At 66.0% G+C, this 51,833-nt stretch carries 67 protein-coding genes and 2 tRNA genes (2 of these 69 cut by a window edge); 34 read left to right on the top strand and 35 right to left on the bottom strand.

Going from position 1 to position 51,833, the window contains the following annotated elements:
• The 20 genes from ACWPMZ_RS05545 to rpmE form a co-directional block, all read left to right on the top strand.
• A protein-coding gene (locus ACWPMZ_RS05545; RefSeq protein ID WP_455703010.1) for an MBL fold metallo-hydrolase crosses the window boundary here: on the top strand, window positions 1-31 show its final stretch. Its footprint begins 953 nt before the window's first position; only the last 31 of its 984 coding nucleotides appear in the window; its start codon lies beyond the left edge, outside the window; it ends in the stop codon at window positions 29-31.
• Window positions 21-1,313, top strand: a complete 1,293-nt coding sequence (locus tag ACWPMZ_RS05550; protein ID WP_455703011.1) for a fumarylacetoacetate hydrolase family protein — start codon at window positions 21-23, stop codon at window positions 1,311-1,313. Before ACWPMZ_RS05545 ends, ACWPMZ_RS05550 begins: the two co-directional genes overlap by 11 nt.
• Entirely contained in the window at window positions 1,310-2,365 is a 1,056-nt protein-coding gene (locus tag ACWPMZ_RS05555; protein ID WP_455703012.1) for an amidohydrolase family protein, read from the top strand. Before ACWPMZ_RS05550 ends, ACWPMZ_RS05555 begins: the two co-directional genes overlap by 4 nt.
• The gene (locus ACWPMZ_RS05560; protein WP_455703013.1) at window positions 2,362-3,165 is read left to right on the top strand and encodes an acetoacetate decarboxylase family protein; all 804 of its coding nucleotides are present in this window, start codon (window positions 2,362-2,364) and stop codon (window positions 3,163-3,165) included. Before ACWPMZ_RS05555 ends, ACWPMZ_RS05560 begins: the two co-directional genes overlap by 4 nt.
• Window positions 3,162-3,665, top strand: a complete 504-nt coding sequence (locus tag ACWPMZ_RS05565; protein ID WP_455703014.1) for a cupin domain-containing protein — start codon at window positions 3,162-3,164, stop codon at window positions 3,663-3,665. Before ACWPMZ_RS05560 ends, ACWPMZ_RS05565 begins: the two co-directional genes overlap by 4 nt.
• The gene (locus ACWPMZ_RS05570; protein WP_455703015.1) at window positions 3,662-4,939 is read left to right on the top strand and encodes an MFS transporter; all 1,278 of its coding nucleotides are present in this window, start codon (window positions 3,662-3,664) and stop codon (window positions 4,937-4,939) included. The genes ACWPMZ_RS05565 and ACWPMZ_RS05570 overlap by 4 nt, the downstream gene beginning before the upstream one ends.
• A gap of 85 nt (window positions 4,940-5,024) precedes the next feature.
• Window positions 5,025-5,774, top strand: coding sequence for a phosphatidylserine decarboxylase (locus tag ACWPMZ_RS05575; protein ID WP_455703016.1), 750 nt, complete (start codon window positions 5,025-5,027; stop codon window positions 5,772-5,774).
• Window positions 5,771-6,661 carry a CDP-alcohol phosphatidyltransferase family protein gene (locus ACWPMZ_RS05580; protein ID WP_455703017.1) on the top strand — a complete coding sequence of 297 codons (891 nt, stop codon included), beginning with the start codon at window positions 5,771-5,773 and terminating at the stop codon, window positions 6,659-6,661. The genes ACWPMZ_RS05575 and ACWPMZ_RS05580 overlap by 4 nt, the downstream gene beginning before the upstream one ends.
• A 545-nt stretch (window positions 6,662-7,206) precedes the next feature.
• Window positions 7,207-8,028, top strand: a complete 822-nt coding sequence (rpsB, locus tag ACWPMZ_RS05585; RefSeq protein WP_455703018.1) for a 30S ribosomal protein S2 — start codon at window positions 7,207-7,209, stop codon at window positions 8,026-8,028.
• Between the two features lie 90 nt (window positions 8,029-8,118).
• On the top strand, window positions 8,119-9,042 hold the full coding sequence (gene tsf, locus ACWPMZ_RS05590; protein WP_455703019.1) for a translation elongation factor Ts: 924 nt from the start codon (window positions 8,119-8,121) through the stop codon (window positions 9,040-9,042).
• A gap of 204 nt (window positions 9,043-9,246) precedes the next feature.
• Window positions 9,247-9,969: a UMP kinase gene (gene pyrH / locus ACWPMZ_RS05595; RefSeq protein ID WP_455704170.1), complete on the top strand. Its 723-nt coding sequence runs from the start codon at window positions 9,247-9,249 to the stop codon at window positions 9,967-9,969.
• Window position 9,970: 1 nt separating this feature from the next.
• Window positions 9,971-10,528 carry a ribosome recycling factor gene (frr, locus tag ACWPMZ_RS05600; RefSeq protein WP_455703020.1) on the top strand — a complete coding sequence of 186 codons (558 nt, stop codon included), beginning with the start codon at window positions 9,971-9,973 and terminating at the stop codon, window positions 10,526-10,528.
• 25 nt (window positions 10,529-10,553) lie between these two features.
• The gene (gene uppS, locus ACWPMZ_RS05605; protein WP_455703021.1) at window positions 10,554-11,228 is read left to right on the top strand and encodes a polyprenyl diphosphate synthase; all 675 of its coding nucleotides are present in this window, start codon (window positions 10,554-10,556) and stop codon (window positions 11,226-11,228) included.
• On the top strand, window positions 11,215-11,922 hold the full coding sequence (locus ACWPMZ_RS05610; protein WP_455703022.1) for a phosphatidate cytidylyltransferase: 708 nt from the start codon (window positions 11,215-11,217) through the stop codon (window positions 11,920-11,922). The genes uppS and ACWPMZ_RS05610 overlap by 14 nt, the downstream gene beginning before the upstream one ends.
• Before the next feature lie 9 nt (window positions 11,923-11,931).
• Window positions 11,932-13,086 (top strand): 1-deoxy-D-xylulose-5-phosphate reductoisomerase, encoded by a 1,155-nt coding sequence (locus ACWPMZ_RS05615; RefSeq protein WP_455703023.1) that lies wholly within the window; start codon window positions 11,932-11,934, stop codon window positions 13,084-13,086.
• Between the two features lies 1 nt (window position 13,087).
• A complete protein-coding gene (gene rseP, locus ACWPMZ_RS05620; protein ID WP_455703024.1) occupies window positions 13,088-14,224 on the top strand; it encodes an RIP metalloprotease RseP in 1,137 nt (378 codons plus the stop codon).
• A 151-nt stretch (window positions 14,225-14,375) separates the two neighbouring features.
• A complete protein-coding gene (gene bamA, locus ACWPMZ_RS05625) occupies window positions 14,376-17,081 on the top strand; it encodes an outer membrane protein assembly factor BamA (protein ID WP_455703025.1) in 2,706 nt (901 codons plus the stop codon).
• Entirely contained in the window at window positions 17,081-17,767 is a 687-nt protein-coding gene (locus ACWPMZ_RS05630) for an OmpH family outer membrane protein (protein ID WP_455703026.1), read from the top strand. The genes bamA and ACWPMZ_RS05630 overlap by 1 nt, the downstream gene beginning before the upstream one ends.
• Before the next feature lie 21 nt (window positions 17,768-17,788).
• Complete coding sequence (gene fabZ / locus ACWPMZ_RS05635; RefSeq protein ID WP_455703027.1) at window positions 17,789-18,244, top strand: 3-hydroxyacyl-ACP dehydratase FabZ; 456 nt, start codon at window positions 17,789-17,791, stop codon at window positions 18,242-18,244.
• 137 nt (window positions 18,245-18,381) lie between these two features.
• Window positions 18,382-18,606, top strand: coding sequence for a 50S ribosomal protein L31 (gene rpmE / locus ACWPMZ_RS05640; RefSeq protein WP_455703028.1), 225 nt, complete (start codon window positions 18,382-18,384; stop codon window positions 18,604-18,606).
• Window positions 18,607-18,657: 51 nt separating this feature from the next.
• On the opposite strand, the gene ACWPMZ_RS05645 is transcribed toward rpmE, so the two are convergent.
• Complete coding sequence (locus ACWPMZ_RS05645) at window positions 18,658-19,071, bottom strand: GFA family protein (RefSeq protein WP_455703029.1); 414 nt, start codon at window positions 19,069-19,071, stop codon at window positions 18,658-18,660.
• A complete protein-coding gene (locus ACWPMZ_RS05650) occupies window positions 19,065-19,700 on the bottom strand; it encodes a prolyl hydroxylase family protein (RefSeq protein WP_455703030.1) in 636 nt (211 codons plus the stop codon). Before ACWPMZ_RS05650 ends, ACWPMZ_RS05645 begins: the two co-directional genes overlap by 7 nt.
• A 181-nt stretch (window positions 19,701-19,881) precedes the next feature.
• Between ACWPMZ_RS05650 and ACWPMZ_RS05655 the strand changes: the two genes are divergently transcribed.
• Window positions 19,882-19,958 (top strand) — tRNA-His (locus ACWPMZ_RS05655).
• 169 nt (window positions 19,959-20,127) lie between these two features.
• Here the strand turns inward: ACWPMZ_RS05655 and ACWPMZ_RS05660 are convergent.
• The 22 genes from ACWPMZ_RS05660 to ACWPMZ_RS05765 form a co-directional block, all read right to left on the bottom strand.
• Window positions 20,128-21,132, bottom strand: a complete 1,005-nt coding sequence (locus ACWPMZ_RS05660) for a tyrosine-type recombinase/integrase (RefSeq protein ID WP_455703031.1) — start codon at window positions 21,130-21,132, stop codon at window positions 20,128-20,130.
• A 178-nt stretch (window positions 21,133-21,310) separates the two neighbouring features.
• Window positions 21,311-21,577, bottom strand: coding sequence for a hypothetical protein (locus ACWPMZ_RS05665; RefSeq protein WP_455703032.1), 267 nt, complete (start codon window positions 21,575-21,577; stop codon window positions 21,311-21,313).
• Entirely contained in the window at window positions 21,561-21,908 is a 348-nt protein-coding gene (locus tag ACWPMZ_RS05670) for a hypothetical protein (RefSeq protein WP_455703033.1), read from the bottom strand. The genes ACWPMZ_RS05665 and ACWPMZ_RS05670 overlap by 17 nt, the downstream gene beginning before the upstream one ends.
• The gene (locus tag ACWPMZ_RS05675; RefSeq protein ID WP_455703034.1) at window positions 21,905-22,312 is read right to left on the bottom strand and encodes a hypothetical protein; all 408 of its coding nucleotides are present in this window, start codon (window positions 22,310-22,312) and stop codon (window positions 21,905-21,907) included. Before ACWPMZ_RS05675 ends, ACWPMZ_RS05670 begins: the two co-directional genes overlap by 4 nt.
• A gap of 341 nt (window positions 22,313-22,653) precedes the next feature.
• On the bottom strand, window positions 22,654-23,880 hold the full coding sequence (locus ACWPMZ_RS05680) for an AAA family ATPase (RefSeq protein WP_455703035.1): 1,227 nt from the start codon (window positions 23,878-23,880) through the stop codon (window positions 22,654-22,656).
• A 53-nt stretch (window positions 23,881-23,933) separates the two neighbouring features.
• On the bottom strand, window positions 23,934-24,644 hold the full coding sequence (locus tag ACWPMZ_RS05685; RefSeq protein WP_455703036.1) for a toprim domain-containing protein: 711 nt from the start codon (window positions 24,642-24,644) through the stop codon (window positions 23,934-23,936).
• Between the two features lie 96 nt (window positions 24,645-24,740).
• On the bottom strand, window positions 24,741-24,989 hold the full coding sequence (locus ACWPMZ_RS05690) for a hypothetical protein (protein WP_455703037.1): 249 nt from the start codon (window positions 24,987-24,989) through the stop codon (window positions 24,741-24,743).
• Window positions 24,986-25,210 carry a hypothetical protein gene (locus tag ACWPMZ_RS05695; RefSeq protein ID WP_455703038.1) on the bottom strand — a complete coding sequence of 75 codons (225 nt, stop codon included), beginning with the start codon at window positions 25,208-25,210 and terminating at the stop codon, window positions 24,986-24,988. The genes ACWPMZ_RS05690 and ACWPMZ_RS05695 overlap by 4 nt, the downstream gene beginning before the upstream one ends.
• A complete protein-coding gene (locus ACWPMZ_RS05700; RefSeq protein WP_455703039.1) occupies window positions 25,197-25,751 on the bottom strand; it encodes a hypothetical protein in 555 nt (184 codons plus the stop codon). Before ACWPMZ_RS05700 ends, ACWPMZ_RS05695 begins: the two co-directional genes overlap by 14 nt.
• Window positions 25,748-26,065 (bottom strand): hypothetical protein, encoded by a 318-nt coding sequence (locus tag ACWPMZ_RS05705; protein ID WP_455703040.1) that lies wholly within the window; start codon window positions 26,063-26,065, stop codon window positions 25,748-25,750. Before ACWPMZ_RS05705 ends, ACWPMZ_RS05700 begins: the two co-directional genes overlap by 4 nt.
• Before the next feature lie 88 nt (window positions 26,066-26,153).
• On the bottom strand, window positions 26,154-26,534 hold the full coding sequence (locus ACWPMZ_RS05710; RefSeq protein WP_455703041.1) for a hypothetical protein: 381 nt from the start codon (window positions 26,532-26,534) through the stop codon (window positions 26,154-26,156).
• Window positions 26,535-26,618: 84 nt separating this feature from the next.
• Complete coding sequence (locus tag ACWPMZ_RS05715) at window positions 26,619-27,320, bottom strand: hypothetical protein (RefSeq protein ID WP_455703042.1); 702 nt, start codon at window positions 27,318-27,320, stop codon at window positions 26,619-26,621.
• Between the two features lie 21 nt (window positions 27,321-27,341).
• Window positions 27,342-27,596 (bottom strand): hypothetical protein, encoded by a 255-nt coding sequence (locus tag ACWPMZ_RS05720; protein ID WP_455703043.1) that lies wholly within the window; start codon window positions 27,594-27,596, stop codon window positions 27,342-27,344.
• Window positions 27,596-27,913, bottom strand: a complete 318-nt coding sequence (locus ACWPMZ_RS05725) for a hypothetical protein (RefSeq protein WP_455703044.1) — start codon at window positions 27,911-27,913, stop codon at window positions 27,596-27,598. The genes ACWPMZ_RS05720 and ACWPMZ_RS05725 overlap by 1 nt, the downstream gene beginning before the upstream one ends.
• A gap of 12 nt (window positions 27,914-27,925) precedes the next feature.
• Window positions 27,926-28,168 carry a hypothetical protein gene (locus ACWPMZ_RS05730; protein WP_455703045.1) on the bottom strand — a complete coding sequence of 81 codons (243 nt, stop codon included), beginning with the start codon at window positions 28,166-28,168 and terminating at the stop codon, window positions 27,926-27,928.
• Window positions 28,169-28,340: 172 nt separating this feature from the next.
• On the bottom strand, window positions 28,341-28,619 hold the full coding sequence (locus tag ACWPMZ_RS05735; protein WP_455703046.1) for a hypothetical protein: 279 nt from the start codon (window positions 28,617-28,619) through the stop codon (window positions 28,341-28,343).
• A 1-nt stretch (window position 28,620) separates the two neighbouring features.
• Entirely contained in the window at window positions 28,621-28,815 is a 195-nt protein-coding gene (locus ACWPMZ_RS05740) for a hypothetical protein (protein WP_455703047.1), read from the bottom strand.
• Window positions 28,815-29,030 carry a hypothetical protein gene (locus ACWPMZ_RS05745; protein ID WP_455703048.1) on the bottom strand — a complete coding sequence of 72 codons (216 nt, stop codon included), beginning with the start codon at window positions 29,028-29,030 and terminating at the stop codon, window positions 28,815-28,817. The genes ACWPMZ_RS05740 and ACWPMZ_RS05745 overlap by 1 nt, the downstream gene beginning before the upstream one ends.
• A 100-nt stretch (window positions 29,031-29,130) precedes the next feature.
• Window positions 29,131-29,358, bottom strand: coding sequence for a hypothetical protein (locus tag ACWPMZ_RS05750; RefSeq protein WP_455703049.1), 228 nt, complete (start codon window positions 29,356-29,358; stop codon window positions 29,131-29,133).
• A complete protein-coding gene (locus ACWPMZ_RS05755; protein ID WP_455703050.1) occupies window positions 29,355-29,675 on the bottom strand; it encodes a DUF6197 family protein in 321 nt (106 codons plus the stop codon). The genes ACWPMZ_RS05750 and ACWPMZ_RS05755 overlap by 4 nt, the downstream gene beginning before the upstream one ends.
• Window positions 29,672-29,896, bottom strand: a complete 225-nt coding sequence (locus ACWPMZ_RS05760) for a hypothetical protein (protein ID WP_455703051.1) — start codon at window positions 29,894-29,896, stop codon at window positions 29,672-29,674. The genes ACWPMZ_RS05755 and ACWPMZ_RS05760 overlap by 4 nt, the downstream gene beginning before the upstream one ends.
• The gene (locus ACWPMZ_RS05765; RefSeq protein ID WP_455703052.1) at window positions 29,893-30,084 is read right to left on the bottom strand and encodes a hypothetical protein; all 192 of its coding nucleotides are present in this window, start codon (window positions 30,082-30,084) and stop codon (window positions 29,893-29,895) included. Before ACWPMZ_RS05765 ends, ACWPMZ_RS05760 begins: the two co-directional genes overlap by 4 nt.
• A gap of 229 nt (window positions 30,085-30,313) precedes the next feature.
• On the opposite strand from ACWPMZ_RS05765, the gene ACWPMZ_RS05770 reads away from it, so the two are divergent.
• A complete protein-coding gene (locus ACWPMZ_RS05770; protein ID WP_455703053.1) occupies window positions 30,314-31,375 on the top strand; it encodes a Leu/Phe/Val dehydrogenase in 1,062 nt (353 codons plus the stop codon).
• Window positions 31,376-31,478: 103 nt separating this feature from the next.
• Window positions 31,479-33,380: a potassium transporter Kup gene (locus tag ACWPMZ_RS05775; RefSeq protein ID WP_455703054.1), complete on the top strand. Its 1,902-nt coding sequence runs from the start codon at window positions 31,479-31,481 to the stop codon at window positions 33,378-33,380.
• Between the two features lie 15 nt (window positions 33,381-33,395).
• On the opposite strand, the gene ACWPMZ_RS05780 is transcribed toward ACWPMZ_RS05775, so the two are convergent.
• The 5 genes from ACWPMZ_RS05780 to ACWPMZ_RS05800 are packed head-to-tail and all read right to left on the bottom strand — an operon-like array spanning window position 33,396 to window position 38,769.
• Window positions 33,396-34,037 (bottom strand): inner membrane-spanning protein YciB, encoded by a 642-nt coding sequence (locus tag ACWPMZ_RS05780; protein ID WP_455703055.1) that lies wholly within the window; start codon window positions 34,035-34,037, stop codon window positions 33,396-33,398.
• Window positions 34,037-35,101, bottom strand: coding sequence for a signal recognition particle-docking protein FtsY (gene ftsY, locus ACWPMZ_RS05785; protein WP_455703056.1), 1,065 nt, complete (start codon window positions 35,099-35,101; stop codon window positions 34,037-34,039). The genes ACWPMZ_RS05780 and ftsY overlap by 1 nt, the downstream gene beginning before the upstream one ends.
• Window positions 35,098-36,273: a MiaB/RimO family radical SAM methylthiotransferase gene (locus tag ACWPMZ_RS05790; RefSeq protein ID WP_455703057.1), complete on the bottom strand. Its 1,176-nt coding sequence runs from the start codon at window positions 36,271-36,273 to the stop codon at window positions 35,098-35,100. The genes ftsY and ACWPMZ_RS05790 overlap by 4 nt, the downstream gene beginning before the upstream one ends.
• A complete protein-coding gene (gene dapF, locus ACWPMZ_RS05795) occupies window positions 36,270-37,079 on the bottom strand; it encodes a diaminopimelate epimerase (RefSeq protein ID WP_455703058.1) in 810 nt (269 codons plus the stop codon). The genes ACWPMZ_RS05790 and dapF overlap by 4 nt, the downstream gene beginning before the upstream one ends.
• 40 nt (window positions 37,080-37,119) lie before the next feature.
• The gene (locus ACWPMZ_RS05800) at window positions 37,120-38,769 is read right to left on the bottom strand and encodes a putative bifunctional diguanylate cyclase/phosphodiesterase (RefSeq protein WP_455703059.1); all 1,650 of its coding nucleotides are present in this window, start codon (window positions 38,767-38,769) and stop codon (window positions 37,120-37,122) included.
• Between the two features lie 67 nt (window positions 38,770-38,836).
• Here ACWPMZ_RS05800 and ACWPMZ_RS05805 point away from each other — a divergent pair, with 67 nt between their 5' ends.
• From ACWPMZ_RS05805 to ACWPMZ_RS05815, 3 genes are all read left to right on the top strand, one after another.
• Window positions 38,837-39,250 carry an EVE domain-containing protein gene (locus tag ACWPMZ_RS05805; RefSeq protein WP_455703060.1) on the top strand — a complete coding sequence of 138 codons (414 nt, stop codon included), beginning with the start codon at window positions 38,837-38,839 and terminating at the stop codon, window positions 39,248-39,250.
• 86 nt (window positions 39,251-39,336) lie between these two features.
• On the top strand, window positions 39,337-39,519 hold the full coding sequence (locus tag ACWPMZ_RS05810; protein WP_455703061.1) for a CsbD family protein: 183 nt from the start codon (window positions 39,337-39,339) through the stop codon (window positions 39,517-39,519).
• A 147-nt stretch (window positions 39,520-39,666) separates the two neighbouring features.
• The gene (locus ACWPMZ_RS05815; RefSeq protein ID WP_455703062.1) at window positions 39,667-39,873 is read left to right on the top strand and encodes a hypothetical protein; all 207 of its coding nucleotides are present in this window, start codon (window positions 39,667-39,669) and stop codon (window positions 39,871-39,873) included.
• A 3-nt stretch (window positions 39,874-39,876) separates the two neighbouring features.
• Here ACWPMZ_RS05815 and ACWPMZ_RS05820 read toward each other — a convergent pair whose 3' ends face one another.
• Window positions 39,877-41,193: an MFS transporter gene (locus ACWPMZ_RS05820; protein WP_455703063.1), complete on the bottom strand. Its 1,317-nt coding sequence runs from the start codon at window positions 41,191-41,193 to the stop codon at window positions 39,877-39,879.
• Between the two features lie 117 nt (window positions 41,194-41,310).
• On the opposite strand from ACWPMZ_RS05820, the gene pgsA reads away from it, so the two are divergent.
• On the top strand, window positions 41,311-41,904 hold the full coding sequence (gene pgsA / locus ACWPMZ_RS05825; protein ID WP_455703064.1) for a CDP-diacylglycerol--glycerol-3-phosphate 3-phosphatidyltransferase: 594 nt from the start codon (window positions 41,311-41,313) through the stop codon (window positions 41,902-41,904).
• Between the two features lie 5 nt (window positions 41,905-41,909).
• Here pgsA and ACWPMZ_RS05830 read toward each other — a convergent pair whose 3' ends face one another.
• On the bottom strand, window positions 41,910-42,806 hold the full coding sequence (locus ACWPMZ_RS05830) for a hydrogen peroxide-inducible genes activator (RefSeq protein ID WP_455703065.1): 897 nt from the start codon (window positions 42,804-42,806) through the stop codon (window positions 41,910-41,912).
• The gene (gene rnd / locus ACWPMZ_RS05835; RefSeq protein ID WP_455703066.1) at window positions 42,803-44,017 is read right to left on the bottom strand and encodes a ribonuclease D; all 1,215 of its coding nucleotides are present in this window, start codon (window positions 44,015-44,017) and stop codon (window positions 42,803-42,805) included. The genes ACWPMZ_RS05830 and rnd overlap by 4 nt, the downstream gene beginning before the upstream one ends.
• 238 nt (window positions 44,018-44,255) lie before the next feature.
• On the opposite strand from rnd, the gene aspS reads away from it, so the two are divergent.
• The 6 genes from aspS (at window position 44,256) to ACWPMZ_RS05865 (ending at window position 49,444) form a co-directional block, all read left to right on the top strand.
• A complete protein-coding gene (gene aspS / locus ACWPMZ_RS05840; protein ID WP_455703067.1) occupies window positions 44,256-46,043 on the top strand; it encodes an aspartate--tRNA ligase in 1,788 nt (595 codons plus the stop codon).
• A 134-nt stretch (window positions 46,044-46,177) separates the two neighbouring features.
• On the top strand, window positions 46,178-46,414 hold the full coding sequence (locus ACWPMZ_RS05845) for an acyl carrier protein (protein WP_455703068.1): 237 nt from the start codon (window positions 46,178-46,180) through the stop codon (window positions 46,412-46,414).
• A 99-nt stretch (window positions 46,415-46,513) separates the two neighbouring features.
• Window positions 46,514-47,773, top strand: a complete 1,260-nt coding sequence (gene fabF / locus ACWPMZ_RS05850; protein WP_455703069.1) for a beta-ketoacyl-ACP synthase II — start codon at window positions 46,514-46,516, stop codon at window positions 47,771-47,773.
• Window positions 47,774-47,780: 7 nt separating this feature from the next.
• Window positions 47,781-48,746 carry an endolytic transglycosylase MltG gene (gene mltG / locus ACWPMZ_RS05855; protein ID WP_455703070.1) on the top strand — a complete coding sequence of 322 codons (966 nt, stop codon included), beginning with the start codon at window positions 47,781-47,783 and terminating at the stop codon, window positions 48,744-48,746.
• A complete protein-coding gene (locus ACWPMZ_RS05860) occupies window positions 48,743-49,291 on the top strand; it encodes a 2'-5' RNA ligase family protein (RefSeq protein ID WP_455703071.1) in 549 nt (182 codons plus the stop codon). Before mltG ends, ACWPMZ_RS05860 begins: the two co-directional genes overlap by 4 nt.
• Before the next feature lie 76 nt (window positions 49,292-49,367).
• Window positions 49,368-49,444, top strand: a tRNA-Met gene (locus tag ACWPMZ_RS05865).
• Here ACWPMZ_RS05865 and ACWPMZ_RS05870 read toward each other — a convergent pair.
• The 3 genes from ACWPMZ_RS05870 to ACWPMZ_RS05880 all read right to left on the bottom strand — a co-directional run bounded on the left by ACWPMZ_RS05870 (window position 49,401) and on the right by ACWPMZ_RS05880 (window position 51,312).
• Window positions 49,401-50,435, bottom strand: a complete 1,035-nt coding sequence (locus ACWPMZ_RS05870; RefSeq protein WP_455704171.1) for an acyltransferase family protein — start codon at window positions 50,433-50,435, stop codon at window positions 49,401-49,403. The two genes, ACWPMZ_RS05865 and ACWPMZ_RS05870, sit on opposite strands and share 44 nt — an antisense overlap.
• 5 nt (window positions 50,436-50,440) lie before the next feature.
• Complete coding sequence (locus tag ACWPMZ_RS05875) at window positions 50,441-51,037, bottom strand: methyltransferase family protein (protein ID WP_455703072.1); 597 nt, start codon at window positions 51,035-51,037, stop codon at window positions 50,441-50,443.
• 83 nt (window positions 51,038-51,120) lie between these two features.
• Window positions 51,121-51,312 (bottom strand): Flp family type IVb pilin, encoded by a 192-nt coding sequence (locus tag ACWPMZ_RS05880; protein WP_455703073.1) that lies wholly within the window; start codon window positions 51,310-51,312, stop codon window positions 51,121-51,123.
• Window positions 51,313-51,634: 322 nt separating this feature from the next.
• Here ACWPMZ_RS05880 and ACWPMZ_RS05885 point away from each other — a divergent pair, with 322 nt between their 5' ends.
• On the top strand, window positions 51,635-51,833 hold the 5' portion of the coding sequence (locus tag ACWPMZ_RS05885; protein ID WP_455703074.1) for a glycosyltransferase family 87 protein. Its footprint extends 1,013 nt past the window's final position; only the first 199 of its 1,212 coding nucleotides appear in the window; its start codon is at window positions 51,635-51,637; the stop codon falls past the right edge of the window.

A 51,833-nucleotide genomic window follows, 5' to 3' on the forward strand; every position in this document is an offset into this window, starting at 1 on the left:
TGCCAAGCACGGATGCGGCCATGCCCACTGAACTGAACGCCACCCACGATCCGCAGCGGCGCAGCTGGGTCGAGAGCGCCAACGCGCCCGGCACGGACTTTCCGATCCAGAACCTGCCGTTCGGGGTGTTCGACGACGGGCGCGGTGCGCGCGGCGGCGTGGCGCTGGGCGACCGGATCGTCGACCTGTCGGCCCTGCGCGCGGCAGGGGTGATTTCCGGCCCTGCGGCGGAGGCGGCCAGCGGCGACAGCCTGTTGCCCCTGTTCGCCTGCCAGCGCGAGGCGGTGTCGGCCCTGCGCGCCACGCTGTCGGACCTCTACCGGGTGGACGGTACGGGTGACCGGGCGGCGGCCGAGGCGGCGCTCGTCCCGATGGATGCAGCGCGCATGCTGATGCCGGCCAAGCCAGCCGCCTTCACCGATTTCTGCACCTCGGCCGATCACATCCTGCGCATGGCGGCGAACGGCGGCCGCTCGCCGATGCCGGCCTGGGCGACCCTGCCGGTCGCCTACAACGGCCGGGCGAGTTCGGTCGCGGTATCCGGCACGCCGGTGATCCGGCCGGTCGGCCAGGTGGTCCCCCCCGGCAGCAACGCGATGGTCGTCGCCGCCGAACCGATGATGGATTTCGAGCTGGAGTTCGGCGCCTGGCTGGGCGGCCCGGTCAATGCGCTGGGCGAAACCGTGGATCTGGCGCGGGCGGAGGACATCCTGTTCGGCTGCTGCCTGGTCAACGACTGGTCGGCCCGCGCCATCCAGTTCTACGAAATGCTGCTCGGGCCGCACCTGGGCAAGAGCTTCCTGACGACGATCTCCCCCTGGGTGGTGACGATGGAGGCCCTCGCGCCCTTCCGCGTCGCCGGCCGCGGGCGTGACGAAGGCCAGCCCGACATTCCGGGCTATCTCGACAGCCCGTTCGACCGCGAGGCCGGCGGGCTCGACATCGAGATCGTGGCCGAACTAGACACCGGGAACGGGCCGCAGACCATCGTGCGCACCAACGTGGCCGAGCTGTTCTGGACGCTGGCGCAGATGGTCACCCACCAGGCCTCTGGCGGGGCGCCGCTCGAGGTGGGCGACCTGATCGCCACCGGCACCGTATCGGGCGCGGCGGAGGAGGCGAGGGCCTGCCTCGTCGAGATAACGAAGCTGGGCAAGGAGCCACTGGTCCTGCCCGACGGAACGCAGCGGGTCATGCTGGAGGACGGCGACACCCTGACCTTGCGGGCGACCGCAAAGGCGGAGGGGCACGTGCCGATCGGGTTCGGCCCCTGCGCCGGGACGATCGCGCCGGCCAGGGGAGCAATGGCATGAGCGGCGAGATAACCACCTGCGGCGAGCGCAAGCCGATCCCGGTCGCAGCGCGCGGCAAGCACCTGGTGGTCGACATTCATTGCCATCTCGGCATCCCCGCCGCCGACGCCATCGTGCAGGCGAAGTATCCCGGCCCGCCGCCGGGCATCAACGACTTCACCAGCGCCAAGTCGTCCGAGGTGAACCGCGCGCAGTTCGCCCAGATGGGGCGCACGCTGAACACGCTCGACACCCGGCTGGCGGACATGGACCGCCTCGGGATCGACGTTCAGGCGATCTCGCCCAGCCCGGGGCAGTATTTCTACTTCGCCGATCCCGAGACCGGTCGCGACGCCGCGCGCGCTGTGAACGACGGCATGGCGGCGGCGGTGGCGCAGCATCCCGACCGGCTGGTCGGCATGGGCACGGTGCCGCTGCAGAACGTCGAGATGGCGATCGCCGAGATGCGCCGCTGCGTTTCCGACCTCGACCTGCGCGGGATCGAGATCAGCTCCAACGTCAACGGCACGGACTTCCACGCACCCGAGCTGCGCCCGTTCTGGGCCGTGGCGGAGGAGCTGGGGGTGCTGATCTTCATCCACCCGCTGGGCTTCACCCACGCCAACCGGATGAGCGAGTATTACTTCAACAACCTGATCGGCAACCCGCTCGAATCGACGCTGGCCGTCGGCCACCTGATATTCGGCGGGGTGCTCGACGATCATCCCGAGCTGAAGATCTGCGTGGCGCACGGGGGCGGCTACATGCCCGGGTACTGGGGCCGGATGGACCACGGCTGGCGCGCGCGGGCGGACTGCTCCGAGCACTGCCGCCACGAACCCTCGAGCTACTTGCGCAAGATGTGGCTGGACACGCTGGTGTTCGACCAGGACCAGCTCGACAGCCTCGTGCGCACGCATGGCGCGGACAAGCTGTGCCTGGGCACCGACTACCCGTTCGACATGTCCGAACCGGACCCGGTGGGTTTCCACGAACGTCTTTCAGACAGCGACAAAGCCAGGATCCTCGGCCTCAATGCGGCGGACTTGCTGGGGCTGGAGCGCACGGCTTGAAGGCTGACCTCGCCGGGATGTATCGCATGCCGGTGGGGTTCGGACCCGCACCGGGGCCGCGCAACCTGCCGGCCGACCAGCGGCACCGGCGGTTCGACAAGAAAGCCGTCACGCTGACCTTCTCGGCGGCGACCGACGGGGCAATGCTTTCGGCGCTGCTGCCGGACGGCTTCACCCTGGCGGGCGAGCCGCGGCTGGAAATCGTCGTCACCCTCCTCAGCGACATCGGCTGGCTCGCCGGGCGCGGCTACAACATCGTCATGGTCCGCATTCCCGCCGCGTGGCGCTGGGAGGAAGAGGCGCAGGGTCACTTCGTGCCGGTCGTGTGGGAGAACATGGCCGACCCCATCCTGACCGGCCGCGAGGAGCTCGGCTGGCCGAAGATCTTCGCCGACATTCCCCCGCCCGAGGACGACGGGGTGAACTGGCGTGGCCGGGCCTGCTGGGACGGGTTCGAGTTCCTCTCGATGGAAGCCCGCGAGCTCGCGCCGGCGCCCGCACCCGGCGGTGCTGGCGTGCCGATGATGTTCCACAAGTACATGCCCCGCACCGGCGACTGGGGCGCGGCCGACATCGACCAGATGACCATCGCCGAGCCCGGGCCGCCGGCGCGCGAGGTGGCGTCCTGCCGCGCCGGAATGGGCCGCTTCGCCTTCCGCCGCGCAAGCTGGCAGGACATGCCGACGCAATACCCGATCGTGAACGCCCTCGCGGCGTTGCCGCTGGACGACTTCGGCCCGGCCATCCGGCTCGAAGTGTCCGGCGGGAGCGACGTCAGCGGGCAGAGGATCCTGCGATGAGCCGCACGCGGCGCGTCGTCACCGGGCACGAGGCCGACGGGCGCTCGGTCATCGTTCAAGACGGCGAAGTGCCGCACGTGCGGGTTCTGCCCGGCGCGACGTTCGACGAGATCTGGGCCACCGACGCCGCCCCCGCGCCTGTCGGGCCGTCCCCTGGCAGCGAGCCGACCAGCGCCGCCCCCGCGATCGGACCGGCGGGGGCCGGAGGCACCGTCGTGCGCATGATCGACTTCCAGCCCCTGTCGGCCGGCGGGGTGCGCAGCCCGATGCATCGCACCCGCACGATCGACTACGGCATCGTGGTCGAGGGAGAGGTCGTCCTGATCCTCAGCGACAGCGAAACCGTGCTGCGCAAGGGCGACGTCGTCGTCCAGCGGGGCACGGACCACGCCTGGGAAAACCGGTCGGATGCGGTCGCGACGATGGCCTTCGTGCTGATCGACGCGCGTTTCGATGCGGAGCTGGCCGGCATGGTCGACGTCGAGGGACTGATGCGATGAACGACACCCAGGAGATCACCCGGCGGACGGCCAGCTGGACGCTGTTCCTGCTGTTCCTGTCCAATGTCCTCAACGCCGCGGACCGTACGCTGCTGGGCGTGGTGACCGAACAGGTCCGCACCGACCTTGCGCTGTCGGACACGCAGATGTCGCTGGCGAACGGCCTGTTCTTCACCCTGTTCAACCTGCTGGGCGGGCTGTTCCTTTCGCGCCTGATCGACCGCGGCAACCGCAAGCGCATCCTGGCCTTCGGGATCGCCGCCTGGTCGCTCGCCACCGCCGCCACCGGCCTTGCGCAGGACTTCACCTCGCTGGCGCTCGCGCGCGTGGTGGTGGGCATCGGCGAGGCGACCGCGTTCCCGGCGGCCATGTCGCTGATCCCCGACCTGTTCAGGCCGCAGGCGCGGGGCAGGGCGGTGGCGATCTACCAGTCGAGCGCCTTCGTCGGCATCGTCGGCGGGACGATCGCGGCAGGCATTCTCGCGGCCGCGCTCGGCTGGCGGGCGATGTTCTTCTGGGCCGGCGGCGTGGGCGTGCTGCTCGCCGTGCTCGTCCTGGCCACGGCGCACGAGCCGGCGCGCGGCGATGCCGAGCAGCCGACGGCGGGTCTGGGGACCTTCGCCGACCTGAAGGAAGGCCTGCTGCGCGCCTGGCATACCACGGGCCTCGCCACCCTGGTCACGGGCTATGGCATCGCCGGCATGCTGACCGCGGTGCTGGCCGCATGGGGCCCGGCGTTCCTGCAGCGATCGCACGGCGTGCCGCTGGCGCAGGTCGGCGTGGCGATCGGCCCGGCGGTTGGCCTGGGCGGCATCGCGGGAACGCTGTTCGCCGGCTTCGTCGCCGACGTCGTGCGCCGGCGGACCTCCTCGATCCACTCGGTCCTGTGGATTCCGATGATTTCGCTCCCGCTTTCGGTGCCTTTCGTTCTGGGGTTTGCCTTCCTGCCGACGATGCCGCTGGCGATGGCGAGCGCGGGCTGCATGAACTTCCTGCTCGCCTGCGCGATCATCCCGTGCATCAACTTCGCGGTCGACAACGCCAAGCCGTTCGACCGCGGGCTGACGGCCACCGTCATGCTCGCCGCCTCCGGATTGATCGGCGGCGGGCTGGGCCCGTTCATCGTCGGCGTCATCAGCGACTGGCTCGCGCCCACGCTCGGTCCCGGCGGTCTGCGCTACGGCATTGCCACGATGGCCGCCGCGCCGCTGTTCGCCGCGGTGCTCATCGCGGTCACGTTCAGGGCACAGGGCCGGGCGCGAAGCGCGGCCTGACGTGCGACACGTACGATCAGGCGGGACCTGCCCGGCATGTCGCGGATGCCTTGCCGCCCGCAGGGTTCGGCCCTAGTAACCCTGGATGGCCGGTGATTTACTAGACAACCGGGGCCGGGGCGATGCCGCGTGGGGCTGGCCTCCGATCCATCCCGAAGGACGCAGGTTCGGTATCGCCGTGCTCGGCGTGTCGCTCATCACGGCCTTCCTGGCGTGGGAGACCATCGCTTGGCCGCTGGCCTTCGTTTCGCTCGGCGTCTTCGCCTTCTTCCGCGATCCGGAACGGGTCGTTCCGCAAGGGTCCCAGTTCATCGTGTCGCCGGCCGACGGCCTCGTTACCCTGATCGGCGAGGTTGTACCCCCGCCCGAACTGCAGGGGCCCGACGGGCAGGGCGGGCCGGGCCTGGGCAGCGAGCCGTTGACCCGCATCTCGATCTTCATGTCGGTGTTCGACGTGCACATCAACCGCGCGCCGATCGCGGGGACGGTCAGGCGGGTCATCTACATCCCCGGCAAGTTTCTCAATGCCGACCTCGACAAGGCGAGCGAGGAGAACGAACGCCAGCATATCCTGCTCGAGCGGTCGGACGGCTTCCACATCGCCTTCACCCAGATCGCAGGTCTCGTCGCGCGCCGGATCGTGCCGTTCGTCAAACCGGGCGACACGGTCGCCGCCGGTCAGCGCGTGGGCCTCATCCGTTTCGGCAGCCGGGTCGACGTCTATCTTCCCCGCGGGACGGATCCCAAGGTGCTGATGGGGCAGAAGGTGGTTGCCGGCGAAACGGTTCTCGCGGAAATCGGAAAACAGGGTTTGATCGAAGGGGTCAGTCAATGAGTATGGAGCCGCTGGACGACGACCGCCCGGTCGATCCGGGACCTGCGTGGCTTGGCCCCAAGGCGAGCGAGGACGAGATACCGGTCGCTCGCCGGTTCGGCGGTGGGCTTACGCTGCGCGCAGTCATGCCCAATGCCATTACCGCTGCTGCCCTGTGCTCCGGCCTCACCGGCATCCGGTTCGCCATCGTGGGGGATTGGGAAAAGTCCTTGTTCGCGATCATTCTGGCCGGTGTGCTGGACGCGATGGACGGGCGCATCGCGCGCCTGCTCAAGGCGCAGTCGCGTTTCGGCGCGGAACTGGACAGCCTCGCGGATTCGCTGAGCTTCGGGATGGCCCCGGCGCTGATCATGTTCCTGTGGAGCTTGCAGGACCTGCCGCGCTTCGGCTGGTTCGCTTGCCTCGCCTTCGCCATCAGCTGCGCGCTGCGACTGGCCAGGTTCAACGCAAGGATCGACCAGGACGATCAGCCGCACAAGTCGGCCGGGTTCCTCACTGGAGTTCCCGCGCCGGTCGGGGCCGGTCTGGCCTTTCTGCCGATGTACCTGTGGCTCGCCACCGGGGAGCAAGCGTTCCGTGAACCGTTGATCGTGGCGTTCTGGATGGCGTTTGTCGCCTTCCTGATGATCTCGAACCTGGCAACGATGAGCTGGAAGTCGATCCGGCCCACCCCTTCGATGCGGTTGCTGATGATCGCTTTCGTCGGCCTGCTGTTTGCGGCGGTGCTGATCGCACCGTGGGAAACGCTGGCGGTGATCTGCTTCGCTTACCTGGCCTTCATACCGCTGAGCATCATGAATTACGCCAGGGTCAGGCGGCAACGCGTTCCGGCAGTTGGTCCCGGCGAACCGCCTGCGCGACCGTTCGACGCGACTGACGTACGCTGAGGGCGGACGGAAGCCCGCCGGCGGCGGATGTCGCGGCGTGGCGGACGGTCAGGGCGCGATGCGCGGGCGAACCGGCCAGCTGCTGGCGGAGCGACGCCGCAGCGGCCGCTCCCTTGGCCAGCGACGCAGCCAGCGCCATCAGCGCAAAAAGGGCAATGGCGGTAAAACCTGCAGTCGTGAGAATGGCGAGCATGTTCCTGGACCTTGCTTGTGCCTCAACCGGTGGACTGGCTGTTGAAGGCATGTGGATAACTGCGTGATTGTGGTTAAGGTTCCCGAGTTGTTCCGGTGAGTCGGGTTATGTTCCCGTTCTGTTCTCACCGTCAAGCAGAATTTGCGATGGGCTGCACAACTCTCAAGGCGAATTGAGGGTGGATTTCGCGCCGAAAGGGCGCTAAACGCCGCCCCCGCTGCACCACCGATGCGCATCACGCGTCTTGGAACGGCAGCAAATCCACATGGAAGGCGCACATACCGGTGCCCTACGCGGGAATGCTCCGCTCGGGTTCCAGCTTTCCAGAGGCATAACCGGAAAGGAATTCCCTATGGCGGCTCCCACCGTCACGATGCAGCAACTGATCGAGGCCGGCGCTCACTTCGGCCACCAGACCCACCGCTGGAACCCGCGCATGAAGCCGTACATCTTCGGCGCGCGCAACGGCGTCCACATCATCGACCTGTCGCAGACCGTGCCGCTGATGGCGCGCGCGCTCGACTTCGTGCAGCAGTCCGTTCGTTCGGGCGGCAAGGTCCTGTTCGTCGGCACCAAGCGCCAGGCGCAGGATCCGATCGCCGAGGCGGCCCGCCGCAGCGGCCAGCATTTCGTCAACCATCGCTGGCTGGGCGGCATGCTCACCAACTGGAAGACGATCAGCCAGTCGATCCGCCGCATGAAGAGCCTCGAGGAACAGCTTTCGGGCGACAGCTCGGGCCTGACCAAGAAGGAAGTGCTTCAGCTCACCCGCGAGCTCGACAAGCTGCAGATGTCGCTCGGCGGCATCCGCGACATGGGCGGCATCCCCGACGTCATGTTCGTGATCGACGCCAACAAGGAAGAGCTGGCGATCAAGGAAGCCAACGTTCTTGGCATCCCGGTCGTCGCCGTGCTCGACAGCAACGTCGACCCCAGCGGCATCGCCTTCCCGATCCCGGGCAACGACGATGCCAGCCGCGCGGTGCGCCTGTACTGCGATGCCATCGCCGAAGCGGCCACCACCGGCCGCGGCGAAGGCGTTGTCGATTCGGGCGTCGATTTCGGCGCGATGGACGAGCCCCCGGCCGAGACGACCTCGACCGAGGCTCCGTCGGATACCACCGCCGAGGCGCCTGCCGCGGCTGTGGAAGCCGGCGAGGAAGCTTCGGCCTAACCGTCACCCAACCGGCACGATCGGGGTTTCCTGCGCCGGGCTTTGCACAAGGCCTCGGCGCACCCCGCATTTAATTCGAAGGAATATGGCATGGCTTACACAGCCGCTGACGTGAAGAACCTGCGCGAGCGTACGGGCGCGGGCATGATGGACTGCAAGAAGGCGCTCGACGAGACGGGCGGCGACATCGAAGCCGCCGTCGACTCGCTGAAGGCCAAGGGCCTTGCCGCCGCCGCCAAGAAGTCCAGCCGCACCGCGGCCGAGGGCCTGGTCGGCGTTGCGGTCGAAGGGACCCGCGGCGTTGCCGTCGAGGTCAACTCGGAAACCGACTTCGTCGCCAAGAACGACCAGTTCCAGGACTTCGTCCGCAAGACGACCGAAGTAGCGCTGGACGTTGCCGGCGACGACATCGAGGCGCTCAAGGGCCACGCCTATCCCGACGGTGGCACCGTGGGCGACAAGCTGACTAACAACGTCGCCACGATCGGCGAGAACCAGCAGCTGCGCCGGATGAAGACCGTCTCGGTCGGCAACGGCATCGTGGTGCCCTACATGCACAACGCGCAGGCGCCGGGCCTCGGCAAGATCGGTGTCCTCGTCGCGCTCGAAAGCGATGCCGGCGCCGACGTGCTCGAACCGCTCGGCAAGCAGCTGGCGATGCACATCGCCGCCGCCTTCCCGCAGGCGCTCAACGCCGATGGCCTCGACCCCGAGGTGATAGAGCGCGAGCGCAAGGTTGCGGCCGAAAAGGCTGCCGAGAGCGGCAAGCCGGCCGAGGTCCAAGCTAAGATGGTCGACGGCGCGATCGCCAAGTTCGCCAAGGAGAACGCCCTCCTCAGCCAGCTGTTCGTGATCGACAACAAGACCCCGATCTCGGACGTCGTCGCTAAGGCGGGCAAGGATGCCGGCACGTCGATCGTGCTGAAGGACTATGTCCGCTTCCAGCTCGGCGAAGGCATCGAGAAGGAAGAGAGCGACTTCGCCGCCGAAGTCGCCGCCGCGGTCAAGGGCTAACCCTTCCCGCAACCCGATCGAAGCGGCCGCCGGAGCGATCCGGCGGCCGTTTTCGTTTTCCTTTGCCTGGTCCCCCTCAGGGCCGCCCCAGGGTGGTACCGGCGCAACCGCGGGGAAACGCCCGCAGTCGAACCAGCGCAATTGCGCGAAATTGGAAGCCTGTCTAAGGCACTGGCACTTCCAAATCGCGAGTTTTTGAAAATCATGCTCTTGCCGCCCGTCGAACGCGTCCTGCTCAAGCTGTCGGGAGAGGTGCTTATGGGCGGGCAGGGGTTCGGCATCGATCCCTCCACCGTCGAGGCGCTGGCGCAGGAAGTGAAGGCGGCCAAGGAAACGGGGCTCGAGATCTGCCTCGTCATCGGCGGGGGCAACATCTTCCGCGGCATGGCCGGCGCGGCGCAGGGGATGGACCGGGCGCAGGCCGACTACATGGGCATGCTCGCCACGGTGATGAACGCGCTGGCGATGCAGGGCGCGCTCGAGAAGCTGGGCGTGCAGACGCGGGTCCAGTCCGCAATCCAGATGGATGCGGTGTGCGAGCCGGTGATCCGCCGCCGGGCGGAGAGGCACCTGGAAAAGGGCCGCATCGTCATTTTTGCCGCCGGCGTGGGCGCGCCGTACTTCACGACCGATTCCGGCGCTGCGCTGCGCGCGGCGGAGATGCGCTGCGATGCGCTGCTCAAGGGCACCAGCGTCGACGGCGTGTATGACAGCGATCCCAAGAAGAACCGGGCCGCAATCCGTTTCGACACAGTCAGTTACGATAAGGTGCTGGCAGACAATCTCAAGGTGATGGACGCCTCTGCCGTGGCCCTGTGCCGCGACAACGACATTCCGATCGTGGTCTTTTCGATCCGGGAAAAAGGCAATCTCGCGCGCGTTCTGTCGGGCGGAGGAGTCCAGACCGTAGTTCAGAAGGAGGCCTGACATGGCCAAGTACGACAAGGCAGATATCGAGCGCCGGATGCAGGGCGCGGTCGACAGCCTCAAGAGCGACCTCGGCGGCCTGCGCACCGGGCGCGCCAACACTGCGCTGCTCGATCCCGTGGTGGTCGAGGTCTACGGCTCGATGATGCCGCTGAACCAGGTGGCGACCGTGTCGGCCCCCGAGCCGCGCATGCTGAGCGTGCAGGTGTGGGACCGGGCGAACGTCACCGCGGTGGAGAAGGGGATTGCGCACGCCAACCTCGGCCTCAACCCGATGACCGACGGGAACACCCTTCGCCTGCCGCTGCCGGATCTCACGCAGGAACGCCGCAAGGAACTCGCCAAGCTGGCCGGCAAGTATGCCGAGAATGCCAAGATCGCCATCCGCAACGTGCGCCGCGACGGCATGGAAGACCTGAAGGCCGACGAGAAGAAGAAGGACATTTCCGAGGACGACCGCAAGCGCGGCGAGGACGAGGTCCAGAAGCTGACCGACAAGTACGTCGCCCTGGCGGACGAAGCGGCAGCGGCCAAGGAAAAGGAAATCCTGACCCAGTGAGCCTGGTTGCTCGGGATTCCTGCGGATGACCAGCGCGGCGCGCCATGTCGCGATCATAATGGATGGCAACGGCCGCTGGGCGAAAGCCCGGCACCTGCCGCGCGCGATGGGTCACCAGCGCGGGGTCGAGGCCGTGCGCAGGCTCGTCCGCTCGCTCGGCAGCACGGGGCTGGAATGCCTGACGCTCTATGCGTTCAGCTCCGAGAACTGGACGCGCCCCGACGAGGAGATCGGCGACCTGATGAACCTGATGCGCAAGTTCATCAAATCCGACCTGCCGGAATTCGTCGCCAACGACGTGAAGCTGAAAATAATCGGCGATTGGAAGGGTTTGGCGCCCGATATTGTCGAAATGCTGGAGGATGCGCTGGCGCAAACGGCGCAGGGTACGCGCACCTTGGCGGTGGCGCTCAACTACGGTTCGCAGCAGGAAATCGCGCGCGCGGCCAGCGCCGCGGCTAGCGCGGGGCCGATCACGCCCGAGAGCATCGCTGAAAACCTCGACACGGCCGACCTGCCGCCGCTGGACCTGCTGATCCGCACCAGCGGCGAGGTGCGGTTGTCCAATTTCCTCCTCTGGCAATGCGCCTACGCGGAAATGGTCTTCACCGACGTGCTATGGCCGGATTTCACGCCGGAACACCTGCGCCATGCGCTGGACGAGTTCGGCAACAGGGAGCGGCGCTATGGCGGACGCTGACATCGCGCCGAGGAAGAACGCCGACCTGGGCACGCGGGTACTCTCCGCGCTGGTCATGCTGGCGGTGCTCGTGGTGGCCTTCGCCGTCGGCGATCCGCTGCTGCCCGCGCTCGTCGTGCTCGTCGCGGCCGCGGCTTATGTCGAGTACGTCCGCCTGATCCTGAAGGCGACAGGCAGCTTTTCCAAGCGGGTCGCGGCCATTTTCGGCGGGGCGATCTACTTCGGCATTGCCGGCTGGCTCCTGGCCGGGCTCGATTCCTATTTCCTGCTGGCGGCGATCGGCACGGTCATCATGACCGACACCGGCGCCTATTTCACCGGCCGCACTATCGGCGGGCCCAAGATCGCGCCACGCATCAGCCCGTCGAAAACCTGGGCCGGCCTGTTCGGGGGGATGTTCTTCGCGGCCCTCTGGCTGGCGCTGATCGCCGGGGCGTTCCACTGGACCAGCGGCTACGGCAGCATCGGCAAGCTGATGGAGGTCGGGCGCGACGACATGATCGGCGCGGCAATCGTCGGATCGCTCCTGGCCGTGGCTGCGCAGGCGGGGGACTTCTTCGAATCCTGGCTCAAGCGCAAGGCAGGGGTGAAGGACAGCTCGAACCTCATTCCCGGCCATGGCGGCGTGTTCGACCGGGTCGACGGCATGTTGCCGGTGGCGATTATCGTCGGCCTGCTGTCGAATGCCGTCTAGGTCGCCGATATGACCCGCACCCTCACAGTCCTCGGAGCGACCGGTTCAATCGGTACCTCGACGCTCGACCTCGTGCGGCGCAACGGGGCCGACTGGCGTGTCGAGGCACTCACCGCAAACTGCAACGTCGACGAACTGGCCGCCCTGGCGCGCGAGTTCGGTGCGAAGCTGGCCGTCGTGGCCGACGAGAGCTGCCTGCCGGCCTTGCGCCAGGCCTTGTCCGGCAGCGGCATCGAGGCGGCGGGCGGCGCGGCGGCGCTGATCGAGGCTGCGGCGCGCGGCGCGGACATGACCGTCGCGGCGATCGTCGGCTGCGCGGGGCTCGGTCCGGTCATGGCGGCGGTCGAGCAGGGCGGGGCGATCGCGCTGGCCAACAAGGAGGCGCTGGTCTCGGCCGGCGATATCCTGATGCAGGCGGCAGCCCGGCACGGCGCGACGCTGCTGCCGACCGATTCCGAGCACAACGCGATCTTCCAGTGCCTGCAGGGCGGGCGGATCGAGGACGTACGCTGGATCACGCTGACCGCCAGCGGCGGGCCTTTCCGTACCTGGTCGATGGAGCAGTTGCAGGCCGCGACGCGCGGACAGGCGCTGAAGCATCCCAACTGGGACATGGGCGCGAAGATCACCGTCGATTCGGCCACGATGATGAACAAGGGCCTCGAGGTGATCGAGGCGGCTCACCTGTTTCCGGTGGGGCTGGAGAAGATCCGCATCGTCGTCCACCCGCAGAGCGTGATCCACTCGTTGGTCGAGTACCGGGACGGCAGCACGCTTGCCCAGCTCGGCCCGAGCGACATGCGCGTGCCCATCGCCTCGTGCCTCGCCTGGCCGGGGCGCATGGAGGGGGCATGCAAGCCGCTCGACCTGCCGGCTCTGGGCGAACTGACGTTCTTCCCGCCCGACGAGGAGCGCTTCCCGGCCACGAGGCTGGCGCGCGAGGCGGCCGAAGCTGGCGGCTCGGCCCCGGCAGTGCTCAACGCGGCGAACGAGATCGCCGTGGCGGCCTTCCTGGCCGGTCAGATTGGGTTCACCCGGATCGCGGCATTGGTCGAGGATACCTTGACCAGGCCGCTCCCATCCGCTCCAACCTCGCTCGAAGACGTCCTGGCCGTCGATGCCGAGGCGCGCGCGATGGCCGCGGCCATGCTGGAGCCTGCCTGACTTGGGACAGAACGTACCCTTCTGGATGTGGATACTCGGCTTCCTGCTGGTGCTGGGGCCGCTCGTCACCGTGCACGAACTGGGCCACTACCTGGTCGGCCGCTGGTTCGGGGTGAAGGCCGACGCGTTCTCGGTCGGGTTCGGCAAGGAGCTGTGGGGCCGCACCGACAAGCGGGGGACCCGCTGGAAGCTCTCCGCGCTGCCGCTGGGCGGCTACGTCCAGTTCGCCGGCGACATGAACCCGGCCAGCCAGCCCAGCAGCGAGTGGCTGTCGCTCCCGGCGGAAGAGCGCAACAAGACCTTCCAGTCCAAGCCGCTGTGGCAGCGCGCGCTGATCGTGGCGGCGGGGCCGGTGACCAACCTGCTGGTCGCGGTGGCGGTGTTTGCCGGGTTCTTCATGGCGTTCGGCAAGCCGGCCGCGGCGGATCCGGCGCAGGAGAACTACATCATCGGCTTTGCCGAGAATTCGCCCGCGCGCGATGCAGGGATGCGCGTCGGCGATCGCATCGCGGCGATCGAGGGCGAGCCGATGGCCGATTTCCGCGAGGTTCAGCAGACGATCTGGCTCTATCCCGGCAAGCAGTTCGCGGTGACGCTGGAACGCGGCGGCGACGTGCTGACGATCCCGGTCACCGCGCGGCCGGAAAAGGTCCAGGACCGGTTCGGCAACGAATCCGTCGTCGGCCTGATCGGCGTCGAAGGCCGCCCGACCGAGCAGACGTTCGAGCCCGTCGGCCCGCTGGCGGCGGTCGGCCTGGGGTTCGAGGAATGCTGGCGCATCACCAAGCTGATGGTCACGGGCATCGCGCAGATCTTCACGGGCACCCGATCGGTCGAGGAACTGGGCGGCCCGATCAAGATCGCCAAGTTCTCCGGCGAGCAACTCAGCCTCGGGCCGCTCGCCTTCGTCAACTTCGCGGCGCTCATCTCGCTTAACTTGGCATTCATCAACCTGTTGCCAATTCCCGCCCTCGACGGCGGACACCTGGCTTTCTACGCGGCAGAGGCAATCCGCCGCAAGCCGGCCAGCCCGCGCAGTCAGGAGTGGGCGTTCCGCACCGGCATAGCCTTCGTGCTTGCGCTGATGCTGTTCGTGACGATCAACGATATCGCTTCGCTGCCGGTGTTCGGCGGTTAGGCGGGGATAAGGAAACGGCGCCGCAGGGCATCCCCCGGATGATTGCTTGATTGGCCGGGGCGCATCGGGCAAGGGCGCGTTGCGCCGCGCCCGGTCACACTTTCGGGCAGCAATCGGGCGTTTTAACGGTACCGAACGAATGGACGGATTTATGCGCCGCAAGGCCAAGACGATCGCACTTTCGCCCTTCGCACTGGCGCTGCTCAGCGGGACGATCCTGGCGGGCGTTCCCGCGGTCGCCGCGGCGCAGGATACCCCCGCGCCGGCCACCACTCCCGCGCCGGTTGCTACCCCGACTCCGGCACCGGCCGTGCCGCAGGACAACCTGATCCGCTCGATCGCGGTCGCGGGCGCCCAGCGCCTCGAGGCGCAGACGATCCTCAGCTACATCGCGCTGCGTCCGGGCCAGGCCTATACCGCCGCCGCGGCCGACCAGGCGCTGAAGGACCTCGCGGCGACCGAGCTGTTCGTCGAGACGCCGATCACCTTCAACCCGGCGACGGGCGAAGTGCTGATCACCGTGGTCGAGAACCCGGTCATCAACCGCGTCGTGCTGGAAGGCAACAAGCGGCTGAAGGACGACAAGATCGAGCCGGAGATCAAGCTCCAGCCGCGGCAGATCTTCACCCGTTCCAAGGTCCGCGCCGACGTTGCCCGCATCATCGAGCTCTACAAGCGCCAGGGCCGCTTCGCCGCCTCGGTCGAGCCGAAGATGGTCCAGTTGAGCCAGAACCGCGTCGACATCATTTTCGAGATCACCGAAGGGCCCAAGTCCAAGGTCCGGGCGATCAACATCATCGGCAACGAGAACTTCTCCGACGGCGATCTCAAGGGCGAGATGCTGACCAAGGAGTCCAGCCTCCTCAAGATCTTCAGCTCGGGCACCAGCTACGATCCCGACCGCATGGCCTTCGACCAGCAGAAGATGCGGCAGTTCTACCTGACCAACGGCTACGCCGATTTCCGCGTCGTTTCCGCCGTTGCCGAACTCACGCCCGACAAGCGCGACTTCATCATCACCTACGTGGTCGAGGAAGGTCAGCGCTACAAGTTCGGCGACGTGAAGGTCGAGAGCGAGATCCGCGATTTCGACGGCGCCCTGCTGACCAGCAACCTGCCGATGAAGAGCGGCGACTGGTACAATGCGAAGCTGGTCGAGGACACCAGCGAGCAATTGCAGGAAACCGCCGGCGCGTTTGGCTACGCCTTCGCGGAAGCCGATCCGCAATTCCGCCGCGACAAGGAGAACCTGACGATGAACGTCTTGTTCCGCCTGAACGAGTCGCCGCGCACCTACGTCGAGCGGATCGACGTCAACGGCAACACCCTGACCCAGGACAAGGTCATCCGCCGCGAGTTCCGCCTGGCGGAAGGCGATGCCTTCAACAGCCTTGCCGTCAAGCGCACGACCAACCGGATCAACGGCCTGGGCTATTTCCAGGAAAACTTCGAAGTCGAGCAGGTCGACGGCAGCGCGCCGGACCGCATTGTCCTCGAAGCCAACGTGCAGGAGCAGCCGACCGGCCAGCTCTCGCTTTCGGCCGGCTTCTCCAGCCTGGAAAGCTTCATCTTCCAGGGCTCGATCCAGCAGCGCAACTTCCGTGGGCGCGGCCAGACGATCGGGCTTTCGGCGAACTATTCGCGCTATTCGCGCTCGGGATCGGTCAGCTTCACCGAGCCCTACCTGTTCGACAAGAACATCTCGGCCGGTGCGGACATCTACATCCGCGATTACAACAACGGGTATTACGACCGGGCCAGCGCCACCTATTCGCAGAAGCAGTACGGCTTCTCGGGCCGCATCGGCGTACCCCTGTCGGAATTCACCTCGATCCTCGGGCGCTACACGCTCAACCTCGACGACATCACGCTCAACGAAACGCAGTTCTATGCCGACATCGACGGCGACGGCGTGCGCACCTGCGAGCCGCTGCTGGCCGGGCGCTATCTGTGCGAGGCGATCGGCAAGCGCGTCAGCTCGATTCTGGGCCTGTCGGTGATCTACAACTCGCTCGACAGCTACCAGCGCCCCACGCGCGGGCAGAGCGCGACGACTTCGGTCGATTTCGCCGGGCTGGGCGGCGAGGTGAAGTATGTCCGTGTCAGCGGCAATGCGGCGTCCTACTGGCCGCTGGGCGGCGGGCTGGTCTTTTCGCTCAAGGGCGAGGCCGGGTTCATCAAGGGGCTGAAGGACAAGGGCCCCGGCGTGACCGACGTGCTGCTGTCCGACCGGTTCTTCCTGGGCGAACCGCAGCTGCGCGGCTTCGACATCCGCGGCGTGGGCCCGCGCGTCATCCGCCGGTTCTACACCACCGACGAAGACGGCAACGTAAGCCTGACCGACATCAACTCGCGCGACACGGCCGACGATGCGCTCGGCGGCACCGGCTACTACCTCGGCCGTGCCGAAATCGAGATTCCGCTCGGTTCGGGCGCGCGCGAGCTCGGCCTTCGTCCGTCGGTGTTCTTCGACATCGGTTCGGTCTTCGGGGTCAAGCGGCCGCCGCTGACCAGCAGCCCCTATCCCGACGGCATTTTCCTGCCGACCCGCGACGCCAGCGGTGCTGCGCTCTATCTGCAGGAAACCAAGGACGCCACGGGTGCGGTGACCGGGACCGCCGTGGTCACGAGTCCGACGTCGCCGTCGGGCGGCGCCAACACGCCGGTCGGCACTTCGGTGCCGCCGTTCGTCGAGGAATTCTACGGCGACAGCGTCAAGCCACGCGCGTCGATCGGCATCGGCGTAAACTGGAATTCCCCGTTCGGTCCGTTCAGGATCGATTTCGCCTACCCGCTGCTAAAGCAGAAGGGCGACGACACGAAAAAGTTCTCGTTCAACGTAGGAACCCAATTCTGATGAAAATGCTTCTCAAGCCGGTGCTCGCCGCCGGCGTCGCCCTGGCCACCCTTTCGGCTCCCGCTGCGTTCGCGCCGGCGGCCGCGCAGCAGGTCAACGGCATTGCCGTCGTCAATGCTCCGCTGGTGATTGCCAACTCCAACGCCTTCAAGACCGCGCAGACCCAGCGCCCGGTGACCTACAAGGCGCAGATCGACCAGGCCAATGCCCGGCGGACCGCGATCGCCACCCAGCTGCAGCCGCTCTACACCAAGCTGCAGGCCGACAGTCAGGCCGCCAATGCCGCGCAGAACCAGGCGGCGCTGCAGCAGCAGGCTGCCTCGATTCAGCAGATCGAGCAGAACGGCCAGCGCGAACTGCAGCAGATCCTCGGCCCGGTGCAGCTGAGCCAGGCCTATGTCGAGGAGCAGATCACCGACAAGCTGGCCCAGGCGATCGAAGCCGCGGCGAAGAAGAAGAACGTCACGCTGGTGATCACGCCGGACAACGTTCTCTATGCCGAAGCGCCGTACAACCTGAACCAGGGCGTGCTCGACGAACTGAACGCCCTGATCCCCAGCGCCCAGCTGGTGCCCCCGCAGAACTGGCTGCCGCGCGAGCTGCGCGAACAGCAGGCCGCCGCTGCGGCTGCGCAGGGGCAGCAGCCGGCTGCTGCCACGCCGGCGGCGCCCGTTTCGGGACGCTAACGGGGTTTCAGGGGGCAGGGCATGACCGACGTTCGATCGCTCGATATCCTCGGCGTCCTCAAGGCGCTGCCTCACCGTTACCCGCTTCTCCTCGTGGACCGCGTGGTCAGCCTCGAGCTGAACCAGCGGATCCACGCGGTGAAGGGCGTGACGATGAACGAGCAGTTCTTCCAGGGTCATTTCCCCAGCCGCCCGATCATGCCCGGCGTGCTGCAGATCGAGGCCATGGCGCAGGCCGCCGCGATCCTCGGCATCGAAAGCCTGGAGCTCGCCGGCAGCGGCAAGCTCGTCTATTTCATGGGCATCGAGGGCGCGAAGTTCCGCGCTCCGGTGGAGCCGGGTTGCCTGCTCGACCTCAATGTCGAATTCACCCAGCAGCGCAGCCGGGTCTACAAGTTCGCCGGAGAGGCGAGCGTCGACGGCAAGATCACGTCGACCTGCGAATTCACCGCGATGATCGCGGATCCGCCGGCCTGACCGGCGGTAATCGCGCTCGCTTGATCGCCGGACGGTTCAGCGGGTTTGCATTTTAACGCGGCTGCCGCTAAGCGCGCCGCTTTCCACCAACAGCTGGATCGGTCGGAACCGCTCCGAAGCTACGAGGACGAAATACCATGAAGGCCGATACGCACCCCGATTACCACACGATCAACGTCAAGATGACCGACGGCACCGAGTTCCAGACCCGCTCCACTTGGGGCAAGGAAGGCGACACGATGACGCTGGAAATCGATCCGACCAGCCACCCGGCGTGGACCGGCGGCAACCGCCAGGTCAACGAAGGCGGACGCGTCGCGGCGTTCAACAAGCGTTTCGGCGGTCTCAGCCTCAAGAAGTAAGCGTTTCGCTGCTACGAAACACGAAGGGCGGTCCCGCTGGGGCCGCCCTTTTCAGTTGCGCTCGAAGCGCATTACCCCGGCATATCGTGACACGCCGGTGTCGCCCGGATGATTGACCCCGTCGAACACCGGGACCTCGGCGAAATCGTAGGGACTGACCCCGTCGAGGGTCGCGGCGTTGAGGCCGTACTTGTCAGGGTCGGAGCGGGTCTGGTGAAACACGTGGATGCCGCACAGCGGGCAGAAGTGGTGCTTCGCCTGATGGGTGTTGAAAGTGTAGACCGCGACGATTTCATCGCCCCGGACGATGTCGAGATTCGTCATCGGCACGTCGATCATCAGCACGCCCTTCATCGAACAGATCGTGCAGTTGCACCGGCGCACCGTGGCACCGGCCGGGATCTCCGCGCGGTAGCGGACGGCGCCGCAATGGCAGCCCCCGTCGTGAATGCCTTCGATCACCATCCCCAAGGCCTCTCGCGGTACCATTTGGTTATCACGTATTTCAGGCCTTTGCGCACCTTCAAAGCGTGATGGAGTGTGGCGGCGTTGAGGCTGCCGTCGGGGCGGTGGTTGTTCCAGCACACCAGCATGCCCTCCTTGGGCTGGAACATCTTGTCGATCACCTTGAACCGCGTCGCGCCGCCGGCCTCGACATCGTTCAGATAGACCATGAAGGTCCAGGTGCGGTTGCCCGCCACCGAGGTGAACTTGTGGAAGTCCGCGCCGGTCGGCTCGAAATAGTCGGTGTGCGCCTTGAATTCGTTGCCCACCTCGTAGCGTTGGCCCTGGACCGGTTCTCCATACTCGATGGGGATGCCGCTCAGGGCGAAGAGCCGCGCTTCCAGATCCTTGACCGAGGGCTCTTCCGGGTCGAGGTCGCAGGTCTCGCTGGTGCGGAAATAGTCGTCGCCGTTAGGGTCCGCGATGGTCGAGGGCCGGCGGTTGATGTCGATCATCGCGCGAAGGTCGGCGCACAGGGCTGGCGGCAGGAAGCCGGGCACCGTCAGCAGCTCGACCTTGGGATTGGGCACTTTGCGCACGCCGGGGTGGAGCAGCAGCTTTTCGACCGAAGTTTCGCCCGGATTCGTCATCCAGCGTTGATACCGTTCCGAATTCGGTCCGCAAGTCGTGAAATTATGTTGCGCACGGAGCCCGCACAGCCACATTTCGCTTTGCATATCGGGTCGCTTGTGCAACAGGCGCGCCCTCGCGCATTCGCCGCTTGACGGCCATGCGGACGGCCCTAAGCCGCGCTCGCGGCACAGGCATGTGGCGATTGTAGCTCAGTTGGTTAGAGCGCCGGTTTGTGGTACCGGAGGTCGCGGGTTCGAGACCCGTCAATCGCCCCACCATTTACGGATTAGAGGTCGTTGAGTACGCCGGTGCTCCGGGGTTCGCTTGAACCGTTGATGGCCCGGTCGAGCTGGCGGTAATGGTACCTCTGCATCCATCGAGCTTGCATCGCCACGACGGAAACAATGCGGTCTTGCGCGGGGGTAAGGGTCGCGGGTGGGGCTTTCACCATGTCAGGCTCCTTGCAGCGACCCGCAGGTGGTCCGGGTGGTACCGGGCATAGATGCGGGTGGTGATGTTGATGTTGCGGTGACCGAGGAAGGCGGCAATCTCCTGCATGGGGACCCGGTCCTCGGCCATCCATACCGCCGCGCTATGGCGGAGCATATGGGGGTGGGCCTTGATACCGGCCCGCTGGGCGGCGGCGGCAAAGCCCTTCTTAACGTCGAGGCAGGGGGTGCCGTTGTGCTCGATTATGTGGTCGGTCATGGCCCCAGCCTTAGCCTCGCGGAGGGCGGGCATGATTAGGTCGTTCAATGGGACGGCGGCTCGATACTTGCCTGTCTGCGAACGGCCTCTTGCATTGAGGTCCAGTATCGCCCGGTCGAAGTCCACTTGGTCCCATCGGGCCTGCAAGAGGGCGGACTTGCGGCCCCCTGTGGCAGCGGCCAGCATGGCAAACAGCTTGATGTGCGGTGCATGGCAGCCCTCCAGGAGCTTGCGGAAGTCGGGCTTGGATAGGTGGCCCACCGAGGGCTCCGGCATGGCCGGGAGGAGGATCGGCGGGACCTTGGCGAGGTGGTCGTTGCGGTGGGCCCAGGTGAGGGCCCTCTGGATGAGGCCAAGCTCGTGCCGCATAGTGTTCGCCGCTCGTTGGCGCCATGCGGGGTAACCGAGGCTGACCCCTTCGTCTATCTGGTGAGGCTTGAGGGCGGCGAAGTAGGGGCGGCAGGCCACCCACGCTTCGCGCTTGCGTCTCTCATCCTTGGAGCCTTTGTCGAGGCTGGCGAGGTAGGCGTCCACGAGGTCACCCACGGTATCCATCGGGCCAGCCTTGGAGAGGCCAGCCCATACTTGCCGGGCGAGGGCGTCCGCCGTTACCCGGTCAGTCGTGCCAAGCGAGTGGCGCTTGCGGCCGGTGTCGGTGTGCCAGATGATGCAGAAGGACCAGTAGCGGGTCCCGTCTGATCGTTGGCGGGTGAGCTTTCCGAGGGTGTAGGGGTCCGACATTCGTAGTCCTCCACGGCAAGGGCGGGGATGCGCCACAAGGTTCCTAAGCGGAAGCCACGAAGGGTCCCGGCATTGAGTAGGTCATACACGAGGGTGGTGCTGCATCCCCAGCGATGGGCGAGGGATGCAGGACCGAAAGGCTTACGAGTAGGCATAGGCTCCTAACGAGTGGATGGCGTCAGGTTGTTGAATGGGCGAGGTCGCGCCTGGGGAAGAAGGTGGCCAATACCGATACGGCAGGGTCGTCAAAGAGGCGATCACTCTCGGCATCGAACGATTGAGGGGTCACGATAATAGAGCCCCTGCCCTGACCCTCGCGGTGATACATGATATGCCCATGCTCGGTCCCGAGGATTGCCCGATCTTCGGCGGTGAGTACATCGGAGTAGTCGAAGTAAGGGTCCCCCGCCTTACAAGGGGCGTCCCAGTCAGGTGCGGTGGTCATGCTTCAATCCTCTGATAGACGGTTGGGCGGCTTCAAGGGCCAGGGCCTCGCAACGCACCGCAAGGCGGGTCATGGCGTGCTTGGCAGCGCGGCGTTCCTCGTAGGAGGTGGAGGAGGTGAGGTAGCTGTAGGTGCAGTTCTCGCCCCACGCCTTCTCGTACCGGGCCTTCTCGATGGCCTTCATTTCATCCCAGACGGCGAACACCGGGGCGCTCGCTTCATGGTAGGCGTCGTTCCATGCCGGGGTGTCGTAGGTGAGACCCTTGACCGCGAGGGCACGGGCCATGTGGGCGTCCTCCAGCTTGATGCGGAGCATTTCCCATTCGATCATGCGTCGATCCTCTGATAGACCCCTTCGCCGTTGGACATGGTGCCCAGCTTGCGAAGGGCGGCGAACGCCTTGGTGAACTTGGGGGCTATCCGGGCGCACCACGCATCGGACAGGCCGGGGTTGTAGTGGGTCACGAAGTTGCACCCTGCATTGTGCCGGGGCAGCACCCAGTAGGACAGCAGCCCGCAATACTCGGAGATACCGAACAGGGCATGGTTGTTGCCCATGAAGGCGTGGTCCTCGCGGTCCACCCATGCGTCCTGCTCCCACGTCGAGGGGAACAGCGTCTTGACGAGTTCTTGGAACCATTGGACGTGGTAGTCCCAGTCCACCTCGTCGTCCCAGTCGAGGGTGCCATAGACCACGGTGGAGGCCCCACAGGGCCACGATACGGAGCGTCCCATGTTAGTTCCTTTCGGGGGCAGGCTTAGGGCCCCATGACCGCAGGACTGGGGTATCCACGAAATGACCGTGGAGTGCTGGAGGCGCAGGCGGGGGCGCAGCGGGGTAGCGATGATGACCCCCTCGTCGCGCAACTCGGTGATGCGGGGGCGGACGGAGAGGACGCTCTCCTCAATCGCCTCGGCCACCTCGTCGGCGGTCAGGGCAGCCTCGGAGAGGGCGTTGAGGCACCGCTCCCGTAGCTCGCCCTTGCGGGGCTTGACGTGCTCGTGGGCGGCGCGGCGGGGGTCGTAGAAGTCCGCCTCTTGATTGTCGCAGCGGATACCTCGGGCGAAGTGTCCCATCATTCGGCTCCATTCGTTTCAAGGGGTGAGCGATAGCGGCTCCGCAGACCGTCCATGATGGTCTCGATCTTGGGAGCCTTCGGTGCGCCCTCTCGGGCCAGCTTGTTCTTGGTCAGGCCCAGGTAGCGGGAGCTAGGGAAGTCCTGCTGGGCCCCGATGGTGAGGATGAAGTCCGCTGCACCCTGCTTGCCCGTCTTGCTGTCCTTGAGCATCGACAGGGTGGGGTAACAGAGGTTCTCGCCGTCCGCGCTGATCTGGGAGGTACCCAGCACCACGCAGTCGTGCTTCACGCCGATGACCCTCGCCCATTGGTACATGGCTTCGAGGAGCTGGTCGGTGCGTTGGCCGTTGTTGTTGACCCCGCCACCGAACTTGATGTTGTCGATCATGTCGAACAGGATCAACGCGGGGGGCGTCTGCCGGATGATGTCCTCGACCTCGTGGTTCCAGAAGTCGTGGATGTCGAACACCCGGATGCGGGAGGAGGGACCGTTGAGGGCCTCCTCGTACTTCTGCTCGATCACACCCATCTTGTTCAACTCGACCAACTCGGAGGTCGTCATGTCGAGGGCCGCGTTGTAGAGGCGCTGCACGATGCGGCGACCGGGGCCTTCGTTGTTGAACCACAGGATCGACCGCTCCTCATCCGGGTACAGCTCGGGGAGCTGGGCCGCGAAGTGCGTGAGCTGGTCGGCGGTGAAGCTGGTCTTGCCCACGTCGGGGCGGGCGGCGATGATGCCGAAGTCACCGGGGCGCAGCGGGCGCATGGACAGGTTGAGGTCCGGGAGGCGCCAGTGGAGGCCGGTGTCGTGCTGGTCGTCCTGGAGGAGGTCGCTGATGCGATCCCGTACCCAGGGGGTCTTGACCTTGCGGTTGGTGTCCAGCTCGAACTGCTCGACCGTGGCCCGCAGGGTGGAGCCCAGGTCCAGTTCCTCGCCCTCGTTCCACCGTTCCAGCATATTGGTCAGGCGGTGGGCGGTGTCGGCCGCAACGAGGCGACCCATGAGGCCCGCCTCCAAATCCTCGGGGACGGGCTGTTGTATCTGTCTGACTATCTCCCTGTAGTAGTCCAGGGTGTCGGGCTTGAGGTTGGGGTGTCCGAAGCTCTTGAACCAGAGCCAGAAGGGTTCCTCGTCAATGGCCTGCACATCCGGGAACTCCCGGAAGAACTTGCCGTAGTCATCGAGTAGGGTCTGGGTCTTGATGTCGAGGGTGTGCTTGGGCACAGCCCGATTGAGCTTCTCGTACTTCTCCCGCCTACGCAGCAAGCGCAGCAGGGTTATTTCAAGGCTGATCGGATCAACTCCTCTATGAAGGTTCGGGGGTAGAGCTTGGGGTCAAGGGGGGTTCGGATTATACGCACGTCCACGCCAGCGAGCCGGAGCTGGTCGCTGATACGCGCACGGCCTTTTCGCCCAGCCTTATCGTTGTCGAGCCATACAAGAGCAGGGCCTTCACCACTCTCTCTTGCCAGGGCTGTAATATGTCGATCTGGTAGGGAGGTTCCGAGAACAGCTCGCCCTCGTCCCACCTCGCCCACACGGGCTGCGGATAGGATGTCCTCGGTAACAACGAGGGGTCCGTGTTCCCCGTAATGGGCGATGGGCTTGTCGATGTCGGGGTTGAGGTACTTGGGCCGTCCGGGTTGAAACCCCCGCGCTTGCCAATAGACAACGCGACCGTCTCGGATGACGGGCAGGACGACGCGATCAAGCGCCTCCGAGTAGTAGAAACCGTGTCGTTGAATGGCATCGTTCGAGAAGCCTCCTTGGTATAGCCACACGCGGGCGTGGAGGGGCCACAGGGACGGATTGAACTCGGTCGGGCGTGGTGGGGCAGTCGAAGCCTCTGCGGCGTTCTCTGCCCCCTCCACGGCCTTAAATCGGGCTATCCGTTCTGCGAGGCTCGGCTGGGGGTGGGATTGCCACCCCTTATCGGAGCAGCGGTGGCACCAAGCGGCGTACCCGTCGGGCTTGTGCTCAACGAGCATGGTGCGTCCCCCACCACAGATGTGGTTGACACGGCGACGGCGACCCTCGGGTAGCTCCTTCGCCTGTGCCAGCCACTCATCGTGGGGGAGGATCGGTTAGCCCTCCAGTTCGATATTCAGGCCGATGAGTAGGGTCTCCTCACGCTCCCGCAGCAGGGCCACGAGGGCCACCGCGTCGGTCTCGGTCAGGACCACGGACTGTGTCCCGTTGGAGGTGGCCAGCACGAGGCTGCCACCGAGGAGCCCTTGCTCGATCACACCCCGGAGACCGCACAGGCGGTTCGAGGAGGCACCGGCAAGGCGGGCCTCACGCTCGGAGAGCATGGCCACCGAGGGGCGGCTCACTGGACGCTCTCGATGCTTTCGGCAACGAGGTTGGCTTCCTGAAAGCCCCAGAAGGTCTCGGGGGCATCGTTCTCGGCCTCGAAGGGGTCCTCGTCAGCGAGCATGGCCAGCGCCACGTCGAGGCCGACGAACACGGGGGCCGCCATCAGGGTGTCGATGGGCGTGGTGCGGGGGTCGAAGCCGTTACCTTCGAGGGCGTCGGCTACGTTACGAAAAGTCATCGAATGATCCTGCATAAGGGTCCACCAAGCGGAGGACGCCGGAGTTGCGGCTGTCGAAGCGCGCGAAGCGGGCGATGGAGAGCGAGTAGGTGTCGTCCCGCATGATCGTCGCGGTGCGGTCGCGGATGTCGTGGGTGAAGGCGGTGGTCCGCGTGAAGCCATCCATCGGGGACCAGCACGCCTGTACGCAGCCGAAGTCGAAGCTCTCCAGCAAGGAGGGCAGCCCCGCGAGGTGCGGGCGGCGGGCCACGATGTTGATGGGGTAGTCCAGCAGGTCGCCTTCGATCACCCCGATCAGGGTGCCGGTGACGCCGCTCTCCTCGAAGTATGCCTTGTTGAGGCTCTCGGGGGTCAGCACGGACAGGCCGGGGAACTCGTGGGCGATGTCGTACAGGGCGCTCTTGCTCTCGGCCGGGACGAAGATGTCGTAGTCCTTGGGCTCCAGCCCCAGCTCGAAGTCCCGGATGCAACCCCCCGCCATGACGGCGGAAGGCTCACCCAGAGCGTCGAGGAGGAGGCCCCACAGTGCGGGGCCGTTCACTTGGCGCCGATCAGGTTCAACTCGTGGAAGGCGGCTTCCTCGTGGATGTCGCGGGCATCGGCCAGAGCGGAGAAGTCCGCGTACTGCCGGGTGGCGACCGAGCGGGCCTGGGCGATCATCAGGTTGGCCGTCTGGTAGTTGTCGTAAGCCTTGGCGACCTTCTTGTCCGCGAGGGCGACCGAGGCGCGGAGCGAGGCAGCATGGAGCCATGTCGCCACGGTGACGATCTTGGCGGAGTGCTTGATGATGAAGAAGGTGACGGCGGTGGCCACGCGCAGCACAAGGCGGGTCGCGGCGAGCATCTTGGGGTTCATGGTTGTCCTTGCAGAAACGCAAAAGGGCACCCGGTTAGGGGTGCCCTCTTGTCAGGTGGGCCTAGTCAGGCCGGGAGGTGGGGTAGGATCACTCGGCTTCGAGGGGGTCCTTGACCGCGCCCTTGGCGGCGGGCTTCGCGGTCGGCGTCGGGGTGGCGGCAGCCGGGGCATCCGCGCCGCGCTTGTCGGCATCGGGGTTGCTGGTGATGTCGGCCGTGCGGACCTTGTAGGTGGTCAGGTCGAAGCCTTCGCCCACGCTGATAGCGACCCAGCGGCCGTTCTCCTCGTCCTTCACGCCCAGCACCGCGCCGGTGAGGACCTTCTTCGTGTCGCCCCGGCCGTGGGTGAAGGTCACCTTGTCGCCCGCTTCGATGTTGTTGCGGATCGCTTCCGAGGCCAGCTCGGCTTCGTACTTGGTCACCATTGCGCGAGCCTGATCGAGCTTCGCCTGGGTTGTCATCTTCGCCATGTTGGTATTTCCTTGTCAGATGGTTCTATGTGCCCGGTAATCGGACAATGCAGGGCACCCCGAAAGATGCCCTGTGAAGTCAGATCACGCAGGGGTGTAACCAGTGGCGCTATAGTAGCTGCCACCCCCTGTATAGCAAGGTCCATGACTGATGGGGTCCGTAATCATTATGTCCCCAGCATGGTCGAGCATGACGTTGCTCTCGTGCAAGTCGAAGTCCGCGATACCCTGGAAGAAGTCCCGAATAGCGATGGCGGTCTTGACGGTATCAAATCGAGCGATCCCCCAGTTCTTGCCCCGGTTGAGGGCATCGGAGAGGGCATCGAACTCCTCGGCCAGTGAGGGGACGCAGTTGACATCGTCCTCGTTGAGCCACGCCTTGTCGATTGCATCGTAGCGCCGGGTGAGCACGACGTAGCAGCCGGTGAACTTGGTGATGCTGTACACGGTGGGTACGCCGGGCGTTCCCTGATGGGCACGGCACCATGCCGCGTACATCCCACCCGTGTCGTTGACCTTGAAGCCGATCTTGAGGGCCAGGCCCCCCTTGACGAACACGGCGGCGAAGAAGCCCGAGCCCATGAACGCCCAGCCGTCGTCCGCCATCAGGTCGATGAGTGGGTTGAGCACGGTCTGCTTGCTGATGTGCGTGGTGAGGTCCACCGGATTGTCCCGCAGCAGGTTCGACACCGTCATCCCGTGGGCGTCGAGGTAGAGCGTTTCGTGGGCAATCTCTTGGTCAGTCGGTACGCGATTGGGTGCGAGCCCTTTGTACGAATTGGTCACAAGAATGGGGTCCTCTCGGGGTTAGGCGGTGCGGCTGCGCTCCACGAGCGTGGCCACGGTAAGTAGGTCCTCTAGCGAGGCTGCGGGGTGCTTGAAGGCGACGTAGTGGCAGACTGCACCCATGAGGACCCGCGCACGGGCCTCACGGTAGTAGATGCCTTGGTAGGTGCCGGGGTTCTTGCGGAAGTGCAGGTCCCGGTTGAGGCGCTGGGCATACTCCGGGTCTGCCAAGAGACCCTCGGCGGTGGCGGCGTGGTCCATGTCGGTGCGGGCCATTAGTCCTCCATGTGCTCGATGCCGTAGTCCGCAGCGCGGGCCTGGGCTTCGATGACGGCTTCCTCGTAGGTGTGGAAGTCCAGCTCGTTGGACAGGTCGAACCCGGAGGGGTTGCGCCAGTCGGTCGGGCCTTCGTGCCGGGTGTACACACACCACCCATCGGGGGTGACGTGGGGCATTTCGTGGGCGTGTTGCTGGGAGCGGGCGGGCTCCTCCCCCTCGGGAGCATCGGCTACGTCCCCCCACGAGGAGACCCAGTGCCACCCGTGCAGGATGATGGTCACGTCCGGCCGGGGCAGGCATAGCTGGTAGGTCATGGTGGTCCCCTTTCAGGAGAAGAAGCGAGCCTCGGGGTAGTCCTCCCGGACGGTAGCCTTGGCAGCCTTGCGGTCGGCGGCGCGGAAGAAGTAGTCGATGTCCCCGGCATCGTTGCCGCACCAATAGAGGCGCGGGCCGAGGCCCCAGTAGGCCCCGCCTTGGTCGTAGCCCCCGCTGTCCAGCGGACAGTGCCGAAGGGTCAGCGGGGGGTCTGTCGGCAGGACATCGCCCTGCGTCCGGGACAAGCGCCCCATCGGGGCACCGTTGCGGCAGTTTACGGGTGGAGTTGGGTCGAGCATATCGGGCTCCCATCGGGGCGCTTGCGAGGCATGACCCCCCTGCGGAAGGGGGCCCATGACTTGATGAACACGCGGCACGGGACGCCTCCCCGCATCACTTTGAAGGCGCCGTCGTAGTAGTCGCTTTTCACTCGGGGTTGGGCACGGGCTTGCCCAGCCTGTTGAGGCAGCCGAGCGCCACCGGGGCCTCCTCGGCCAAGGGGTAGGTGATACCCCCCATGTCCGAGACGTAAGAGCCTTCCGAGACGGCGAACGCCTCGTAGGCAGGGGTGTTGATCGGGGCCTTTATGAGGTGGCCCTTGGCGGTGTAGGAGGTGTGGTCCCGAGCCTTGGTGAACGCCTCGTGCAAGGTGTCACCCTTGCCCCAAGCGTTCTGGCCACGGACGATGATCTTGGTGAGCGCCATGTCAGCGCCCCACCTTGATACCCGCGCAGCGATCCCGGAACCGTTCGGCCTTGAACTGGCTGTTGGTACCGGCGAGGTTGGCTGCCATTCTCTTGCACATCGCCATGTGCTGCTCGGGAGTGATCCCTGCGATACCGCCGAACTCGGCAACGGTGTCAGCGATGAGGTTGTAGTGGCTACGGGTCATCTTGGGCATCAGACTTCTCCAGTTCCATTGCAGGCGCGGCAGGTATCGGAAGCGGGACCCTGGCACCCCGAGGTGCCGTAGGAGCCGACGTAGTATTCGATGGAGCCGTAGCCCTCGCAGTCCGCGCACTCCTCGACCTCGACACAGTCGATGCGGAGGAGGGTGGTGCTGACGTTATCGGCGGCGACCGCGTCGGCCTTGGCCTTGGTGGGCCAGCGGCCCAAGCGGAGAGGCGGGCCACCTTGGGCCCGTTGGTACACATTCTGGAACATAAGAACCTCCACGGGTCAGAAGCCCGGTTTCAGGTTGGGGAGTACGGCGGCGTTAAGCGGTTTCGAGCCACTCCACGAAGATGCTCTGGATGCCGGTGAGGGGGTACACCTGGGTAGCAGCCCCCTCCTCGGTGAGGGCGCACATACGCAGGCCATCCTTGAACACGTCGTAGAGGGTGAACGGGAGGGGCTTCACCTTGCCGGTGAACACCACCTGTAGGTGGAAGGCTCCCCCGCTGCGGAGGTACCCTGCGAGGACATCGCTGATGCTCTGCCTCATGTCTGCACCGACTGGATGGCAGCATCGAACCCGGCTAGGACTTCCTCGACAGTGCGGCCTGCCTCGTCGTTCCATTCCGCCACGCTGTTGGCGCCGGTCTTTCCGGTGGCCTCGGCCAACTTGGCGAGGGCCGCCTTGGGGAGAGAGGCGCCCCAGAGGAGCGCATCCCAGTCACCGTCGTCTCGGCCAGAAGCATAGGCGATGGCCCCGAGGGTGCAGTAGCAGGGGCGGTCGTCCTTGACCTCGTAGAACTCCCCTTGGGTCCACCCAGCGGCGATGACGCGGCGGGCTTCGGTGAGGATGGAAAGAACGCTCATACGGTGGCCTCCCGGACGTTGAAGCCCAGCCGGGCGGTCATGCGGTTGAGCAGGGTGATTGCGGCGTTGCGGCTGTTCTTGCTCTCGCGGCCGTCGTTGACGACACGCTGGAGGCGGCGGGCCTCGCAGCGATCCACGGGGGTCATGCCGGTGTTGGCCGGGGTGATGCCGTAGAGGCTGCGGTAGGCGTCGATCTGGGTGGGGGTCAGGGGATGGCTCACGATGCCACCTCGGCACGGTAGGCGGCGGCGCGCTTCTTGCCGAGGCGCATGGCGCGGAAGTGTGCGCCATCGGTGGGGAACAGGTGACCCTTGAGGGCTCCAGCAGCCGAGCGGCGCTGGCCGAGGTCACGGACAAGGTCGATCTGGGTGCGGCTGGTGCCGCTGCCGACGATGATGCTGTTAATCATGCACTTACTCCTTGGGTCACGCAGACCGGCGCTCCTGGGTTCACCATGAACCCGGAGTGGCTTGCGTGGGGTGGTCAGGCTGGTTAGAGGCGACCGCTCACACAGATGGCGGGGTCGGATACGGTTGTCCGGGTGGTGGGCCGGTGGCTTGTGGTACCGGAGGTCGCGGGTTCGGATCCCGTCAATCGCCCCATTCCCTCGCCATTTCCTGACGATGCGAGGGCGCAAGATGGCATTCTGGACCGAGGCTGACTACGACGAGCACGAGCTCGTCGAACTGGTGCACGACCGCAAGTCCGGCCTCACAGCAATCATCGCACTGCATTCCACCCACCTCGGCCCCGGCGCGGGCGGGACCCGTTTCTGGCACTATGCCCAAGCGGACGACGCGATGCGCGACGCGCTGCGTCTCAGCCGCGGCATGAGCTTCAAGAACGCCATGGCCGGCCTGCCCATGGGCGGCGGCAAGGCGGTCGTCCTGCTCGACGAGAACCGCACCAAGACCCCCGAGATGCTCGCCGCGTTCGGAGACGCCGTCGAGGCGCTGGGCGGCCGGTACGTCACCGCCGAGGACGTCGGCGCGAGCGAGGCCGACATGGTCGCCATCGGCGAGCGCACGGCGCACGTCTGCGGCCTGCCGGCTGACAGCGGCTCGGTCGGCGGGGACCCGGGGCCCTTCACCGCAATGGGCATCTACCACGGCATCAAGGCCGCAGTGGCGCACAAGCTGGGCACGGACAGCCTCAAGGGCGTGCGCATCGCCCTGCAGGGTTGCGGCAGTGTGGGCGGCGGAACGGCCCGCCTGCTGGCCAAGGACGGGGCCCGACTGACTGTTGCGGATGTCGATGCGGATCGTGCCAAGTCGCTGGCGCGGGAAGTGGGCGGGGAAGCCGTCGCCGCCGATCAGATCATGAGCACCACCTGCGACGTCTTCAGCCCGAACGCGCTGGGTGCCATTCTTGACGAGGAGGGCATTGCCCGGCTCGACTGCCAGATCGTTGCCGGCGGGGCGAACAACCAGCTTGCCCGGGCAGGGCATGGCAAGCTGCTGGCGGAGCGCGGCATTCTCTACGCTCCCGACTACGTGATCAACGCCGGGGGCATCATCAACGTCAGCCTCGAATACCTTCACCGGGAAAAGGGCCAGGCGTGCGACATCAACGAGGTGCGCAAGCGGATCGCGCAGATCCCCGATCGGCTGGTCGAGATCTGGCGCGAGAGCGAGGCAAGCGGCAAATCGTCCGATGTCGTCGCCGATGCCATGGCGATGAAGCTGATCGGACGCGCCTGAGCCTGTCATCCGGCGCTTCCAACGCGCCGGGTCTGGTTCTAAGGCGGCGTTTCATGCGCACGAGTCGCAAACCTCAGCAATGCATTCGGGGGCGCGTGCTCCGATGAGCGAATCCCACTCAGAGGATCCGCGTACCGCCGCCAAGCTCAAGCTGGCGGTGGGTGCGATCGGCATCGTCTTCGGCGATATCGGCACCAGCCCGCTTTACGCTTTCCGCGAAACCTTCGTCGGGCCGCACAAGCTGACGATCGACGATGCGCACATCCTGGGCGTCGTCAGCCTGATCTTCTGGTCGATGACGCTGATCGTCTCGATCCAGTATGTCTCGATCCTGATGCGGGCCGACAACAAGGGGCAGGGCGGCACGCTCGCGCTCGTCGCGCTGATGAACCGCAAGATCGGCGGGACGAAATACGCCTTCCTGACGGTGCTGTTCGGGGTGTTCGCCACCGCGCTGTTTTACGGCGACAGCATGATTACGCCGGCCATCTCGGTTCTGTCGGCGGTCGAGGGGCTGACGGTGGTCGACCCGTCGTTCTCGCGCATGGTCATCCCCATCGCGACGGTGCTGCTGATCGGCCTGTTCGTGATCCAGAAGCGGGGGACGACCAAGGTCGGCGCGCTCTTCGCGCCGGTGATGCTGGTCTATTTCGTCACGCTGGCGATTCTCGGGCTGGTGCACATCGTGCAGGCGCCGGGCATCTTCGCGGCGCTCAATCCCTGGTATGCGCTGAATTTCTTCATCCTCGACAAGTGGCTGGCATTTCTTGCGCTCGGCTCGGTTGTCTTGGCGGTGACGGGGTCGGAGGCGCTCTATTCGGACATGGGCCACTTCGGCCGCGGGCCGATGCGTCTCTCGTGGTTCGGGTTCGTCATGCCCTGCCTGCTGCTCAACTACTTCGGCCAGGGCGCGATGATCATCGGCATGGGCGATGCCGCCGCCGCCGAGGCGATCGAGAATCCGTTCTTCTTCATGGCGCCCGAAGCCTACCGCCTGCCGCTGGTGTTCCTCGCCACGGCGGCGACCTTCATCGCCAGCCAGGCGGTCATTTCCGGCGCGTTCAGCGTGACCCACCAGGCGATCCAGCTCGGTTTCATCCCGCGCCTGTCGATCCTGCACACCAGCGACGAGCATCACGGGCAGATCTACATCCCTGTCATCAACTGGGCGCTGATGGTCGCGGTGATCGTGCTGGTGCTGATGTTCCGCAACTCGTCCAACCTCGCCTCGGCCTATGGCATTGCGGTGACCGGGGCGATGTTGATCGACACCGCGCTGATGGGCGTGCTGCTGCTCGCGGTGTGGAAGTGGAAGTGGTATTTCGCCTGGCCTGTCGTGATCACCTTCTTGGTGGTTGACGGCGCCTACTTCGCGTCCAACTTCATGAAGGTGCCCGACGGCGGATGGTTCCCCCTGCTGATCGCGGCCTTCGCCTTCACGCTGCTGACCACCTGGGCCAAGGGCCGCAAGCTGATGCGCGCCCGCATGGCCGAGATCGGCCTGCCGCTCGACATATTCGCCAAGTCCGGTCGCAATTCCACGGCCCGCGTGCCGGGCACGGCGATCTTCATGAACTCGGGCAGCAGCGGCACTCCCTCGGCGCTGCTGCACAACATCAAGCACAACAAGGTGCTGCACGAACGCGTGGTAGTGCTGACCGTGCAGATCGAGGACGTTCCCTACGTCGACGAGGAAAAGCGCGTCGAGATGATCGAGCTGGGCGACGGGTTCTATCGCCTGATCCTGCACTACGGTTTCATGGAGGAAACCGACATCCCGGCCGCGCTGCAGAAGATCGAGACGATGTGCGGCGCCCCGTTCGAGATGATGCAGACCAGCTTCTTCCTCAGCCGTCAGACGCTGCTGAGCGCGGAGAAGCCCGGCATGGCCATCTGGCGCGAGAAGCTCTTCGCCTGGATGATGCGCAACGCGGCCACCCCGATGGAGTTCTTCCGCCTGCCGACCAATCGCGTGGTGGAACTCGGGAGCCAGGTCGAGATCTGACCCGGCTCGCCCGCGTCACTCCGTCGGCGGGTTCTCGATCACCTTTTCCTCCTCGCCCAGCGAGAGGCCGTGCCGCATCAACATCGGCAGCTGGGTGAAGGTGAACAGGAAGCTCAAGGGCATGAACACCCAGAGCTTCGCGGTCAGCCAGTCCCCGAAGCTGAGCGAGAAGCGCAGCGCCTCGTTCAGCGCGGCGAGGGCCAGGAAGAACAGCCCCCAGTTGCGGCTCAGCTTGAGCCAGCCGGTTTCGTTCAGCCCTTCGAACGCAGCCTCGAGGAGCCATTGCAGAAGGGCCTTTCCGCGCCACCAGCCGAACAGCAGCACGGCGCCGAAGAACAGGTAGAGCGCCGTGGGCTTGATCTGCACGTAGAACGGGTCGCGCAGCAGCACGGTCAGCCCGCCGAAGCCGACGATCAGCAGTGTCGACAGCAGGAGCATCCGCGAAACGGCGCCAAACAGCATTTTGGACGCTGCCAGGGCGATGACCGCCGCAACCATGAACGCGCCGGTGCTGCGGACCACGGCGAAGATGGTGCCGAGCCCGTCTTCCTTGTTCTCAGGCGCGTAGAACCAGTAGACCGCAAAGAAGACCAGCAGCGGTCCGTAGTCGACCAGCAGATTGAGCCAGCCCGAGGCGGGTTTCTTGTCGGTGCTCATCAGGCCACTCCTGCAATAACGCGCGCGACTAGGTCGGGATCGAACGGCCGCAGGTCATCGATCTTTTCGCCCACGCCGATGGCATGGATCGGCAAACCGTATTGTTCCGCCGCGGCGACGAGCACGCCGCCGCGAGCGGTGCCGTCGAGCTTGGTCATGATCAGGCCGGTGACGCCGGCCACCTCCTTGAACACGTCGATCTGGGCGAGGGCGTTCTGCCCGTTGGTGGCATCGAGCACCAACACGACATCGTGCGGCGCCTCGGGGTTGAGACGGCCGAGGACGCGGCGGATCTTGGCGAGTTCGTCCATCAACTCACGTTTGTTCTGCAGCCGACCGGCGGTGTCGACGATGAGAGCGTCGATGCCGGTCTCGGTCGCCTGCTTTACCGCGTCGAACACGATGGACGCAGGGTCACCGCCTTCCGGCCCGGTCGCGATCGGCACTCCGATCCTCTCGGCCCAGACCCTGAGCTGGCCGATGGCCGCCGCGCGAAAGGTGTCGCCTGCAGCCAGAAGCACGCCGTAGTCGTCTTCCTGGAACAGGTGGGCGAGCTTGGCGATTGTGGTCGTCTTGCCGCTGCCGTTGACGCCGATGACCAGCACGACCTGCGGACGGGGAAAGGCGGTGATCTGCAGTGGCCGGGCGACGGGACGCAGGATCGCGGCGATTTCCTCGGCCACGGCTTCCTTGAGCTCGCGCTCCGTCATGGTCAGGCCGAAGCGCTTTTCGGACAGCTTGGCGCGGATGCGCGCCGCGGCGCTCGGGCCGAGATCGGACAGGATCAGCGCGTCCTCGACCTCGTCCAGCGTCGCATCGTCGAGACGTGCCGAGCGGATCGTCGTGGTGAGCTTGCTGGCGAGCGACACCGGGGCGGGCTGGGGGGTGGCCTCGGGTTCGGCGGTCACCGGCGCAACGGCGGGCATCGGAGCGGGTTCTGGCACAGTTTCCGCCTCATCGACCGGTTCGGCCGAGGTGATCGCGGACAGGTTTTCGCTCAGGCGTTCGGACGTCTTGCGGAAGCCGCCGAACAGCCGCTCGGTCCAGCTCTTGGATTCGCTCACGACAACAGACCTTCCTCGAGCCGGGTGGGAGTAATGCCGATGATCGCGCCGCGTGGAGTACCCCCAGGTGCAGCGACGCGGGCGAAGTTCTCCGCATGACCGGTCCCGTCGGCTTCCACGAGAACCGTCAGGGGGGTGCCGATCAGGCTTTCCAGCCAACGGCGCCGCCCGGCGGCAACCGCGTCGCGCAGTTCGGCGGCGCGCTGGCGGATTGTGTCGCCCTCGAGTTGCGGCATGCGCGCGGCCGGAGTGCCAGGCCGCCGGGAGTAGGGGAAGACATGGCCGTGGACGATCCCGAGATCGCGCACGATCGACAGGTTGGCCGCATGGTGTTCGCCGCTCTCGGTCGGGAAGCCGGCGATGAGGTCGGCCCCCACCGCCAGGTCCGGACGGCGCGCCCGCAGCCGCTCGACCAACGCGATCGCGTCGGCACGCGAATGGCGCCGCTTCATCCGCTTGAGGACCAGGTCGTGCCCATGCTGCAGCGACAGGTGCAGGTGCGGCATGACGCGCGGCTCTTCGGCCAGGAGCGCGAACAACTCGTCGTCGACCTCGATGCCGTCGAGCGACGACATGCGCAGGCGGGCAAGTTGAGGAAAAGCATCCAGGATGGCGCGGACCAGCGCGCCCAGGCGCGGCGAGCCTGGGAGGTCATGGCCCCAGCTCGTCACGTCGACGCCGGTCAGCACGACTTCGCCCGCGCCCAGAGCGAGATGGTCCTCGATCTCGCGCAGGACCTGCGCCACGCCGAGCGAACGGCTCGGCCCGCGGCCCTGCGGGATGACGCAGAAGGTGCAGGCATGGTCGCAACCGTTCTGCACCGCCACGAAGGCGCGGGTGTGGAGCTGCGAGGGCCTGGCGGGGGCATCGGGCACGTTCCATGCGCGCGCGTCGAGCTTGGCGGCGTTGGGCACGAGCCCGTCCACCTCCGGCATCGCGGCGAGGCCCTCGCGTTCGATCTCGGCCGCGCAGCCGGTGACCAGCAAGCGAGCGTCGGGGCGGTGCCGGCGGGCGCGGCGGATCGCCTGGCGGGTCTGGCGCACGGCCTCGGCGGTAACGGCACAGGAGTTGATCACCACGGTGTCGGGCGCGCCCGCCAGAAGCGCGCGGATGCGTTCGCTCTCCGCCAGGTTCAGCCGGCAGCCGAGCGAGATCACCTGCGCTTCGCTCACGCGTAGTCGCCCCAGTCGAAGCTGCCGCGGAAGCTTTCGCTGGCGGGGCCGGTCATCGTGATCCGCCCGTCCTCGCCCCAGCCGATCAGCAGCTTGCCGCCGGGCAGGGTGACGACGACCTCGCGGTCGACCAGCTTGCGCCGCATGGCCGCCACCGCGGTGGCACAGGCGCCGGTGCCGCAGGCGCGGGTCAGGCCGGCGCCGCGCTCCCACACGCGCAGGCGAATCTCGCCGCGGTTCTCGACCGTGGCGACGTTGACGTTGACCCGCTCGGGAAACAGCGGATCGCGTTCGATCGCCGGGCCGAGCAGTTCCATGTCGACCTTGTCGGTGTCGCGCACGAAGAAGACGACGTGCGGATTGCCCACGTTGACCGCGCTGGGCCGTTCCAGCTCGTCCCAGCCGACCGGCATCTCGAGCGTATCCATGGGGTCCGACAGCGGGATCGCCTCCCAGCCGAACTCAGGCTCGCCCATGTCGACGGCCACGCCGCCATCCTCGGGCTGGGCGGAGAGGATGCCCGCGACGGTTTCGATCTCGCACTGTTCGCCGTGCAGCAGGGCGACCGCGCGGGTCGCGTTGCCGCACGCGCCCACCTCGCCGCCGTCTGCATTGCGGATCCGCATGCGGAAGTCCGCCACCTCGGAGGGTTCGAGCACGATCAGCTGGTCGCAGCCGATCCCGGTCCGCCGGTCGGCCAGCGCGCGCGCGACATGGTCCTCGATCGGCGGAAGCGCCCGGCCACGGGCGTCGAGCACGACGAAGTCGTTGCCCAGGCCGTGCATCTTCACGAAGTCGATCCGCATCACCGCCACGTAGTGGCGCGACCGGGCGAGGGCAATGGGCCTAGCCCGCCTTGCGGGTCAGCTCCGGCATCGACAGGCCCGGTTCGGGCAGGCGCGCGATGTTGCTCGATGCCTGCAGCATCAGGCGCTGCAGCGTGGCCTCGGCATCTTCGGGCCGGCCATAGTGGTATCCCTGGCCCTTCAGGTCGCCGAGCCCGCGCAGGGCTTCCAGCGCCTGGTGGTTCTCGATCCCCTCGACCACGATGGGCAGCCCCAATCCCCGCCCGAGCGAGACGATCGCGGCGACAAGCTCGCTGTTGGCGCCCGCTTCGGCCAGTTCGCTGACGAAGCTGCGGTCGATCTTGAGACGGTCGAAGTGCAGCGCGCGAAGCTGCGCCAGGCTGGAATAACCGGTGCCGAAATCGTCGAGGCTGACCTTCACGCCCTGGTTCTTCAGGCTGGCGATGATCGAGCGCACCACGGCGATATTGTCGTGCAGGCAGCTTTCGGTGATCTCGATCTCGAAACGGTGCGCCGGGAAGCCCGCTTCCTGCAGCAGCATCAGGAGCTTCTGGGCGAGCCATGGATCGCGCAACTGGATGGGGGAGATGTTGACCGACAGGGTCAGGTGCGGCTCCCACTCGCGCGCATCGCGCAGCGCCTGCCGGATGAGCCCTTCGGACAGTTCGCCGATGACCCCCAGCTCTTCGGCCAGCGGAATGAACAGGTCGGGCCCGATGACGCCGAATTCGGGCGATTTCCACCGCGCGAGCATCTCGAAACCGACCAGCTTGCCGGACTGAACGTCGATCTGCTGCTCGTAGAACGGAACGAACTCGCCCTTGGGAATGCCGCTGCGCAGGCCGACCTCCAGCGAGTTGCGGAAGCGCAATTCGCTTTCCATGCGCGGCTCGAACCATGCGTGCCGGTCACGGCCGCTCTTCTTGGCGTGGTACATCGCCACGTCGGCCCAGTGGACCAGCGTTTCGGCGTCGGGCGTGTCCTCTCCGGGATGGCGGCTGCAGGCTATGCCGACCGACGCGGTGACTTCCACGCGGAAGTTGCCCACTTCGACCGGCTTCGACACCTGGGCGACGATGGCCGTGGCGATGCGGTCGATCTCCTTGCGCTCTTCCTGCGGGCAAGGGAGCGCGCAGGCGAATTCGTCACCGCCGATGCGCGCCAGGGCCGCGCCGGGGGGCAGGCAGCGCGCGATCCGCGCCGTCGCCTCGATCAGCACCTGGTCGCCGATCTTGTGACCGCTGCGGTCGTTGATCGCCTTGAAGTTGTCGAGATCGATCAGCAGCACCGCCACGTCGGTGCCGACCAGCATCGCGTCGATCGTCGGCAACAGGCCCCGGCGGTTGCGGGTGCCGGTCAGCGGATCGCTTTGCGCCAGATGGCGGGCTTCCTGCTCGGCCGACCGGCGGGCGGTCACTTCGCGGCTCATGTCGGTGTACCGGCGCCAGCCGAAGATCAGCAGGGCGATGTTGAGCAGCAGGGCGTTCGTGAGCAGGAGATCGGGCGGCTTGTCGAGGCCGAGCCAGCTGCGCGCGATTTGCGGCATGACCTGGCCACCGATCCCGACGAACAGGATCAGTGCGGCAACGGCGATGCCCAGCGCGACGAAATCGCGTTGCGCGCGCGCAAGGCCGTTTTCCCCGGCGACAGCGCCGACTGCGGGGTTGAGAGTCTGAGCGGGTGCTCCCATGGAAGCCGCGCTAACAAATCATCCTTCCCATCCGGTTAACCCGAGGGAAGCCAAAGGAGATTCCCCGATGGCCAGGCGGTATTGGCTGATCAAGAGCGAACCCGAAGCCTACAGCTACGACAAGCTGGTCGAGGACGGCAGCACACTGTGGGACGGGGTGCGCAACTATCGCGCGCGCAACAACCTGCGGGCCATGAGCGTGGGCGACGAGGCGCTGTTCTATCACTCGGTCAGCGCCAAGGAGATCGTCGGCATCGTAAGGATCGCCAAGGCCGGTCTCGACGACCCGAAGGACGACAGCGGGACGTGGGCGGCGGTCGAGATCGAACCGGCGGAGAAATTCGCCCGGCCGGTCAGTCTGGCCGACATCAAGGCTGAAAAGTCCCTCGAGGAAACCGAGCTGCTGCGCCAGTCCCGCCTGTCCGTGGCGGAGATCACCCCGGCCGAGTGGCGCAAGATCCGTTCGATGGCAAAGGCTTGAACGGGAACATTTCTCTTGCCCCCGCCGTTGACGGTTCAAGAGCACGGGCACCATGTCCGCTGCCGATCAAACCGAGGAGAACCGCCATGGGCGAGTTGAAAGACAAGGCCAAGGGCATCGCCAACGAAGTCGCCGGCAACGCCAAGCAGGTGACCGGCGATGCGACCGACAACGAGTCGCTGCGCCAGAAGGGCGAGATGCAGGAGCGCAAGGGCGAAGCGCAGAACCTGTCGGGCGAAGTCAAGGGAGCACTTGGCAACAAGGTCTGATCCCAACGCCGACCAATCGAAAGGGCCGTCCCGCGGGGCGGCCCTTTTTCGTTGGGGCCGGAGGTTCGATACCGGGCCCTTGTCCCGCTTGTGGACAGTAACCAATAGCCCTCTGTCGCATGGTTACGAAAACGTTAAGCCGTCCTCATGCGACGTTCCCTGGTCATCACCGACGAGACTTCCCGGCACCCGTTCCGGGCCAGCCTGCCGCCGCACGTGCGGGGCGGGCAGGATGCTTCGGCCAGTGTCTTCCGGCTGTGGCGCAATGCGCTGAAGCTCTCGGCCGAGGACGTGCGCGGTTTCACCACCAGCTACGTGGCCTGCCTGGTCGCGGTGGCCGCCTTTATCTTCTGATCGTCAGGCGGCGGCCGCCGCAGCGGCCTGCTCCGCGCGATAGAGCCTGCGGCCGAGCCACGCCGATACGACGCACATCGCCGCGCTGAGGAGCACCTGGTCGACCAGGGCGACCTTGGCCCAGCTCAGGGCAGCAGCGAGCACCGCGCCGCCGACCATCGCACCCGAATTGACGATGTTGTTCGCCGCGACCGTGCGGGCGGCCTGCCCGGGATCAACCTTGGTGGTCAGGAAAGCGTAGAGCGGCACCACGAACATCCCGCCAGAAACCGCGATCATCAGCAGCGAGGCCAGGACCAGGAAAGCCATCGGGTGGGACAGGAACGTAGGCACGTCCATCAGCGGCCCGCTGACCGTCGCCCCCCAGACCCGGCAGACGAGGTAGAACAGGCCCACGAAGATGCCCATCGCGATGACCGAGGCCGGGGCATAGCGCGCAGAGACCCGGCCCTTGAGCAGGGCGTTCACGGCAATCGACCCGGCGGCTACTCCGACGGAGAAGACCACGAGGAACAGGCTGGCGACCTCTTTCTGGGCGAGCAGGACGTTCTTGGCGAGCGGGGGGAACTGGATGAATAGCACGGCCCCGATCGTCCAGAAAAAGCTGATCGCCAGGATCGCGTAGTAGACTTCCGTCTGGTGCATGGTGTTGCGCACCAGCGCAATCGAGGCGCGGATCACGTGCCAATCGATCGGCTCGCCCGGTATCGCCGGAGGCGCGGGCGGGACGCTGCGGCTGGTGAGATAGCCGACCACCGCAGTGACCACGATGCCGATTGCCGCCCACTCGACCGCAATCCAGCCGGCGAGAATCGTACCGCCCAGGATGGCGATATAGGTCCCCGCCTCGACCAGGCCGGTGCCGGCGAGCACCTCGTCCTTGTTCAGGTGCTGGGGCAGGATGGCGTACTTGATCGGGCCGAAGAACGTGGAATGGACGCCCATTGCGAACAGCGCGGCGAGCATCAGGGGGATGGCGATGGACGTGGTCAGATGCCCGCTCCAGGCCAGCAGAAGACCGGCCGCGCCGACCAGCATGATGCCGATTTCGGCCAGTTTGACCCATCGGATGATGACGGCCTTGTCGCGCATATCCGCCAGCTGGCCCGCGAGCGCCGACAGGATGAAGAACGGCAGGATGAATAGCGCCGAGGCGATGGCCGAGAACTGCGCTTCGGCCTCTTCCGAGTTGTACACGCCGTAGACGACGAACAGCACCATGGCGTTCTTGAACAGGTTGTCGTTGAACGCATTGAGCAGCTGTGTCGCGAACAGCGGCATGAAGCGGCGCTGCCGCAGCAGATATGTCGATGTTAGCATCGCGGGGGTGCTGCGGCCCTCTCTCCGTTCTCACGCGTGACTTAGCGGCATCTCGGCTGTGGGCAAGGGCGAAGGCGGGTTTTTCGCGGCGCAGGAAGAGCGTAGGGAGCGCAGGCCATGCTATCGCTGCCCAACCTCCTCACGCTCTCGCGCATCGTGGCCCTGCCGTTGCTGGCCTGGCTGATGTGGTGGCGCGACTGGCACACCGGGTACCTCCTGGCCTTCGTGCTCTATTGCCTGATGGGACTGACCGATTATTTCGACGGCTACCTCGCCCGGTCGAGCGGGGCGGTCTCGCGGCTGGGGGTGTTCCTCGATCCGATCGCGGACAAGATCATGGTCGCCACGGTGATCCTGGTCCTGGCGGCGCAGAGCGTGCTGTGGGGGCCGTATGTGCACGACCTTCACGTCGTGGCCGGGCTGATCATCCTGGTGCGCGAGATCGCGGTGTCGGGGCTGCGCGAGTTTCTCGGCGGGTTGCAGGTCTCGGTCCCGGTCAGCCGCCTGGCCAAATGGAAGACCACGTTCCAGCTCATCGCGCTCGGCGCGCTGATCCTGGGCCGCGGCCTGCCCGGCTGGACTGTGGACCTGGGCGGCATAGAGGCCAACGTGCCGCACACTGTGGGCCTGACGACGCTGTGGGGCGCCGCGATCCTGACTCTGGTGACCGGCTGGGATTACCTGCGGGTCGGCCTCAAGCACATGGACTGAGGCGCTCAGCCGGCCTTGAGTTCGTCCGCCAGCAGCCGGAATTCGTCCGCCCGGGGCGAGTTCCTGCGCCAAATGAGGGCGATTTCCCGCTTGGCATTCGCGGCGTCGAGCGGCCGGGCGACGACTTCGGTGTCGTGCAGGATACCGGCATCGAGCGCCATTTGCGGCAGCATCGTCATGCCCAGGCCGTTGTCAACCATCTGGACGAGCGTGTGCAGGCTGGTGCCGATCATGGTGGCGGACGCGCGCAGCTCGGGCCGGTTGCAGGCCGACAGCGCGTGTTCCTTCAGGCAGTGCCCGTCCTCGAGCAGCAGCAGGCGGCCCTGGTCGATCATCTCCGGGCGGATCGCGTCGGGCGGATCGATCGGCTCGCCCTTGGGCATGGCCACGTAGAGACGGTCGTCGGCGATGTGCGCCATGTCCACGTCTCCGGTCGCGAAGGGCAGGGCGAGCAGGACGCAGTCCGCGCGGCCGTGATGGAGCGATTCGATCGCGTCCGAACTGGTCTCCTCGCGCAGGAACAGCTTGAGGGCGGGGCGCTCGCGCCGCAGGCGGGGCAGGAAGCGCGGCAGCATGAACGGCGCGATCGTGGGGATCACGCTCATCCGCAATTCGCCGGCGAGCGGCTTGCCGCTGGCCTGCACCAGGTCCGACAGCTCCTCCGCCTCGCGCAGCAGGCGGTGGGCCTTTGCCACGACCTGGTTGCCGAGCGGCGTGAAGCGCACGACCCTGCGGCTACGCTCGACCAGGGTCACCCCGAGCAGCGATTCGAGTTCGCGGATGCCGGCCGAGAGGGTCGACTGCGAAACGAAGCTGGATTCCGCCGCGCGCCCGAAATGCCCATGTTCGTGCAGCGCGACGAGATATTGCAGCTGCTTGATGGTGGGCAGGTAGGTGGTCACTCGGGCGCCGGTTCCGGCTCGGGAGCCCCGGGCGGCGCGGGCGGCACGTCGGCGATGCGGGTCATCTTCAGGCGCCCGCCCTCCACACCGAACCCCAGCTTGCCCTCGACCAGCTCGAGCGCGTCCTTGCCGAACACCTCGTAGCGCCAGCCTTCGAGCACCGGAAGGCGGCGCACGCCGGCTGCCAGCGCCTCCAGCTCGTCGGACTTGGTCAGCAGGCGGCTGGCCACGTCGATCTCGCGGCTGCGGATCTTGAGCAGCAGCTTGAGCAGGTCGGCCACCAACGCACCTTCCTTGCCCAGCGGCGCGCCGCGCTTGGGCTTTTCCGGCAGTTCGCTGTCGGGCATGGGTTCGGCCTTGGCCAGGACCTTCATCAGCCGCCGGCCGATGTCGTTCTCGCGCCAGGCCTGGCTGAGACCGCGCACCTTGGCGAGCTCTGCCTGAGTCTTGGGCGGGTGGCTGGCGAGATCGGCGAGCGTCTCGTCGCGCATGATTCGCCCGCGCGGGATGTCCTTGTCCTGCGCCTCGCTCTCGCGCCATCCGGCCAGCGCCTTGAGCCGGCCGAGCACGATCGGGCTGCGGCTGGGCGCGCGGATGCGCTGCCAGGCCTCGTCGAGATCGTTGGCGTAATTGGCAGGGTCGGCCAGCTTCTCCATCTCGGCGTCGAGCCACTGGCCGCGGCCGGTCTTGATCAGCTTCTTGAGCAGCTTGGGGAAGATTTTGGCGAGGTAGGTAACGTCGCCGATCGCATATTCAATCTGCCGCTCGGTCAGCGGCCGGCGGCTCCAGTCGGTGAACCGCGCGCCCTTGTCGATCTGCTTACCCATCCAGCTTTCGACGAGGTTGGCATAGCCGATCTGTTCCGACTGGCTGACCGCCATCATCGCGATCTGCGTATCGAAGATCGGGTGCGGGGTCTTGCCGGTGAAGTTGTAGACGATTTCAACATCCTGCCCGCCGGCATGGAAGACCTTCAGGATCTGCTCGTTCTCGCACAGCAGGTCCCACAGTGGGGTCAGATCGATCCCGTCGGCCAGCGGGTCGATCGCCGCGGCTTCCTCCTCGTTGCCGATCTGCACGAGGCACAGGAGCGGGTAATAGGTGTTCTCGCGCATGAATTCGGTGTCGACGCACACGAATTCGCTCTTTGCCAACCGATCGCACAGATCGGCCAGGGCATTGGTGGTAGTGATAAGATCGTGGATTTTCATCGGGTCTGCGTTTCTGATTGGGCGGTGCACCGCCCGACGGGCCGGAACCTGGCCCACGGATGAGCGCCCCTTAGCGCGCGGATCGCGGCGCGCCAATCGGCCAGTGATGCGCATTCCCCCGCTTTCCGGCCGCGCGCCGGAGGAAGGGGGTGACGGAAGGGCGCCAAGGCGCTAGGGGGCCTGCCCATCGCGGTTGCGCAGGCAGCCGCTCCCTTTCCAGATAGATTCGACCAAGGCCATGACGACCCATCCCTATCGCTCGCACACCTGTTCCGCCCTGCGCGCCGCCGATGCCGGCAGCGAAGTTCGCCTGTCGGGTTGGGTGCACAACAAGCGCGACCACGGGGGCGTGCTGTTCGTCGACCTGCGCGACCACTACGGCGTGACCCAGATCGTCGCCGACAGCGACAGTCCCGCGCTGCCGATCCTGGAAAAGCTCAAGCTGGAATCGGTCGTCACGATCGACGGGCTGGTCAAGGCCCGCGCCGGCGCCGCCGTGAACCCTAACCTGCCGACCGGCGAGATCGAGGTCTTCGCCAAGGCCGCCACGGTGCAGAGCCGTGCGGACGAACTGCCGCTGATCGTCAATTCGGCGGAAGACTATCCCGAGGAAACGCGCCTCAAGTACCGCTTCGTCGACCTGCGGCGCGAGCGGCTGCACCGGAACATCATCCTGCGCTCCAACGTCATCGCGTCGCTGCGCCGCCGGATGATCGAGCAGGGCTTCACCGAATTCCAGACGCCGATCCTGGGCGCCTCCAGCCCCGAGGGCGCGCGCGACTACCTGGTACCCAGCCGCCTGCACCCGGGCCGCTTCTATGCGCTTCCCCAGGCGCCGCAGATGTTCAAGCAGCTGCTCATGGTCGCCGGTTTCGACCGCTATTTCCAGATTGCCCCGTGCTTCCGCGACGAGGACCTGCGCGCCGACCGCAGCCCTGAGTTCTACCAGCTCGATTTCGAGATGAGTTTCGTCACGCAGGACGACGTGTTCAACGCGATCGAGCCGGTGCTCGCCGGCGTGTTCGAGGAATTCTCGGGCGGCAAGTCGGTCACCCCGGCCGGCAGCTTCCCGCGCATTCCCTATGCCGAAACGATGCTCAAGTACGGCACCGACAAGCCGGACCTGCGCAACCCGCTGGTGATCAGCGACGTGACCGCGCACTTCGAGAAGAGCGGTTTCGGCCTGTTCGAGAAGATCGTGGGTTCGGGCGGCCGCGTGCGCGTTGTTCCGGCGCCTGCCACCCATGAGAAGAGCCGCAAGTTCTTCGACGACATGAACGACTGGGCCCGCAAGGAAGGGTTCGCCGGGCTCGGCTACGTCACCCGCAAGGGCGGCGAGTTCGGCGGCCCGATCGCCAAGAACCACGGCGAGGAGGGCATGGCCGCTCTCTATGCCGAGCTTGGTCTTGGCGAGAACGACGGCCTGTTCTTCGCCGCCGGAAAGGAAAAGGACGCCGCCAAGCTCGCCGGCGCAGCGCGCACCCGCGTGGCCGAGGTCCTTGGCCTGATCGAGGAAGGCACGTTCAAGTTCTGCTGGATCGTCGACTTCCCGATGTTCGAGTACGACGAGGACGCCAAGAAGGTCGACTTCAGCCACAACCCGTTCTCGATGCCGCAGGGCGAGCTCGAAGCGCTGGAGACGCAGGACCCGCTGAGCATCAAGGCGTGGCAGTACGACATCGTGTGCAACGGCTACGAGCTGTCGAGCGGCGCGATCCGGAACCACAAGCCGGAAATCATGTACAAGGCGTTCGAGATCGCGGGCTACACCCGCGAGGATGTCGATGCCAATTTCTCCGGCATGATCGAGGCGTTCAAGCTGGGCGCCCCGCCGCACGGCGGCTCGGCCCCGGGCATCGACCGGATCGTCATGCTGCTGGCCGACGAGCCGAACATCCGCGAGGTGATCGCCTTCCCGCTCAACCAGAAGGCGCAGGACCTGATGATGGGAGCGCCGAGCGAAGTTCCCCCGCGGGCGCTGCGCGACGTGCACATCCGCCTGATGGACCCGCCCAAGGCGAGCTAGCTGCCGGCCACCGGCGAACGGCGCACCTTCATGGCCGCTGTCGTGTGGGTAGCGTTACCGGGCACTTGCCAGCCTTAACGGGGTTCATTAGGGCGAGGGCAATTGCCACTCCTGAATCCCTGAGAGGACGTACAATGAGCGATACCGCCGACCGCGTTAAGAAGATCGTCGTCGAGCACCTGGGCGTCGAGGACGACAAGGTCGTGCCCGATGCGAGCTTCATCGACGATCTGGGCGCCGACAGCCTCGACATCGTCGAGCTGGTCATGGCCTTCGAGGAAGAGTTCGGGGTCGAAATTCCCGACGACGCCGCGGAAAAGATCAACACCGTCGGTGACGCCATCAAGTACATCGAAGAGCACAAGGGCTAAGGCCCGCTCGCCCCGTCGCGGACGGTCCCGCCGGCTGCGGATGGGGATGGAAAGGCTCAGCCCACAAGGCTGGGCCTTTCGTGGTTTCGGAGAGAAGTTATGCGTCGTGTCGTCGTCACCGGTCTCGGTCTGGTCACCCCCTTGGGGAGCGATGTCGAGACGACCTGGGCCAATCTGATCGCGGGCAAGAGCGGCATCGGCCCGATCACGCGGTTCGATACCACCGAGCACAAGGCGAAGATCGCGGGCGAGATAAAGCCCAAGGATCACCCCTACGGCTTCGATCCCGACAAGCGCGTGGACCACAAGGTCCAGCGGCAGGTCGACCCCTTCATCATCTACGCGATCGACGCGGCCGGTCAGGCGCTGGAGGATGCGGGCCTGACCGAGATGACCGAGGAGGAACGGCTGCGCGCCGGCGTCTCGATCGGCTCGGGCATCGGCGGACTGCCCGGCATAGAGAGTGAATCGCTGGTGCTGGCGGAGCGGGGGCCCGGCCGGGTCAGCCCGCATTTCGTCCACGGCCGGCTGATCAACCTGACCAGCGGGCAGGTCTCGATCAAGTACGGCCTGATGGGGCCCAATCACTCGGTGGTGACCGCCTGTTCGACCGGCGCGCATTCGATCGGCGATGCCGCGCGGATGATCAAGGACGACGATGCCGACGTCATGCTGGCGGGCGGGGCGGAAAGCACCGTTAACCCGCTTGGCGTGGCCGGCTTCGCGCAGGCCAAGGCGCTCAACATGAGCTTCAACGACCGGCCCGAGCAGGCGAGCCGCCCCTACGACAAGGGCCGCGACGGCTTTGTTATGGGCGAGGGCGCGGGCGTGGTGGTGCTGGAGGAATACGAGCACGCCAAGGCGCGCGGCGCGAAGATCTACGCCGAAGTGGTCGGCTACGGCCTGTCGGGCGACGCCTATCACGTCACCGCTCCGCACCCGGAGGGCAAGGGTGCCGAGAATTCGATGCGCATGGCGCTGCGCAAGGCGCGGATGGAACCGTCGGATATCGACTACATCAACGCCCACGGCACGAGCACGATGGCCGACACCATCGAACTCGCCGCGGCCAAGCGGGTCTTTGGCGACGACCTGGGCGGCGCGTCGATGAGCAGCACCAAGTCGGCCATCGGCCACCTGCTGGGCGGCGCGGGCGCGGTGGAGAGCATCTTCTGCATCCTCGCCATCCGCGACCAGATCGTGCCGCCGACGCTCAACCTCGACGATCCTGACGAGGGGACCGAGGGCGTCGACCTCGTGCCGCACAAGGCGAAGAAGCGCGAAGTGAACGCGGTGCTCAACAACTCGTTCGGGTTCGGCGGGACCAACGCCTCGCTGATCATGAAGAAGGTCGACTAGGCCCGCCATGCGCCTGTCCCGCCTGATCATTGCCGCCGTCGTGCTGGGGGCGGTCGCGCTCGCCTGGTTCGCGGCGCCGTGGATGGGCTCGGCCAACCTGCCCAAGGACACGCCCTTCATCGTCGAGAACGGCTCGTCGCTGACCTCGGTCGCGAACAAGCTGGAGACCGAAGGCATCATCGGTTCGGCCGACGGGTTTCTGCTGCGGGCCAAGATCCTCGGCAACGGCGACCCGATCAAGGCGGGCGAGTTCCTGCTTCCGGCCGGGTCCAGCCCGGCGTCGATCCTCGACACCCTGCAGCACGGCGAGGCGCTGCGCCGCTTCGTCACCGTGCCCGAAGGGCTGCCCTCGATCATGGTGTGGGAACGGCTGATGGCCGAGCCGCTGCTGACCGGCGACATTCCGGTCCCGGCGGAAGGATCGGTCCTGCCCGAGAGCTACGATTTCGAACGCGGCGAGAGCCGTGCCGCCGTCCTCGCGCGGATGCAGCAGGCGATGAAGAAGACGCTCGCCGAACTCTGGCCGCGCCGCGCTAGCGATACGGTGGCCAAGAGCCAGCAGGAGGCGGTGACCCTGGCCTCGATCGTCGAGAAGGAGACCGGGAAGCCTTCGGAAGTGCGGATGGTCGCCGGGCTCTATTCCAACCGCGTGCGTACCGGGATGCTGTTGCAGGCCGATCCGACGATCATCTACCCGATAACCAAGGGCAAGCCGCTCGGCCGCCGCATCCGCCAGAGCGAGATCGCCGCGGTCAACGGCTACAACACCTACACGATGGTCGGCCTGCCGCGCGGGCCCATCACCAATCCTGGCCGCTCGGCGATCGAGGCGGTGCTCAATCCGGCGCAGACCAAGGCGCTCTACATGGTGGCGGACGGCACCGGCGGGCACGTCTTTGCCGACAACCTGGCCGATCACAACGCCAACGTCGCCAAGTGGTTCGCCATCCGCCGCCAGCGCGGCGAGATGTGATTCCAACCGCAGGCGGGGGCGCGGCCGGGGGCGGGCGGGGCGATTTCGCCCCCCTGATCGTCACCGCCGAGCTGCCGGAATCCCTGCAGTCCCGCGCCGACCAGTTGCGCAAGGCGCATTTCCCGCCCGAGCGCAATTTCCTCAAGGCGCACGTCACCCTGTTCCACGCCCTGCCTCCTTCAGCCGAAGGAGAGCTGCGGCAGTGCCTCGCGGCCGAGGCGGCAGGGCGCCCGGTGCCCGCACGGCTCGAAGGCGTGATGTCGCTCGGCCGGGGCGTGGCGCTGCGGATCGCGAGCCCGGCCATGCTGGACCTGCGCGACCGGCTGGCCGAGCGCTTCCACGGGCTGCTGACCCCGCAGGACGAGCACCGGCCGCGGCTGCACATAACCGTGCAGAACAAGGTCTCTCCGCACGAGGCCAAGTTGCTGTTGGCGCACCTGAGCGTCGAGATCGAACCACGCGATTTCGCCTTCGCGGGCCTCGCGCTGTATCGTTATCGCGGCGGTCCGTGGGAGACGGCCGGGCGGTGGAGCTTTCGCGGTTGACCGCCACCGGCTGACACCCTAGATGCGCCGCCTGCACCGGCGCCGCCGGGGCATCTCAAGGCTGGTTTTCGCCGATGGCGGAGTAGCTCAGTCGGTTAGAGCAGGGGAATCATAATCCCCGTGTCGGGGGTTCGAGTCCCTCCTCCGCTACCAGCCTTGCAGACCGTTCCGGATCACGCGGATCGACCCGGCGTCTCGCAGCCAGCATGCTCAGTCCGACCCCGCCAGCTACGGCGAGGATCGCAGCGAGCGCGCCGGACCAGGGCGACATGCCCCGCTCGCTCGCCCAATGGATCAGCGGATAGTGCACCGCGTAGAGGGGAAAGCTGACGGCGCCCAGGAACCAGCCCCAGCGCGTCGCCAGGGTCAATCCGCCGGCAATCAGCAGCGGGCACACCAGCAGCACGAACGCATAATCGAACACGGCCGCCGACGGCTCGAACACGCTCAGCAGGTAGAGCGCCGGCATCGCCGCAACGGTGATCGCCGCGGGAATGCGCAGCGGCGGCCGGTCGCGCCACACGCGCCAGAGAATTATGCCCAGGGGGTAGGAAATGAGCCCGCGCAGCAGGGCGAAGCCGAAAGCGCCATTCGAGGGACCGCCTTCGAGTCCGTGCCCCGCCGCCAGGAAGGGCAGGGTCGCGACCGCGCCCGTGACCACGGCAATCGCCAAGGCCCGGTTCGAAACGCGATGAAAGACAGCGGCGTGGAGGACGTTGAGCACGAGCTCGAGCGCCACCGACCACGCGGGAGAATTGAGGGGGAAGGCGTAGCCCGTCTGGAAAAGCGGAAGGAGCAGCAAGCCCATCATCACTATCAGGGGAGAAGCCCCACCCAGAAGCAGGAGGCCGAGGAGCGTGCCCACCGCCATCATCGGCCAGAGCCGACGATAACGGGCCGCGAAAAAAGCGAAAGGCCCGAGGCCATTCGCCATCCGGCCTTCGTAAGTGCGAGCCAGGACGTATCCGGAGAGCATCAGGAAAAAATCTACGGCGAGGTAGCCCTTACCTGCTGTCGCGCCTTCCGCTGCGAGGACATGGTAAGATACGACACAGAGGGCGGCTATGCCGCGCAGCGCGTCAAGCCCGGTCAATCTACGATCGCTGTTTCCACGCAGGTCGATGGATTGCGCGGGCGGCTGCATTGCAATCAGAACCCGGGCAATATCCGCCTAGGGACCTGTTTGGCAAATTCCCGGTAAGCCGGGTCTTCCATCAGCAGAGCCTCTTCTGAAAAGATACGGAGGATCTGGAAAATCCAAGCAAGCGCATAGAGTGCCAGAAGTTGGTACGAAAACGCAGAAAGTAAAAAACTGATCTGCGTAACGAAATATCCTAGATACATCGGATGGCGAACCAACCGGTAGGGTCCACCCCGCTTGATCCCGCGATTTGCAGCAATCAAGCCATAACTGCGGTTCAATGCTAGCTTGGCTGAAATATTGATCAGTAAACCCGACACCATGAGTACCGAGGAAAGCCAAACTGGAAGAAAAGCTGTATCTCCAGGCGTTGCAAAAAGAGGAAGTGCCGTACCCGCGAAAGCAATCAGGGTCTGAAAGGGAGAGGCCGCCATCTCGCCCGGCTTACGTATCAGAATGAGGATGACTGCGAGTAGTTCAGAACATACGAGCGCAAGAGCGTAGGGATGAGTTGGAACGTACGTCGCAAAGCGATACAGGAATGGCGCGGACAGCAAGATGAGAAATAGTCTCTCGCCATAATCGATCAGCGGATTCCGGCTCACTTGACGCCTTTCAACAATTTGGGCGAGTGAAATGAAAACCCCGCCACGCGCTAGGCATGGCGGGGTTTCCAATAAGCGAATTATTAGGAAGCAACAGGAGTGTAGTCGGTCGCTTCGATAGCCTCACCAGCATTGCCGAGAGCGGTCGAGATCGAACCACCCAGTGCAAACGCCGCAGCAGCGATGCCCGAGCCGACGATGGCGAGGATCAGAGCGTATTCGGCCGCAGCAGCGCCGGACTCGTCACGGACGAACGAACGAAGAAAAGTGGTCATGGTATTTCCCCTAAAAGATGGCCGCATCTGTGCGGCAACTTGTCCAAAGGCCCCGGCTTCTATTTCCGGTTAGCCAGTGCAGGGGGCTTGGACTTCCCGAGCTTCAGCCCTCTGACGCCTAAAAGCATCATCCTAACGGCCGAGTCGGTCAACAAGCTCTTAACAGGGTTTGCACTTTCTCCGGTTTTCAAGGACTTATGGCGTCAAATTCCTTCCAACAATGGTTAAATGCCACTTCAAAGGAATTGGACCGGCGGTACTTCACACCCTGATTCACCGCGAGCGGCTATCCGTTTTTGCGTGACGTCGTTAAGCAGGCCGGATGGGGACGGGGCCGATTCATTTCCTGCGCGATGCCGACTGGTTCGGCCGGGAGAGGGCGCGGGGCTATGCCGCGATCGTCGGCCTGGTGTCGCTGGCGCATGTCGCCTATTCCTGGGTCCAGGCGCAGAAGCCTCCGGGGAGCGATTTCCTGGCCTTCTGGGGCGCGGCAAGGGCCGTGCTGGCCGGGGTTCCCGCCA

The organism is Tsuneonella sp. HG222, from assembly GCF_053819185.1.

What these genes read in the sequence shown, in the direction of transcription:
- ACWPMZ_RS05550 (WP_455703011.1), top strand. Translation starts at nt 21, where the DNA reads ATGCCCACTGAACTGAACGCCACCCACGATCCGCAGCGGCGCAGCTGG.
- ACWPMZ_RS05555 (WP_455703012.1), top strand. Translation starts at nt 1,310, where the DNA reads ATGAGCGGCGAGATAACCACCTGCGGCGAGCGCAAGCCGATCCCGGTC.
- ACWPMZ_RS05565 (WP_455703014.1), top strand. Translation starts at nt 3,162, where the DNA reads ATGAGCCGCACGCGGCGCGTCGTCACCGGGCACGAGGCCGACGGGCGC.
- ACWPMZ_RS05570 (WP_455703015.1), top strand. Translation starts at nt 3,662, where the DNA reads ATGAACGACACCCAGGAGATCACCCGGCGGACGGCCAGCTGGACGCTG.
- ACWPMZ_RS05575 (WP_455703016.1), top strand. Translation starts at nt 5,025, where the DNA reads ATGGCCGGTGATTTACTAGACAACCGGGGCCGGGGCGATGCCGCGTGG.
- ACWPMZ_RS05580 (WP_455703017.1), top strand. Translation starts at nt 5,771, where the DNA reads ATGAGTATGGAGCCGCTGGACGACGACCGCCCGGTCGATCCGGGACCT.
- rpsB (WP_455703018.1), top strand. Translation starts at nt 7,207, where the DNA reads ATGGCGGCTCCCACCGTCACGATGCAGCAACTGATCGAGGCCGGCGCT.
- tsf (WP_455703019.1), top strand. Translation starts at nt 8,119, where the DNA reads ATGGCTTACACAGCCGCTGACGTGAAGAACCTGCGCGAGCGTACGGGC.
- pyrH (WP_455704170.1), top strand. Translation starts at nt 9,247, where the DNA reads ATGCTCTTGCCGCCCGTCGAACGCGTCCTGCTCAAGCTGTCGGGAGAG.
- frr (WP_455703020.1), top strand. Translation starts at nt 9,971, where the DNA reads ATGGCCAAGTACGACAAGGCAGATATCGAGCGCCGGATGCAGGGCGCG.
- uppS (WP_455703021.1), top strand. Translation starts at nt 10,554, where the DNA reads ATGACCAGCGCGGCGCGCCATGTCGCGATCATAATGGATGGCAACGGC.
- ACWPMZ_RS05610 (WP_455703022.1), top strand. Translation starts at nt 11,215, where the DNA reads ATGGCGGACGCTGACATCGCGCCGAGGAAGAACGCCGACCTGGGCACG.
- ACWPMZ_RS05615 (WP_455703023.1), top strand. Translation starts at nt 11,932, where the DNA reads ATGACCCGCACCCTCACAGTCCTCGGAGCGACCGGTTCAATCGGTACC.
- bamA (WP_455703025.1), top strand. Translation starts at nt 14,376, where the DNA reads ATGCGCCGCAAGGCCAAGACGATCGCACTTTCGCCCTTCGCACTGGCG.
- ACWPMZ_RS05630 (WP_455703026.1), top strand. Translation starts at nt 17,081, where the DNA reads ATGAAAATGCTTCTCAAGCCGGTGCTCGCCGCCGGCGTCGCCCTGGCC.
- fabZ (WP_455703027.1), top strand. Translation starts at nt 17,789, where the DNA reads ATGACCGACGTTCGATCGCTCGATATCCTCGGCGTCCTCAAGGCGCTG.
- rpmE (WP_455703028.1), top strand. Translation starts at nt 18,382, where the DNA reads ATGAAGGCCGATACGCACCCCGATTACCACACGATCAACGTCAAGATG.
- ACWPMZ_RS05645 (WP_455703029.1), bottom strand. Translation starts at nt 19,071, where the DNA reads ATGGTGATCGAAGGCATTCACGACGGGGGCTGCCATTGCGGCGCCGTC.
- ACWPMZ_RS05650 (WP_455703030.1), bottom strand. Translation starts at nt 19,700, where the DNA reads ATGACGAATCCGGGCGAAACTTCGGTCGAAAAGCTGCTGCTCCACCCC.
- ACWPMZ_RS05660 (WP_455703031.1), bottom strand. Translation starts at nt 21,132, where the DNA reads ATGTCGGACCCCTACACCCTCGGAAAGCTCACCCGCCAACGATCAGAC.
- ACWPMZ_RS05665 (WP_455703032.1), bottom strand. Translation starts at nt 21,577, where the DNA reads ATGACCACCGCACCTGACTGGGACGCCCCTTGTAAGGCGGGGGACCCT.
- ACWPMZ_RS05670 (WP_455703033.1), bottom strand. Translation starts at nt 21,908, where the DNA reads ATGATCGAATGGGAAATGCTCCGCATCAAGCTGGAGGACGCCCACATG.
- ACWPMZ_RS05675 (WP_455703034.1), bottom strand. Translation starts at nt 22,312, where the DNA reads ATGGGACGCTCCGTATCGTGGCCCTGTGGGGCCTCCACCGTGGTCTAT.
- ACWPMZ_RS05685 (WP_455703036.1), bottom strand. Translation starts at nt 24,644, where the DNA reads ATGCTCGTTGAGCACAAGCCCGACGGGTACGCCGCTTGGTGCCACCGC.
- ACWPMZ_RS05695 (WP_455703038.1), bottom strand. Translation starts at nt 25,210, where the DNA reads ATGACTTTTCGTAACGTAGCCGACGCCCTCGAAGGTAACGGCTTCGAC.
- ACWPMZ_RS05705 (WP_455703040.1), bottom strand. Translation starts at nt 26,065, where the DNA reads ATGAACCCCAAGATGCTCGCCGCGACCCGCCTTGTGCTGCGCGTGGCC.
- ACWPMZ_RS05710 (WP_455703041.1), bottom strand. Translation starts at nt 26,534, where the DNA reads ATGGCGAAGATGACAACCCAGGCGAAGCTCGATCAGGCTCGCGCAATG.
- ACWPMZ_RS05720 (WP_455703043.1), bottom strand. Translation starts at nt 27,596, where the DNA reads ATGGCCCGCACCGACATGGACCACGCCGCCACCGCCGAGGGTCTCTTG.
- ACWPMZ_RS05725 (WP_455703044.1), bottom strand. Translation starts at nt 27,913, where the DNA reads ATGACCTACCAGCTATGCCTGCCCCGGCCGGACGTGACCATCATCCTG.
- ACWPMZ_RS05730 (WP_455703045.1), bottom strand. Translation starts at nt 28,168, where the DNA reads ATGGGGCGCTTGTCCCGGACGCAGGGCGATGTCCTGCCGACAGACCCC.
- ACWPMZ_RS05735 (WP_455703046.1), bottom strand. Translation starts at nt 28,619, where the DNA reads ATGGCGCTCACCAAGATCATCGTCCGTGGCCAGAACGCTTGGGGCAAG.
- ACWPMZ_RS05740 (WP_455703047.1), bottom strand. Translation starts at nt 28,815, where the DNA reads ATGCCCAAGATGACCCGTAGCCACTACAACCTCATCGCTGACACCGTT.
- ACWPMZ_RS05750 (WP_455703049.1), bottom strand. Translation starts at nt 29,358, where the DNA reads ATGAGGCAGAGCATCAGCGATGTCCTCGCAGGGTACCTCCGCAGCGGG.
- ACWPMZ_RS05755 (WP_455703050.1), bottom strand. Translation starts at nt 29,675, where the DNA reads ATGAGCGTTCTTTCCATCCTCACCGAAGCCCGCCGCGTCATCGCCGCT.
- ACWPMZ_RS05765 (WP_455703052.1), bottom strand. Translation starts at nt 30,084, where the DNA reads ATGATTAACAGCATCATCGTCGGCAGCGGCACCAGCCGCACCCAGATC.
- ACWPMZ_RS05770 (WP_455703053.1), top strand. Translation starts at nt 30,314, where the DNA reads ATGGCATTCTGGACCGAGGCTGACTACGACGAGCACGAGCTCGTCGAA.
- ACWPMZ_RS05775 (WP_455703054.1), top strand. Translation starts at nt 31,479, where the DNA reads ATGAGCGAATCCCACTCAGAGGATCCGCGTACCGCCGCCAAGCTCAAG.
- ACWPMZ_RS05780 (WP_455703055.1), bottom strand. Translation starts at nt 34,037, where the DNA reads ATGAGCACCGACAAGAAACCCGCCTCGGGCTGGCTCAATCTGCTGGTC.
- dapF (WP_455703058.1), bottom strand. Translation starts at nt 37,079, where the DNA reads ATGCGGATCGACTTCGTGAAGATGCACGGCCTGGGCAACGACTTCGTC.
- ACWPMZ_RS05800 (WP_455703059.1), bottom strand. Translation starts at nt 38,769, where the DNA reads ATGGGAGCACCCGCTCAGACTCTCAACCCCGCAGTCGGCGCTGTCGCC.
- ACWPMZ_RS05805 (WP_455703060.1), top strand. Translation starts at nt 38,837, where the DNA reads ATGGCCAGGCGGTATTGGCTGATCAAGAGCGAACCCGAAGCCTACAGC.
- ACWPMZ_RS05810 (WP_455703061.1), top strand. Translation starts at nt 39,337, where the DNA reads ATGGGCGAGTTGAAAGACAAGGCCAAGGGCATCGCCAACGAAGTCGCC.
- ACWPMZ_RS05815 (WP_455703062.1), top strand. Translation starts at nt 39,667, where the DNA reads ATGCGACGTTCCCTGGTCATCACCGACGAGACTTCCCGGCACCCGTTC.
- ACWPMZ_RS05820 (WP_455703063.1), bottom strand. Translation starts at nt 41,193, where the DNA reads ATGCTAACATCGACATATCTGCTGCGGCAGCGCCGCTTCATGCCGCTG.
- pgsA (WP_455703064.1), top strand. Translation starts at nt 41,311, where the DNA reads ATGCTATCGCTGCCCAACCTCCTCACGCTCTCGCGCATCGTGGCCCTG.
- rnd (WP_455703066.1), bottom strand. Translation starts at nt 44,017, where the DNA reads ATGAAAATCCACGATCTTATCACTACCACCAATGCCCTGGCCGATCTG.
- aspS (WP_455703067.1), top strand. Translation starts at nt 44,256, where the DNA reads ATGACGACCCATCCCTATCGCTCGCACACCTGTTCCGCCCTGCGCGCC.
- ACWPMZ_RS05845 (WP_455703068.1), top strand. Translation starts at nt 46,178, where the DNA reads ATGAGCGATACCGCCGACCGCGTTAAGAAGATCGTCGTCGAGCACCTG.
- fabF (WP_455703069.1), top strand. Translation starts at nt 46,514, where the DNA reads ATGCGTCGTGTCGTCGTCACCGGTCTCGGTCTGGTCACCCCCTTGGGG.
- mltG (WP_455703070.1), top strand. Translation starts at nt 47,781, where the DNA reads ATGCGCCTGTCCCGCCTGATCATTGCCGCCGTCGTGCTGGGGGCGGTC.
- ACWPMZ_RS05870 (WP_455704171.1), bottom strand. Translation starts at nt 50,435, where the DNA reads ATGCAGCCGCCCGCGCAATCCATCGACCTGCGTGGAAACAGCGATCGT.
- ACWPMZ_RS05880 (WP_455703073.1), bottom strand. Translation starts at nt 51,312, where the DNA reads ATGACCACTTTTCTTCGTTCGTTCGTCCGTGACGAGTCCGGCGCTGCT.